The following is a 55,686-nucleotide window of genomic DNA, read 5'->3' on the forward strand; positions in this document are numbered from 1 at the left end:
GCATCGTCCAGGCGACCGTCTCCTCCACCTCCGCGTATCGCGGGTCGCCCGGCGGCGAGAACTGCTCGGCATAGACCTCGACCGGCTCCTCCGCCGTCAGGAAGCGCGCGGTGTTGACGCAGTAGAGGCCGATATCCGGGAGCGAGCCGCCGCCCGCCAGCGCTTTCTTGTGTCGCCACTGCTCAGCGCCGGTGGGGGCGACCGTCTGCGTGTTGGTCATGGTCGCGCCGACCAGGCGACCGAACGTCCCTTCCTGCACGAAGCGGCGGGCGCGCTGGTTATAGGGTTCGTACTGGATGCGATAGGCGATCATCAGCTTGACCTTGGCTTGCTCGCAGGCGGCGATCATCGATCGCGCCTCCGCCGCCGAATTGGCCATCGGCTTCTCGCAGAGGACGTGCTTGCCTGCCTTTGCGGCGCGCTCGACATATTCGCGGTGCATGCCGTTGGGCAGCACGATGTACACCGCTTTGATCGTCGGATCGTCGCGGATGCGATCAAAGCCCGCGTAATCGTAGCAATGATCGGCCGGCACGCCGTATTGCGCCGCGACGGTGCGCAGCTTGTCGGGACTGCCGGAGACGAGGGCAGCGAGCTTCGCCTTCTTGCACTCGGCGAAGGCAGGCAGGATCTCCTCCAGGCTGAGGCGGCCGAGCGCGACGACGGCGAAGCCGACACGCTCCGCCGGCGGCATCGGCGCGGGGGGCGGCGGGGATTTCGGGTCGGCCGCGCCGCGCCATCCCGGGAAGGTCACCTTGCCGCCCTCCACCTGGCCGCGGTCGACGGACGAGGGCGGAGGCAGCCGCTGCGCGTCGGCGGCGCGGCCCCCGAGAACCAGACCGGCAGCGGCGCCGGAGAGTTTCAGGACGAAGCGGCGATCGATGCGGTCGGTCATAAAGGCCTCAACGCCGGAATTGCTTTCCCGTGCCGTCTGTTGGAAGGGGAGTCGCACAAAGGAGAGGCCATGTCGTCCACCATCGCCGAACTCGCGCGTCGTCGCGAAGCCGCCCGCGTCGGCGGCGGGGAGAAGCGCATCGCCGCGCAGCACGCCAAGGGCAAGCTGACCGCGCGCGAGCGGCTCGACGTGCTGCTCGATGAGGGCAGCTTCGAGGAGCTCGACATGTTCGTTGAGCATAATTGCGTCGATTTCGGCATGGAGGCGCAGGTGATCCCCGGCGACGGCGTGGTCACCGGATCGGGCACGGTCAACGGCCGGCTGGTGTTCGTGTTCTCCCAGGACTTCACCGTGTTCGGCGGTTCCCTGTCGGAGCGGCACGCCGCCAAGATCTGCAAGATCATGGACATGGCGCTGAAGGTCGGCGCGCCCGTGATCGGCCTCAACGATTCGGGCGGCGCGCGCATTCAGGAAGGCGTTGCCTCGCTGGGCGGCTATGCCGAGGTGTTCCAGCGCAACGTGCTGGCGTCGGGCGTGGTGCCGCAGCTCAGCCTTATCATGGGCCCGTGCGCGGGCGGCGCGGTCTACTCGCCGGCGATGACCGACTTCATCTTCATGGTGAAGGATTCGAGCTACATGTTCGTCACCGGTCCCGACGTGGTCAAGACGGTGACCAATGAGGTGGTCACGCAGGAGGCATTGGGCGGAGCGGTGACGCACACCACCAAGACCAGCGTCGCCGACAACGCGTTCGAGAACGACGTCGAGGCGCTGCTGGCGGCCCGCGACTTCATCGATTTCCTGCCGCTGTCGAACCGCGAGGGCGTACCCGAGCGGCCGACCGCCGACGCGTGGGACCGGGTGGAGGACAGCCTCGACACGCTTCTCCCCGCCTCGGCCAACCAGCCCTACGACATGCACGAGCTGATCCGAAAGGTCGTCGACGAGGGCGACTTCTTCGAGACGCAGCCGGCGCACGCCGCCAACATCATCACCGGCTTCGGCCGCATCGAGGGTAAGACGATCGGCGTCGTCGCCAACCAGCCGATGGTGCTCGCGGGCGTGCTCGACATCGCGTCGTCGAAGAAGGCCGCACGGTTCGTGCGGTTCTGCGACGCCTTCGACATCCCCATCGTGACCTTCGTCGACGTCCCCGGCTTCCTGCCCGGCACCGCCCAAGAGCATAACGGCATCATCAAGCACGGTGCCAAGCTGCTCTTCGCCTATGCCGAGGCGACCGTGCCCAAGATCACCGTCATCACGCGCAAGGCGTACGGCGGCGCCTACGACGTGATGGCGTCCAAGCACCTCCGCGGTGACCTCAACTACGCCTGGCCGACCGCCGAGATCGCGGTGATGGGCGCCAAGGGGGCAGTCGAGATCATCTTCCGGGGCAAGACGCCCGAGGAGATCGCCGAGCGCACCGCCGAGTACGAGGCGCGCTTCGCCAACCCGTTCGTGGCGGCGTCGAAGGGCTTCATCGACGAGGTGATCCAGCCGCACTCGACCCGCCGCCGCATCGCGCTCGGCCTGCGCAAGCTCAAGAACAAGGCGCTGGAGAATCCGTGGAAGAAGCACGACAACATCCCGCTATGACCATCGGCCGCCTCAACCATGTCGGCGTCGCGACGCCGTCGATCGAGCGGTCGGTCGCGATCTACCGCGACCTGCTCGGCGCGACCGCGATCGGCGAGCCGTTCGACCTGCCGGCACAGGGCGTACGCGTGTGCTTCGTCGACGTGCCCAACACGCAGGTCGAGCTGATCGAGCCTTATGACGAGACCTCGCCGATCGCGGGATTCCTCAAGAAGAACCCGGCGGGCGGGCAGCATCATCTGTGCTTCGAGGTGGCCGACATCCACGCCGCCGTCGCCGACATGAAGGCCAAGGGCGCGACCGTGCTCGGCGAGCCGCGCATCGGCGCGCACGGCACGCCGATCGTCTTTCTCCACCCGCGCGATACCGGCGGCGTGCTGATCGAGTTGTTGGAAACTCCCGGGGATCACCATTGATGGCCGAGCACATCCTGGTCGAGCGGCGCGGCGACGTGCTCGTGCTGACGCTGAACCGGCCGGATCGGCTGAACGCCGCGCCGCCGGCGATGTTCGAGGAGATCGCCGCCGCCCTCGCTGATCTGGGTGGCGCCCGTGCGGTGCTGATCCAGGGGGCGGGGCGGGCGTTCTGTTCGGGCGCGGACGTCGGTGGCGGTGCGCTGAACGCGGACGATCCGGGAGCAGCCACCTTCGCGGCGCTGACCGGCAGTTACAATCCGGCGATGCTGGCGCTGGCGGACCTCGACGTGCCCGTGGTCAGCGCGGTGCGCGGGCCGGCGGCGGGGATCGGGTGCAGCCTGGCCCTGGCGGCGGATTTCTGTGTCGCCTCCGACACCGCCTATTTCCTTCAGGCATTCGTCAATATTGGGCTGGTGCCCGACGGTGGCGCGTCGTGGATGCTGCCGCGGCTGATCGGCCGCGCGCGGGCGACCGAGATGATGATGCTGGGCGAGCGGGTGCTGGCGGCCAAGGCGTACGATTGGGGCATGATCCACCGCCTCGTCGCCGACGCCTCGCTCGACCATGACGCATTCGCGCTGGCCGAGCGGCTCGTCGCCGGACCGACGCGGGCTTACGGGGCGATCCGGCGCCAGCTCCACGCCGCCTACGAGGGCGACTACGCCGCCGCAATGGCGCGCGAGGCGGACAACCAGCGCGCGATGCGCGGCACCGCCGATGGTGCGGAGGGCGGCCGCGCCTTTCTGGAAAAGCGGAAAGCGGAGTTCAAGGGCGCGTAGCATGGCCGAGATCGAGACCAACACCGGCGAGGACAGCGGCGCCGCGCCGACGACACCGCACCAGCCGGAGCCGTCCGCGCAGCCGACGCTCGCCAAGTGGGAAGCCGCCGCGGCGAGAGAGGTGAAGGGCAAGGACCTGACCTGGGCGACGCCCGAGGGGATCGACGTCAAGCCGCTCTACACCGCCGCCGACGTGACTGCCGATCCGGGCCTGCCCGGTTTCGCCCCCTTCACCCGCGGCGTGCGCGCGTCGATGTACGCGGGGCGGCCGTGGACGATCCGCCAGTACGCCGGCTTCTCGACCGCGGAGGAGTCGAACGCCTTCTACCGCCGCAATCTCGCCGCGGGGCAGAAGGGGCTGTCGGTGGCCTTCGACCTCGCCACGCACCGCGGCTACGACAGCGACCATCCCCGCGTCACCGGCGACGTCGGCAAGGCGGGCGTCGCGATCGACAGCGTCGAGGATATGAAGATCCTGTTCGACGGCATCCCGCTCGATCAGATGTCGGTGTCGATGACGATGAACGGGGCGGTGATCCCGATCCTCGCCTTCTTCATCGTCGCGGGCGAGGAGCAGGGCGTCGACCGCAAGCTGCTCGACGGGACCATCCAGAACGACATCCTCAAGGAGTTCATGGTCCGCAACACCTACATCTACCCGCCCGAGCCGAGCATGCGGATCATCTCGGACATTTTCGGCTACACGTCGCGCGAGATGCCCAAGTTCAACAGCATCTCGATCAGCGGCTATCACATGCAGGAGGCGGGGGCGACGCAGCTCCACGAGCTCGCCTTCACCATCGCCGACGGCATGGAATATGTGAAATACGGCGTCGCGTCGGGCCTCGATATCGATAAGTTCGCCGGACGCCTGTCGTTCTTCTTCGCGATCGGCATGAACTTCTTCATGGAGATCGCCAAGCTCCGCGCCGCGCGCGTCCTCTGGCACCGCGCGATGACGCAGCTGGGCGCCAAGGACGAACGCTCGAAGATGCTGCGCACGCACTGCCAGACGTCGGGCGTCTCGCTGACCGAGCAGGACCCCTACAACAACGTCATGCGCACCACGATCGAGGCGATGGCGGCGATGCTGGGCGGCACCCAGTCGCTCCACACCAACGCGCTCGACGAAGCGATCGCGCTGCCCACCGACTTCTCCGCCCGGATCGCGCGCAACACGCAGATCGTGATCCAGGAGGAGACGGGGATGACCAAGGTCGTCGACCCGCTCGGTGGCTCCTATTACGTGGAGAGCCTGACCCAGAGCCTCGTCGACGGCGCGTGGGAGATCATCGAACGCGTGCAGGCGGAGGGCGGCATGGCCAAGGCGGTCGCCGCCGGCTGGCCCAAGGCGATGATCGAGGAAGCCTCCGCCGCCCGCGCCGCACGCGTCGACCGGGGCGAGGACGTGATCGTCGGCGTCAACAAGTACCGCAAGGCGGACGAGGACCCGATCGAGATCCTCGACGTGGACAACGTCGCGGTGCGCGAGGCGCAGGTCCGCCGGATCGAGCGGGTCAAGGCGACCCGCGACGAGGCCAAGTGCCGCGCGGCGTTGGATGCGCTGCGCGAGGGCGCGCGCGGCGGCCTCGTACCTCCCCGGAACGGGGAGGTTGACCAGCCGCAGGCTGGTGGAAGGGCAGCCACGAACAACGACGCTGCTGGGCTGCTTCTCCACCATCCGGCTGCGCCGGACGGTCCCCCTCCCCGCGAACGGGGAGGACAGGAGAAGAACCTCCTCGCCCTCGCCGTTGAATGCGCCCGGCACCGCGCAACGCTGGGCGAGATCTCCTCGGCGATGGAGGACGTGTTCGGCCGCTACGGCACCCAGCCGACGCCGGTCAGCGGCATCTACGGCGGCGCCTATACCGACGATGCGCGCTGGACCCGACTGGAGGAGGGCGTCGAGGCGACCGAGCGGCGACTGGGCCGCAAGCCCCGCATGCTCGTCGCCAAGATGGGGCAGGACGGGCACGACCGCGGTGCCAACCTCGTCTCGTCGATGTTCGGCGACCTGGGGTTCGAGGTCGTCCCCGGCCCGCTGTTCCAGACTCCGGCCGAGGCGGCGACGCTGGCGATCGACAGCGACGTCGACGTGGTCGGCGCCTCCAGCCTCGCCGCCGGCCACAAGACGCTGATCCCCGAGTTGATCGGCCATCTGCGCGACGCCGGTCGCGCCGACATTCGCGTCGTCGCCGGCGGCGTGATCCCCGCGCAGGATTACCAGGCGCTCCGTGATGCGGGCGTGCAGGCGATCTTCGGCCCCGGCACCAACCTCATCCAAGCTGCCGAGGAGGTCCTTCGCCTGCTCGGCCACAACATGCCTCCCGAAAGCGAAGCCGCCGAATGACTGCCATCGACCAGACCCGCACCGACTGGAACCGCGACGAGATCGCGGCGCTCTTCGACCTGCCCTTCACCGAGCTCGTGTTTCGCGCGGCCGAGGTGCACCGCGCGTACCACGACGCTGGCGCCGTGCAGATGTCGACGCTGCTGTCGATCAAGACCGGTGGCTGCCCGGAGGATTGCGGTTATTGCTCGCAGTCGGTCTCGGCCGACAGCAGCGTCAAGGCGACCAAGCTGATGGATGTCCGCGCCGTGCTCCAGGCCGCGGCGCAGGCGAAGGATGCCGGCTCGACGCGCTTCTGCATGGGCGCGGCGTGGCGCAATCCCAAGGACCGCGACATGGACGCAGTGGTCGCGATGATCGAGGGTGTGCGCGGCATGGGACTGGAAACCTGCATGACACTCGGCATGCTGACGCCCGCCCAGGCCGACCGCCTCGCGACGGCGGGGCTCGATTACTACAACCACAATATCGATACGTCGCCCGAGCGCTACGGCGACGTCATCACCACGCGATCGTTCGCCGATCGGCTCGACACGCTGGAGACGGTGCGCGCGGCGGGGATCAACGTCTGCTGCGGCGGCATCGTCGGCATGGGCGAGACGCGCGAGGACCGCGTCGGCTTCGTCCACGCGCTCGCCACGCTTCCCGAACATCCCGGCAGCGTGCCGATTAACGCGCTGGTGCCGGTCAAGGGCACCGTGCTCGGCGACATGCTCGCCGACACGCCGATGGCCAAGATCGACGAGATCGAGTTCGTCCGCACCGTCGCCGTCGCGCGGATCGCGATGCCCGAGAGCATGGTCCGCCTGTCCGCCGGTCGCGAGAGTATGTCGGACGAGACACAGGCGCTCTGCTTTCTCGCCGGCGCCAACTCGATCTTCACCGGCGACAAGCTTCTCACCGCCGCCAACGCTGGCGACGACAAGGACGGCGCGCTGTTCGCGAAGCTGGGGCTGCGACCGATGCAGGCCGAGTGCCGGCTGGCGGAAGCGGCGGAGTGAATGCCGACGGTGCTGCGGATCGGCGCCTTCCGCTTCTACTTCTACAGTCACGAGCCGAACGAGCCGCCGCACGTCCACGTCGATCGCGGCGAGGCGACGATCAAGACATGGTTGGCCTCGTTGGACGTAGCGAAGAGCCGCGGGTTCCGCGCGCACGAGATCGGTGGCATCGTCGCGATGGTCGACGAACATCGCAGCCGCTTCCTGGAGGCGTGGCATGAACATTTCGGCTAGGATCACCGACGAGCGCGTGCTCGACGTCCGCTTCGACGAGGCGAGCCTGATCGTCGACCTGATGGACGGCCGAACGATTTCGGCACCCCTCGCTTGGTATCCGCGTCTGCTGAACGCGACGCCCGAGCAGCGCACCAATTGGCAGAGGGCAGGGGCAGGCTACGGCCTCCATTGGCCCGATATCGACGAAGACCTCAGCACTGACGGCCTGTTGCGGGGAGCACCCGCCGTAAGCCGGGCTGCGTAACCGAGGCGGGAGGAAAAGCCTGAATGTTCAAGAAAATCTTGGTCGCCAACCGCGGCGAGATCGCGTGTCGGGTGTTCCGCACCGCCAAGCGGATGGGGATCGCCACCGTCGCGGTCTACTCGGACGCGGACGCGCGCAGTCCGCACGTCCTCATGGCCGACGAGGCCGTGCGGCTCGGGCCGGCGCCGGCCGCGGAGAGCTACCTCAACCCCGACCTGATCCTGCTCGCCGCCAAGGAGACGGGGGCCGACTGCATCCATCCCGGCTACGGCTTCCTATCGGAGCGCGAGAGCTTCGCGCGCGCCTGCGCCGACGCGGGCATCGCCTTCGTCGGCCCGCCGCCGAACGCGATCGCGGCGATGGGCGACAAGATCGAATCGAAGAAGCTCGCCAAGCAGGCCGGCGTCAACGTCGTGCCGGGCTATCTCGGTGAGATCGCCGACACGGACGAGGCGGTGCGGATCGCGACCGACATCGGCTGTCCGGTGATGATGAAGGCGTCGGCGGGCGGCGGCGGCAAGGGGATGCGGCTCGCCTGGTCGGAGGCCGACGTGCGCGAGGGGTTCGAGGCGACCAAGCGCGAGGGGCTTGCGTCGTTCGGCGACGACCGCGTGTTCATCGAGAAGTTCATCGAGAGCCCGCGCCATATCGAGATCCAGCTGCTCGGCGACCAGCACGGCACCGTCCTCTACCTCGGCGAGCGCGAATGCTCGATCCAGCGCCGCCACCAGAAGGTGGTCGAGGAGGCGCCGTCGCCCTTCGTCAGCCCAGAGATGCGCCGCAAGATGGCCGAGCAGGCGGTCGCGCTCGCCAAGGCGGTCGGCTATTACTCCGCCGGCACCGTCGAGCTGATCGTGTCGGGCGCCGACACCAGCGGTGACAGCTTCTACTTCCTGGAGATGAACACCCGTCTCCAGGTCGAGCATCCGGTGACCGAGGCGATCACCGGGCTCGATCTCGTCGAGCAGATGATCCGCGTCGCGGCGGGCGAGAAGCTGGCATTCGGCCAGAAGGACGTGGCCCTCAACGGCTGGGCGATCGAGAATCGCGTCTACGCCGAGGACCCTTACCGCGGCTTCCTGCCGAGCATCGGCCGCTTGGTCCGGTACAATCCCCCCGAGAGTAGCGAGACGCCATACGATCCTCCCCATTCATGGGGAGGTGGCAGCAGCGAAGCTGCTGACGGAGAGGGCGGGCCGCAGGCGGGGCGCTCGTGGACGCCGCCGTCCGCCACCGACGTGCCGTCGGCGGTCCCCCTCCCCGTACACGGGGAGGACCGAGGGTCAGCCTACGTCCGCGTCGACGACGGCGTCGCCGAAGGCGGCGAGGTGTCGATGTTCTACGACCCGATGATCGCCAAGCTCGTCACCTGGGCGCCCACCCGCGAGGAGGCGATCGACACGCAGATCGCCGCGCTGGACGCGTTCGAGATCGAGGGGCCGGGCACCAATCTCGACTTCCTGTCGGCGCTGATGCAGCACCCGCGCTTTCGCGAAGGCGCGCTCACCACCGGCTTCATCGCCGAGGAATATCCCGACGGCTTCACCGGCGCGCCCGCCTCTGCCGCGTTGCTCCGCACGCTCGCCGCGGTCGCCGCTTTCGCCGCCACCGCGCACGCCGACCGCGCGCGGCGGATCGACGGCCAACTCGGTCGCCGCCTGCCGCCGCCGGGCGAGTGGGTGGTGCGGATCGCGGGTGTCGACCACCATGTCGCGGTCCTCGCCGACGAGATCGCGGTCGACGGCGAACCGCTCGACCTGGCGATGGCCTATACGCCCGGCGACCGGATGGTGGAGGTCGATCAGGGCGACGACGCGCTCTCGATCCGCATCGCGCCCGTGTCCGCGGGCTTCCGCCTGTCGACCCGCGGTGCCGCGCACGTCGCCCGCGTGTTGCCTGCGCGCGTCGCGCCTTACGCCGAACATCTGATCGAGAAGGTGCCGCCAGATTTGTCGCGCTTCCTGCTCGCGCCGATGCCGGGCCTGCTCGTCCGCTTGGACGTGGGCGAGGGCGACCGGGTGGAGGCGGGTCAGCCGCTGGCCGTGGTCGAAGCGATGAAGATGGAGAATATCCTGCGAGCCGGAAAATCGGGCACGGTCAAGACGGTCACGGCGGCGGCGGGCGAGAGCCTGGCGGTCGATCAGGTCATCCTGGAACTGGAATAGCGTCGGTCAGCCTTCGTACAGGCATGAAGCGATAAGGGTCGGCCCATGCTTCCCGATCTGGGTCCGCAAGGGCCGCTCTACCTGGCGATCGGCGCGGCGATCCTCGCGATCGCGATCGCGCGCCGCATCCCCGTGCTCCGTACGCTGGTGTCGATCGCCGGCTGGCTGGTGCTCGCCGGGTTGCTCGTCGTCGTGCTCGGCCAGCGCGAGGCGTTCGATCCCTATCTCGGCGGCATTGCCGCGGCGCTGAAGCTCGACGGGCAGGAGGTGGTCGGCGGCGAGACGCGCATCCGCCAGTCGCCGGACGGGCATTTCTGGGTGCGGGTCAGCGTCGGTGGGGTCACGCAGCGCATGCTGGTCGACAGCGGCGCCACCGTCACCGCTCTGTCGGCACGCACCGCGTCGCGGATGGGGCTGCGCCCGAGCGAGGGGCTGGTACCGGTGCTGCTGACCACCGCCAACGGCACGATCCGGGCGCAGACGGTAACCATTCCCGAACTCCGGTTGGGCAGCATCGTCGCGCACGACCTCTCCGCGGTGGCCTCGCCCGCGTTCGGCGAGGTCAACGTGATCGGCATGAACTTCCTGTCGCGGTTGAAATCGTGGCGGGTGGAAGGGCGAACGCTGATCCTGGTGCCGCACCATCCGCAAGCCGACGCCGTCTAGGCGGGATCGCCCAGCCGTCGCACCCGCCTGATCCGCGGCTCGCGCTCCAGCGCCGCCTCGCGCCGGATGACCTGGCGCAGCTCGTCGCGCTTCTCGTGGATGGAGGCGATCACCGGTCCCATCGCGACGCCCAGGTCGACCAGCACCGCCTCCGACAGTTGCAGCGAGCTTTCCAGCGTCTCGGGCACCGCGTCGGTGACGCCCGCCTTGTACAACTCGGCCGCGTGGGCGGCGTCGCGGGCACGGGCGACGATGGTCAGGGCCGGCGCCGCCTGGCGGATGCGCCTGGCGAGACGGACGGTCAGCACCGGATCGTCCATCGTCAGGATCAGCGCGCGCGATTCCGCCAGGTTGAGCCGGTCGACCAGCTCCCCGCGTGCCACGTCGCCGAACAGCACGGGGTAACCCTGCCGCCGCGCCTCGGCGACCGCGTCGATGTCCGCCTCGACCGCCAGATAGGGCTGGCCGTGCACGGTCAGCATGTCCGCGACCATGCGCCCCACCCGGCCGAAGCCGATCAGCACGGTGCGCGCCTCCTCGCCCTCGTCGACCGGCTCGGCCGGCATTCCCGCCTCGATGTCGCGCGACAGTCGGCGTCCCGCCTTGGCGAGGAGCGGCGTCAGCGTCAGGCCGATCGCCGTTACCGTCTGCCAGAAGGCGGCCGTCGAGGGCAGGATCAGCTGCGCCTGCGCGGCGGTGGCGAGCACGATCAGCGTCGTCTCGGACGGACTGCCCATCAGCAGCCCCGTTTCCGCCGCGACGCCGACCCGCGCACCCGCCACGCGCAGCAGCAGGAAGGTGACGATCGCCTTGGCCGCGACCACGCCGATCACCGCCGCCGCCAGCGACGGCCAGTTGGCGAGCACCGATTGCAGGTCGACGCTCATGCCCACGGTGATGAGGAACACGCCGAGCGCCAGCCCCTTGAACGGCGCGGTGATGACCTCGACCTCGCTGTGATACTCGGTCTCGGCGATCAGCAGGCCGGCGAGCAGCGCGCCGACGATCGGGGACAGCCCCGCCGCGGTGGTTGCGACCGAGGCGACGATCACCACGAGCAGCGATGCGGCCAGGAACAATTCCGGGCTCTTGGTCCGCGCCGCCTGCTCGAACAGCGGCGGCAATACGATGCGCCCGCCGACGAACAATGCCGCCACGGTCAGCCCTCCACGCAACCCCACCGAGGCGAGCCCTTGCCACCCGTCCGCCGCCGTGGGCGCCATCGCCCCCAGCGCGAAGATGATCGGGACCAGCGCCAGATCCTCGAACAGCAGCATCGAGAACGCGCCGCGCCCGACCGGGCTGGTCGTGCCGACCAGCGGCAGCACCAACGCCGTCGACGACAGCGCCAAGGCGAGGCCCAGCCCCGCCGCGCCCGCCCATTCCTGGCCGATCAGGTGCAGCGCGATCCCGATCAGCGCCGCCGAGCCGAACAATTCCGCCGCGCCGGTGCCGAACACCTGTCGCCTGAGCGCCCACAATCGCCGGAACGACAGCTCCAGCCCGATCGAGAACAGCAGCAGCACGATCCCGAACTCGGCGAACGGCGCGATCGATTCGGCATCGGTGATGGTGACGTAATAGAGCCACGGTACCCGCGGCGTCAGCGCGCCGAGCCCGTGCGGCCCGACCAGCATGCCGACGAGAATGAAGCCGATGACGGGGCTGACCCGGAACCGAGCGAACGCGGGAATCACCAACCCCGCCGCGCCGAGGATGACGAGCGCGTCGGAGAAACCGTGATTGTCGAGTTCGATGGCCATGGGGAGCGTTAGAGCGGATGCGGCGGGTCGTGTCAGCCCGTTCAGTGGAGCCAAGACGAAAGCGCCCATATATGACCGGCGCGACAGCGGCGATCCGAGCAGCTTAGGCGACGGTTGGCGGATCGCCTAACGACCGACCCAGGCAGAACTTGAACGCCGAAGGAGGATGGAATGACAGCGGTGTATGCAATAGATCGCTTCATAGACGCGTGGGCGACCTCGCCATTCGGCAGAGTCGACATGGCGCCATGGCTCGTCGTGCAACAGGCCGAGCAATTAATCCGGCAAACCTTGTCGACGCTCGGCTCGGACTACAAGGTGAGCGCTGATTTCGGCGTGCACCGTTCCGCTATCGTTGAGGAAGGCGCAATCCTTAAAGGACCGGGAGTCGTTGGGCCGGGCTGCTTCGTTGCCGCTGGCGCATACCTCCGTGGGGGCACGTATTTGGGTGAGGGATGCACGATTGGGCCGGGGTCCGAGCTGAAAACCAGCTTCATGTTTCCCGGCTCAAAACTTGCGCACCTGAACTTTGTTGGAGACTCGATCATCGGAAGTGGGGCGAACATCGAAGCAGGGGCAATGATCGCCAACTATCGCAACGAACTTGCCGACAAGAAAATTCGGATCGTCTTTGCTGGGGAAGTCATCGACACGGATGTGATTAAATTCGGTTCTCTGATCGGTGACAATGTACGGATCGGTGCCAACGCGGTCGTTGCGCCAGGAGCGCTAATCCCACGAAACAAGATGATTGGCCGTCTCCAGCTTATCGATCAATATCCTTACGAACAGGACACCGGATGACGACGGGCACGAACTTTCGTGCCCGAGAGAATATTGATGAACAGAAGGGAGGCCACCAACGCAGCCTCCCCAGTGTTCGTTACGCCCAGCTGCCCATCTTCGCTTCCAGGTTCACGCGAACCTGCTCGAAGAACTGCTCCGTCGTCATCCACGGCTGATCCGGGCCGATCAGGATCGCGAGATCCTTGGTCATGTGGCCGTTCTCGACCGTCTCGATGCACACGCGCTCCAGCGTCTCGGCGAACTTGGTCACCTCGGGCGTGTCGTCGAACTTGCCGCGGTACTTCAGGCCGCCGGTCCAGGCGAAGATCGACGCGATCGGATTGGTCGACGTCGCCTTGCCCTGCTGGTGCTGGCGATAGTGGCGGGTAACGGTGCCGTGCGCGGCCTCCGCCTCCACCGTCTTGCCGTCCGGCGTCAGCAGCACCGACGTCATCAGGCCGAGCGAGCCGAAGCCCTGTGCCACCTGATCCGACTGCACGTCGCCGTCGTAGTTCTTGCAGGCCCAGACGAACTCGCCGTTCCACTTGAGCGCGGAGGCGACCATGTCGTCGATCAGGCGATGTTCGTAGACGATGCCGGCTTCCTTGAAGCGATCGGCGAACTCGGCCTCGAACACCTCGGCGAACAGGTCCTTGAAGCGGCCGTCATACGCCTTCAGGATCGTGTTCTTGGTCGACAGGTACAGCGGCCAGCCGCGGCCGAGACTATAGTGCATCGAGGCGCGCGCGAAGTCGCGGATCGAATGGTCGAGATTGTACATGCCCATCGCGACGCCCGCCTCGGGGAAGTCGAACACCTCGTAATCCTGCGTCTCGCCGTTCGTGCCGGTCCACTTCATGGTCAGCTTGCCCGGGCCGGGCACCAGGAAGTCGGTGGCCTTGTACTGGTCGCCGAAGGCGTGGCGGCCGACCACGATCGGGTGCGTCCAGCCGGGGATCAGGCGGGGGACGTTCTTGATGACGATCGGCTCGCGGAAGATCACGCCGCCCAGGATGTTGCGGATCGTGCCGTTGGGCGACTTCCACATCTTCTTCAGGCCGAACTCCTCGACGCGTGCCTCGTCGGGCGTGATCGTCGCGCACTTCACCGCGACGCCGTATTTCTGCGTCGCCTTGGCCGAATCCACCGTCACCTGATCGTCGGTGGCGTCGCGATGCTCGATGCCGAGATCGTAGTAATCGAGCTCGATATCGAGATAGGGCTTGATGAGCCGCTCGCGGATCCATTCCCAGATGATCCGCGTCATCTCGTCGCCGTCGATCTCCACGACGGGCGTCTTCACCTTGATCTTGGCCATGTTCTCTCTTCCTGGGCGTTGAGGGTTGGCCGCCGCGATAGGGGAGGGGGCAGGGGGGATCAACCGCCCCGATGCCGCGGCGGCGGGGGGATGCGCGAGCGTCCCGGCGCGGCTATGGCCGCCCGCCACCCCGCGGATCACGGAGCTGTTCGATGCGTCTTTCCCTGCTGCTGCCGCTCGCCGCCGCGGCCTCGCCGGCGCTCGCCGACACGCTGCCCCTTGCACGCGGCGCCTATGTGGAGCGGGGCGATGCTTGTGCCGACGCGCCCAACGCGGTGATCCGGCGTTACGACGGGCAGGGCATCGGCTCCAGCAAGGTGGGCCGGTGCACCGGTCGCGTGCTGGTGCATATCCGACGGCGCTACACGCTGCGGCAGAATTGTGAGCAATATGGCGACCCGCGCGGAAGGCGGTTCCGCGCGACCGATAACGTCAAGGTGCGCGTCGATGGACGCACCAGCTTCACCGATCTGAAGACCGGCACGCACTATCGCCTATGTCCGGGGCTGCACCCGGCATCGCGGTCGTGACGGACGCTTGTTGTCAGTGATGGCCATGGTGGGTACACCCCGGCCATGTCATCGCTTGAAAAGCCGCCCCTCACGACCACCACCGTCAAGTGGCGCTTTCCCGCCGTCCACCCCGAAGGCCGCAAATATGTCGCCATCAGCGTCGGTATCACGCTGCTGCTGACGATCGTGTCCAACGTGTTGTTCTGGCCGATGGTCGGGCTGACGATCTGGGTCGCCACCTTCTTCCGCGATCCCGTGCGCACCACGCCGGTCGGCGACGACCTGATCGTCGCGCCGGCCGACGGCCTGGTCACCATGATCCAGCGCGTCGCCATCCCGCGCGAACTGGTGGCCGAGCTGGGCGAGGCGCCGCTGATGCGGGTGTCGATCTTCATGTCGGTGTTCGACGTTCACATCAATCGCACGCCGATCGCGGGCACCATCCGCCAGGTCGTCTACATCTCTGGCAAGTTCCTCAATGCCGACCTCGACAAGGCATCCGACGAGAACGAGCGCCAGCATTTCGTCGTGGAGGGACGTGACGGCCGCCGTATCGGCTTCACCCAGATCGCCGGCCTGGTCGCGCGTCGCATCGTCGGCTTCGCCAAGCCGGGCGACATGGTCGCGGTCGGCCAGCGGGTCGGCCTGATCCGCTTCGGCAGCCGCGTCGACGTCTATCTTCCCGACGACTGCGTGCCGCAGGTCACGCTCGGCCAGCGATCGATCGCGGGTGAGACGGTGATCGGCCGCGTCGGCGGCGTGCCCGTGCACGGGATCAGCCAGTGAGCGAGGATCAGGTCGGCAGTCCACGCCGCTACCCGCGGCTGCCGCGTCGTCCGCGCGGGCTGCCGCTGCGCGCGGTCGCGCCCAACGCGGTCACCGCGCTGGCGCTCTGCTCCGGCCTGTCGGGTGTACGCTTCGCGATCGGCGGCGAGTGGGAGCGTGCCGTTGCCATGATTATGGTCGCCGGCGTGCTCGACGGCATCGACGGCCGCATTGCCCGGCTGCTGCGCGGGGAGAGCCGTTTCGGCGCCGAGCTCGACTCGCTGTCGGACGCGATCTCCTTCGGCGTGTCGCCGGCGCTGATCCTGTATCTCTGGTCGCTGTCGGCGCTGCCGCGGCTCGGCTGGATGGCGAGCCTCGTTCTCGCCGTCTTCTGCGCATTGCGCCTAGCCCGCTTCAACGCCCAGATCGACGAGACCGAGCAGCCGCATAAGTCCGCCGGCTATCTCACCGGCGTGCCCGCGCCGGTCGGGGCGGGACTGGCGCTGACGCCGCTGTTCTTCTGGCTGTGGACGGACGAGCCGATCTTCGCGTCGCCCTATCTGGTCGCACCCTGGACCGCGTTCGTCGCGATCCTGATGGTGTCGAGCGTCGCGACCTTCTCGTGGAAGTCGCTACGCCTGCGCCGCAACATCCGCTTCGAGGCATTGGCGGGAATCGTGCTGTTGTTCGCTGCGCTGGTCGTTGCCCCCTGGCACACGCTGAGCGCGGTATCGACCATCTACCTCGCGCTGCTGCCGTTCAGCATGGCGAGCTATGCTCGGGTCAGGCGGCTTCGCGCATCCGGCGGATCGGCGCGGGAACCGGTGCCGACGCCCAGCGCCTGACGGCGATCCGACGCTCGGCCATCGCGAGTTGCCCGAGCGGGGAGAAGCCTTGCTCGACCTGGCCCGCCGCCAGCCGTACGATGCGCCGCCATTGCGGGCCGATGGCCACCGCGATGACGCCGGCCGACAGCGCGAATGCGCCGGTGAAAACCAAGATGCTGATCACTGCCATCATGTTCGCCTCCCTGATGCGAACGTCATCAACTGACCATCGCAAACCGTTGAAATGCGACAGGGTTCCGTCGGGCGTTAAGATAACCGTAACTTCTGCGCTCCGTAGCACCGAAGTTGCGGCGAATCGCGCTCCGTCCTCCTGTTGAACACGGTATGTTCCTATATCGTTCCAGGTGTCAAGCGGCCGGAGAACGGTTGCGCTTTGCGGCTCGATCGGCTACCGGGCGCGCCTCAACTCCGCATGGGAAGCATCACCAACCGGTGCGCATGGCTTCGAGCCGCCGCGTCATCCGCTTCCCAGAGGCTTAACCGGAAAGGAATATCCCTATGGCGGCACCTGTCGTCAGCATGCAGCAGCTCATCGAGACCGGCGCGCACTTCGGCCACCAGACCCACCGCTGGAACCCGAAGATGAAGCCCTACATCTTCGGCGACCGCAACGGCGTCCACATCCTCGACCTCTCACAGACCGTGCCGCTGTTCGCGCGCGCGCTGGAGTTCGTGTCGTCCACCGTCGCCGGCGGCGGCAAGGTGCTGTTCGTCGGCACCAAGCGCCAGGCGCAGGAGCCCGTGGCCGACGCCGCGCGCCGCGCCAACCAGCATTTCGTCAACCACCGCTGGCTGGGCGGCATGCTCACCAACTGGAAGACGATCTCGAACTCGATCAAGCGCATGAAGTCGCTCGAAGAGCAGCTCTCGGGCGACACCCACGGCCTCACCAAGAAAGAAGTCCTCCAGCTCACCCGCGAGCGTGACAAGCTTGAGCTGTCGCTCGGCGGCATCCGCGACATGGGCGGCGTGCCCGACGTCATGTTCGTGATCGACGCGAACAAGGAAGAGCTGGCGATCAAGGAAGCCAACACGCTCGGCATCCCGGTCGTCGCGATCCTCGATTCGAACGTGTCGCCGGACGGTATCGCCTTCCCGGTCCCCGCTAACGACGACGCCGCGCGCGCCATCCGCCTCTACTGCGAGGCGATCGCCATTGCCGCGACCCGTGGCGGCCACGAGCAGCAGCGCCGCTCGGGCGCCGACCTCGGCGCGATGGCCGAGCCGGTGCAGGAAGAGGCGATCGGCACCGATCCTGCGATCGACACCAACGTGAACGCCGAGGGCGACGTGATGGCCGCCGCGGCGGAGGGCGAGCGTCAGATCGACGCCTAAGCTTCACGATTGAACGCTACGCGGGCGGGGTGGGCGACGATGCTCCGCCCCGCCCGCACTCACATTCAAGAGGATAGAGACATGGCCGATATCACGGCAGCGATGGTCAAGGATCTGCGCGAGAAGAGCGGCGCGGGCATGATGGATTGCAAGAAGGCGCTGAACGAGACCGCCGGCGACATGGATGCCGCGATGGACTGGCTGCGCACCAAGGGCCTTGCTGCCGCCGCCAAGAAGTCGAGCCGCACCGCGGCCGAAGGCCTCGTCGGCGTCGCCACCGCGGGCACCAAGGGCGCCGCGGTCGAGGTCAACTCGGAAACCGACTTCGTCGCCAAGAACGACCAGTTCCAGCAGTTCGTCCGCGAAATCACGCAGGTCGCACTCGCGACCGGTGACGACGTTGAGGCGCTGAAGGCCGAGAAGATGCCGTCGGGCACCACCGTCGAGGAAGTGCTGACCAACAACATCGCCACGATCGGCGAGAACCAGTCGCTGCGCCGCGCCAGGCGCCTCGAAGTGTCGCAGGGCGCGGTCGTCTCCTACGTCCACAACCAGCAGTCGGCGGGCCTGGGCAAGATCGGCGTGCTCGTCGCCCTCGAATCCGACGCGTCGGACGAGGTGCTCCAGGGCCTCGGCAAGCAGCTCGCCATGCACATCGCCGCCGCCTTCCCCAAGGCGCTGAACGAGGAAGACCTGGACGAGGCCGAGATCGAGCGCGAGCGCGCGATCGCGACCGAGAAGGCGGCTGAGAGCGGCAAGCCTGCCGACATCATTGCCAAGATGGTCGAGGGCGGCATCGCCAAGTACCGCAAGGAGCACGCGCTGGTGAGCCAGCTGTTCGTGATGGACGGCAAGACCAAGATCAGCGACGTGGTGGCGAAGGCCGGCAAGGATGCCGGGACGACCATCGTGCTGAAGGACTATGTCCGCTTCCAGCTCGGCGAAGGCATCGAGAAGGAAGCTTCCGATTTCGCGGCCGAGGTCGCTGCCGCTTCGGGCGTGCCGCAGGGCAACTGAGGCCCCGACTCTCCTTTCTCGAGGAGAGAAAGTGCCGCAGAAGCGGAAGAGTGAAGGCGTTTCGAGAGGGCTCCGGTGTGAACCGGAGCCCTTTCCTGTGGGATTCGGCGCGAGCCTCGACGGCGAGTATGTCGCGTCGTGCCGCTCGTGATGGAACGTTGGTTCATTGTCATACCCGTTTCTCTTGCAACCACCGGCCGGCTTGGCGATTGAGTCTTCATTGGCGCCGTGAGCGTCGGATGCCGCCGGAAACATCCGGCCGCTTGAGGATAGGTGCCGTGAAGCTGTTGCCCATCGTCGCACTCACGCTCGCCACCACCGCGTCGCCGGTGATGGCGCAGGACCACGTGGTCACGCTCGACCATCGCAGCGGGTCCGTCGAGGCCCGCTATCGCGGTGCGGTGATGGTCACCCATCGCCAAATCGGCGCCGTCGCGCCGGGCGGTCGCGCATCGACGCTACGCTGCACCTGGCACGCCGATCTCGCCGTGACGCGTGAGGCGCGCGGGACTGTCGGTATCGCGGCGTCGCGTTCGTTCGGTCGCGATGGCCTGTTCGCGGGCAGTCGCCCCGGCTGGTGTGACACTGCGCGTCGCGCGATCGCCGATGAGGTCGCTTCGCGCGCGGGCGAGGTCGATACGCACCTCCGCGCGCTTGCGCAGGAGGACCACGCGCCGCTTCGCGCCGAGCTCGATCGACTGCACGCGGGTATCGGCGCCTGATGAGGATCGTGCCGGCTGTCGCGACCCTGCTCCTCGTCAGCGCACCCGCGACGGCGCAGACGTTGCGCGGCGGGGTGGAGGCGACGAACGACGAGGTCCGCCGCGGCCTTAGCTGGTCGCAGGGTCGCGCCTCGATCTCCGCCGACGCTGCCGCCACCATTGGTCCGGTCGATGCCAGCGTCCGCGTCGCCGCGTTGCGCGGGTCGGCGCGCCACGCCGACGCGGATGGCGTCGCCGACTTGACCCTCGGCACGGGTTGGGACCTGGGCACCGTCCGCCTCCGTGCGACGGGGATCGGCCACCTATTCTTCAACGCGGATAGCAAGATGGACTATGCCGAACTCGGCGGCTCGGCGAGCTACTCGCTGGGGCCGGCGCGGGTCACTGCCGGCGCGCTCTACGCACCGTCGCAGGACGCGATCGGCGGCAGCAACCTTTATCTTTACGCCGGTGCCGATGCGGGCATTCCCGGCACGCCGCTGACCGCTGTGGCGCAGCTCGGCCGGTCGTCCGGCGAGGTCGACGACCCCGTTCGCGCGCAGCGACTGCGGCCGGGTGGGCGCTACGTCGACTGGCGGCTCGGCGTCGAGCATCGCAGCGGCCCCGTCACGCTGGGGCTCGATTATCTCGGTACGGACGTGGCGCGGCGCGATGCCTTCGGCCCCTTCGCCAACGGCGCGCACGTCGGCGATCGCCTGGTCGGTCGCGCCCGCTTTGATTTCTGACGGGCAAGGGCCGGGGCGATGACGGTTGCGGCTGCCATCACCCCCGCCTAAGGTCGCCGCCGCTTTCCCGTACAGTCGAGTGTCCATGACCGCCCCATTCAAGCGTATCCTGTTGAAGCTGTCCGGCGAGGTCCTGATGGGGGAAGGGGGGCTGGCCATTGACCCTCTCGTCACCGCCCGCGTCGCCGAGGAGATCGCTGGCGTCCGTGCGCAAGGGTACGAGCTGTGCGTCGTGGTCGGCGGCGGCAACATCTTCCGCGGCCTCTCCGCCGCGGCCAAGGGGATCGAGCGCGCCACCGCAGATTATATGGGCATGTTGGCGACCGTGATGAACGCGCTCGCCGTGCAGAACGCCCTGGAGCAGATCGGCGTGGATACGCGCGTCCAGTCGGCGATCCCGATGGCCTCTGTCTGCGAACCGTTCATCCGTCGCCGCGCCGAGCGTCACCTGGAGAAGGGGCGCGTGGTGATCTTCGCTGCGGGGGTCGGCAGTCCGTTCTTCACCACCGACAGCGGCGCCGCGCTGCGCGCCGCCGAGATGAAGTGCGACGCGCTGTTCAAGGGCACCAGCGTCGACGGCGTGTACGATGCAGACCCCAAGAAGGTGCCTGGCGCCAAGCGCTATCAGACGGTCAGCTTCAACCGCGTCCTGTCCGACGACCTGAAGGTCATGGACGCGTCCGCGGTGGCGCTGTGCCGCGACAACGACATTCCGATCGTCGTCTTCAACATCCGCGAACACGGCAACTTCGCCGCGGTTCTGGCGGGTGAGGGCGTGTCGACGATCGTGCAGCAGGAGAAGACTGATGCCAGCCTATGATAAAACCGATATCCAGCGCCGCATGGCGGGCGCGGTCGAGGCGCTGAAGCACGACCTGGGCGGCCTGCGCACCGGTCGCGCATCGACGGTGCTGCTCGATCCGGTGACGGTCGAGGTGTACGGCAGCCACATGCCGCTGTCCCAGGTCGCGACCGTGTCGGCGCCCGAGCCGCGGATGCTGTCGGTGCAGGTGTGGGACAAGTCGAACGTCGGTCCCGTCGAGAAAGCGATCCGCTCCGCCGGACTCGGCCTCAACCCGATCAGCGACGGCCAGACGCTGCGCCTGCCGATCCCCGACCTGACCGAGGAGCGCCGCAAGGAACTCGCCAAGCTCGCCAGCCAGTACGCCGAGAAAGCGCGCATCGCCGCCCGTAATGTGCGCCGCGACGGCATGGACTCGCTCAAGGTCGACGAGAAGAAGAACGTGATGGCCGAGGACGAGCGCAAGCGCCACGAGACCGATCTCCAGAAGGTGACGGACAAGACCATCGCTGACATCGACGCCGCGTCGTCGGCGAAGGAGAAGGAAATCCTGGGCAAGTGACCGGCGAGCAGCGCCAGCTGCTTAGCTCATGCCAAGGGCATGAGCGGTCGGTTGCTCCGCCGGAGGCGCGACCATGAGCAGCGCTCCGATCCTCTCCGCCGTGCCCGACGTCGCCGTGGTGCCCCGCCACGTCGCGATCATCATGGATGGCAACGGTCGCTGGGCGAAGCACCGCCATCTTCCTCGCCTTGCCGGCCATAAGGCGGGCGTGGAGGCGGTGCGCCGCGTCACCCGCGCCGCGCGCGCGATGGGGATCGAGGCGCTGACCCTCTACACCTTCTCCAGCGAGAACTGGCGCCGACCAGCGGAGGAGGTCGGCGACCTGATGGGCCTGCTGCGCCTCTTCATCCGCTCCGACCTGGCCGAACTCGCGCGCGAGAACGTACGGCTGCGCATCATCGGCGACTGGCGCGCGCTCGCGCCCGATCTCGTCCAGCTGATCGAGGATGCGGTAATGCGTACCGCCGGCAACACCGGGCCGATCCTAGCGATCGCGCTCAATTACGGTGCGCAGGCCGAACTCGCCGCCGCGGCGCGCCGCCTGGCCGAACGCGGTGCCGCCATCGACGAGGCCGCGATCGAGGCGGAGCTCGACACTGCTGACCTGCCGCCGCTCGATCTGGTGGTGCGCACCAGCGGCGAGCAGCGATTGTCCAATTTCCTTCTCTGGCAATCGGCCTATGCCGAGCTGCTGTTCGTCGACACGCTCTGGCCCGACTTTGATGCCGACGCGCTCGCCGATGCGATCGCGGTCTTCGGCCGGCGTCAGCGTCGATACGGCGGCCTGTGACCCCCGAGGCGCCGTTGCGCACGCCCGACGCGAAGTTCCGTACGCCGTCCAACCTGCGGCTGCGGATGATCGCCAGCATTGCCATGATCTCCGTCGCGATCGCCGCGCTGTTGATGGGCGACATCGTCTTCTGGCTGCTGACGGTCGTCGCCGCGCTGTTCATGATGGCGGAGTGGGCGGAGCTGTCGGGTGCCACCCCGCGCGAGAAACGGATGGGCCAGTTCGCCCTCTCGGTCCCGCTCGCGACGATGGCGCCGACTTGGCTCATCATCGAGGCGCGCCCCTTCTTCACGCTCGGCCTGATCGCCGCGGCGACCTTCTTCCTCCTCATCACCACCAACAAGCGCCAGCTCGGGCTCGGCGTCGTCTATTGCGGGGTTCCCGTCCTGGCGCTCGTCACGTTGCGGGCGCTGCCCAACGGACTGCTCCTCGCGCTCTGGGCACTGGCGCTGGTCTGGGCGACCGACATCGGCGCCTTCTTCGCCGGTCGCACGATCGGCGGCCCCAAGCTCGCCCCTGCGATCAGCCCGGCCAAGACCTGGTCGGGGCTCTTCGGCGGCATCTTGCTGGCGACCCTGCTTGCCTTCGGCCTGTACGCCAGCGACGGCCTGCCGCTTCACCTGTTCCTCGCCACGCCGTTCCTCGCCGTGCTGGCACAGGGCGGCGACCTGTTCGAGAGCGCGCTGAAGCGCCGTGCCGGCGTGAAGGACTCGGGCGGCGTCCTGCCCGGCCACGGCGGCGTGCTCGACCGGCTCGACGGCGTCGTTCCCGTGGCGCCGGTCGCGGCGCTGCTCGTCTTCCTGCCCTTCTCGTGAGAAGCGTCACGATCCTCGGCGCGACCGGATCGGTCGGCACCTCGACGCTCGACCTGGTCGAGCGCGCGCCGGACCGGTTCCGGGTGCGGGCGCTGACCGCCTATAGCGACGTCGCCAAGCTCGCCGCCGCCGCCCATCGCACCGACGCCGAGCTGGCGGTGGTCGCCGACGAGGCGTGCTTGCCGGCGCTCCGCGACGCGCTCGCGGGCACCGCCACGCGCGTCGCGGGCGGCCGCGCAGCGGTGATCGAGGCTGCCGCTTCGGGCGCCGACTGGACGATGGGGGCGATCGTCGGCTGCGCGGGGCTGGAGCCGGTGATGGCGGCGGTAGCGGGCGGCGGCACGGTGGTGCTCGCCAACAAGGAGCCGCTGGTCTCCGCCGGCGAGCTGATCCTCGCCGCCGCCGCCGCCTCGGGCGCGACGCTGCTGCCGGCGGACAGCGAGCACAACGCGATCTTCCAGTGCTTCGCGCCGGCGCAGGCGAAGGCGGTGCGCCGCATCGTCCTGACCGCGTCGGGCGGCCCGTTCCGCGACTGGTCGACCGATGCGATGCGCGCCGTCACCCCGGCGCAGGCAGTGGCGCATCCAAACTGGTCCATGGGCGCCAAAATCTCGGTCGACTCCGCGACCATGATGAACAAGGGGCTGGAGCTGATCGAGGCCGCGCGCCTGTTTCCGGTCGATCTCGAGCGGATAGAGATCGTGATCCATCCCCAATCAGTGATCCACTCGGCCGTCGAGTATCACGACGGCTCGATGCTGGCGCAGCTCGGCCCGTCGGATATGCGTGTGCCGATCGCTCACTGCCTCGCCTGGCCCGACCGGATGGAGACGCCCATGGCGCCGCTCGACCTGGTCGCGCTCGGCCGGCTCGACTTCGCCGCGCCCGATGTCGAACGTTTCCCGGCGTTGCGCCTGGCGCGCGAGGCCTTGGCGGCGGGCGGTGCGCGGCCAGCGATCCTTAACGCCGCCAACGAGATGGCGGTCGCCGCCTTCCTCGCCGGAAAGATCGGCTTCCTCGAAATCGCCGCAATCGTCGCCGATACGCTGGCGACGTTCGATCCGCCTTTTCCGGGCACCGTAGACGCGGTCGTCGCGGTCGATGCCGAAGCGCGGGCGCGCGCGAGCGACCTCATTCGGGGTCGCGTAGAGGACCCTGTCGCCTGATGGACAATCCCGGCCTTTTCCTGACCATCCTGGCCTTCATCGCGGCGATCGGCCCGCTCGTCTTCGTGCACGAGATGGGCCATTATCTCGCCGGCCGCTGGTTCGGCATCAAGGCGGAAGCCTTCTCCATCGGCTTCGGTAACGAGGTCGCGGGGTGGACGGATAGGCGTGGCACTCGCTGGAAACTCGGCTGGCTGCCGCTCGGCGGCTATGTTCGCTTTGCCGGCGACATGAACCCCGCCAGCGTGCCGACGCCCGAGTGGCTGGCGCTGCCCGCCGCGGAGCGCGCCGCGACCTTCCAGGCCAAGCCGGTGTGGCAGCGCGCGATCGTCGTCGCGGCCGGGCCGGTCGTCAACTTCGTGCTCGCCGCGCTGATCCTCGCCGGCTTCGCCTGGACCTACGGCGTCCGCACGGCGCCGCCGGTGGTGGGGCAGGTCGTCACCGGCAGCGCCGCCGCGGCGAGCGGCCTGCGCAGCGGCGACCGCGTGCTCGCGATCGGCGGCCGGGCGATGGAGGATTTCGCCGACATCGCCCAGTATGCGATGCTGCGCCCCGGCGAGCGGACGGAGGTGGCGATCGAGCGTGCCGGCCGCCCCGCGACGATCGGCCTGACCATCGGCACCGCGGTGGAGCGCGATCGGTTCGGCAACGAGTATCGCCTCGGTCGGCTCGGCATCGGCAGCCCGCCGACGGAATATCGGCCGGTGTCGCTGCCCGCGGCGCTGGTCCAGGGAACGACGCAGGTCGGCGCCATCGTACGCGGCTCGATCGACGCGCTCGGTCAGATCGTCACCGGCCGCCGCTCGGTCGACGAGCTCGGCGGGCCCCTGCGGATCGCCAAGGTGTCGGGCGAGCAGATGTCGCTCGGCTGGCCCGCGTTCATCGGCCTGATCGCGCTGGTGTCGATCAATCTGGGGTTCATCAACCTGCTGCCAGTACCGATGCTCGATGGCGGTCACCTGTTCTTCTACGCGATCGAGGCGGTGCGCCGCCGGCCGGTCACGCCGGCGGTGCAGGAATGGGCGTTCCGCGGCGGCCTCGCCGCGCTGCTCGCGCTGATGCTGTTCGTGACGTTCAACGACCTGGGTCAGTTCGGCCTGTGGCGCGGATTGGCCGGCTTGATCGGTTGACCAGTCTGGGGCAGGGCGGATTGCGCAGGGGTGCCCGTTTTCGTTGGGGTGGGTGAGTGAAGAATAACGGTTTCAACGTCGCCGGTATCGGCGCGACGCTGCTCGCGAGCACCATGCTCGCCGGCGTCCCGGCCGCGGCGCAGACCACTGCTCCCGCGCCAAACACTGCCGCGCCCGCTGCTGCGGCGCCGGCGGAGGCTCAGGCTACGCCCGCGGCTTCCGCGCCGGTGTCGTCGGGAATTATACGCACGCTGCGGGTCGAGGGTTCCCAGCGTATCGAGCCGGAGACGGTTCTTTCCTACACAAAGCTGCGCGTCGGCATCCCCTATACCGCCGCCACGCTCGACCAGGCGCTGGTCGACCTTCAGGCGTCCGAACTGTTCGCCGACTACTCGATCTCGGGTGTCGAGAGCGGCGACATCGTGCTGCGTATCCGCGAGAACCCAATCATCAACCGGGTGATCCTGGAAGGCAACAAGGCGATCAAGAGCGACAAGATCCAGAAGGAGATCAAGCTCGCTCCCCGTCAGATCTTCACGCGAACCGCGGTCCGCGCCGATGTCGCGCGGATCATCGAGCTCTATCGTCGCCAAGGCCGGTTCGCCGCGGTGGTCGATCCCAAACAGGTCAACCTCGACCAGAACCGCGTCGACGTGGTGTTCGAGATCACCGAGGGCGCCAAGTCCAAGGTCCGCCAGATCAACATCATCGGCAACGAAAAGTTCTCGGACGACCAGCTGCGCGGTGAGATGGCGACCAAACAGTCGCGCTGGTTCCGCCTGCTGTCGTCCAACACCTCCTACGACCAGGATCGGCTCAACTACGACCAGCAGAAGCTGCGCCAGTTCTACCTGACGCAAGGCTATGCCGATTTCCGCGTCACCTCCGCGGTCGCGGAGCTGACGCCGGACAAGCGCGACTTCATCATCACCTACGTCGTTGAGGAAGGACAGCGGTACAAGTTCGGCGACGTCACGGTCGACAGCGAGATCCGCGACTTCAACAACGAGGCGCTCGCCAAGTCGCTGCCGATGAAGAAGGGCGATTGGTACAACGCCAAGCTGATCGAGGATTCGATCGACAGCCTCAACCAGGCGGCCGGCCTGTTCGGCTACGCGTTCACCGACACGAATGCCGACTTCAAGCCCGATCGATCCAACCTGACGATGGGAGTCGAGTTTCGCATCGGCCAGGCGCAGCGCACCTATGTCGAGCGGATCGACATCAATGGTAACACGCAGACGCAGGACAAGGTCATCCGCCGCGAGATGCGCCTGGCCGAGGGCGACGCGTTCAACGACTTCCAGATCAAGCGCTCGCAGGACCGCATCAACAGCCTGGGCTTCTTCCAGGACAAGATGGAGCTGAAGCGTACGCAAGGCTCGGCACCCGATCGCATCATCATCGAGGCGCCGCTGGAGGAGAAGTCGACCGGTCAGCTCCAGCTGTCGGCGGGCTTCTCCAGCCTCGAGCGGTTCATCATCCAGGCGAACATCACGCAGGAGAATTTCCGCGGCAAGGGGCAGACGCTGTCGGCGGGCGTGAACTATTCGAGCTATCAGAAGTCGGTGCAGCTCGGCTTTACCGAGCCGTACCTGTTCGACAAGAACGTCGCCGTCGGCGTCGACGTGTTCCGCCGCGATCTCAACCAGTTCACGTTCGGCGCCAACAACAATCGCGAGAGCTTCTACCAGCAGATCTCCACCGGTTTCCAGGCTCGCGCCGGCGTGCCGCTGACGGAATATTGGTCGCTGTCCGGCCGCTACGGCTTGTCCTACGATGAGTTGACGGTCGGAGCACGCGGGCGCGGCGTGACCGGGCAGTGCGACCCGCTGCTCGCCGGTCAGTATCTCTGCGACCAGCTCGGCAATCGCTGGACGTCGTCGATCGGTTACTCGCTGATCTACAACAGCCTCAACAGCGGCCTGCGCCCGACCGCCGGCACCCGCTTCACCTTCAGCCAGGATTTCGCCGGGCTGGGCGGCGACGTGAAGTACCTCCGCACCTCGGTCAACGGCGCCAAGTATTTCGGGCTGGGTAAAGGCTTCATCTTCTCGGTGCTGGGCGAGGGCGGCTACATCTTCTCGTGGGAAGATCGTATCCGCGCCGGTGCGGACAGGGTCCGGATCACCGACCGCTTCTATCTCGGCGAACCCAATTTCCGCGGCTTCGATATCCGCGGTGTCGGACCTCGCGTGCGTCGCCGCTTCTATAACGACAGCGTGACGCAGCAGGCGCTGCTTCCCGTCGATCGGAACAACAACAACAGCGACGACTCGCTGGGTGGGCGCGCCTATTATCTCGGCCGGGCAGAACTGGAAATCCCGCTGGGGGCAGGCGCGCGGGAACTGGGTCTGCGGCCATCGATCTACGCGCAGGTCGGCAGCCTCTTCAGCGTCACGCGCCCGTTGTTGAACCAGAACTTCGCGCAAACCCGCGATGCGAACGGCAATCTGGTCTTCAATCCCGATGGCTCACCGAACCTGATCCGGAACTACACGACACCCACCGGCGCGACGACCACCTGTCCCACGGGTGAGCGCCTCGTTCCGACCGGCGCGTGCGTCGGCAACACCGTGAATGTCGCTCAGCCACTCTTCTTCGAGGAGTTTCTCGGCAACTCTCCTCGGCCACGCGTATCGGTCGGCGTCGGCGTCAATTGGAACTCGCCGTTCGGCCCGCTCCGCATCGATCTCGCCCGCGCCCTTATCAAACAACGTGGCGACGACGACAAACTCATCACTTTCAACGTAGGGACGCAGTTCTGATGACTCTCAAGACGATCCTCCTCGCTGCGGCTCTCGTTGCCGCGCCGACCGTTGCCCCAGGTCTCGCCTTCGCGCAGGCAGGCGGCGTCGCCATCGCCAACCCGGAAGGCGCCGTCGCCGGCTCGCGCGCCTGGGCCACTGCCCGCACGCAGATCGAGACGACGTACAAGACGCAGCTCGATCAGGCGCAGGCGCGCCGCGACGCGATCAGCCGCGAACTCCAGCCGCTGGTGACCGCCTTCAACACCGCCCGCGCGGCGCCCAATGCCAATCAGGCATCGCTCCAGACCCAGGCGCAGGCGATCCAGACCCGCGAGCAGGCCGGCCAGGCCGAGCTCCAGCGCCTGACCGCGCCCGCCTCGCGCGCGCAGGCTTACGCGATCGAGCAGATCTCGGCCAAGCTGCCGGACGCCGTCCAGGCGGTGGTGCGTGCGCGCAACATCAACCTGCTGCTCCGTCCCGACGCGGCGCTGTTCAGCCAGCCCGCCGCCGACGTGACCGCGGCGATCACCACCGAGCTCGATCGCCTGGTGCCGACCGTCAACACCACGCCGCCCGCCAACTGGCAGCCCGGCCAGCAGCAGCAGGGCGGTGCCGCCGGTGCCGCGCCGACCGCGGGTGCCCGCCCCGCCGCCACGACGCCCGCGCGTCCGTCGACCGGCGGCCGCTGACCGATGGGCGAGGGGAGCATGGGTCCGCTCGACATCGGGCGGGTCATGGCGGCGCTGCCGCATCGCTATCCCATGCTCCTCGTCGACCGTGTCGAGGAGCTGGAGAAGGACCGGTCGATCGCCGCCATCAAGGCGGTGACGATCAACGAGCAGTTCTTCCAGGGCCACTTTCCCGGTCGACCGATCATGCCCGGCGTCCTCATCGTCGAGGCGCTGGCGCAGGCCGCCGGCATCCTGGCGGTGGAGAGCCTGGGCCTCGCCGGCTCGGGCAAGCTCGTCTATTTCATGGCGATCGACGGCGCCAAGTTCAGGAAGCCGGTCGAACCGGGCGTCCTGCTTCGCCTGGAGGCCGAGTTCGTGCAGAAGCGCGCCTCCGTCTGCAAGTTCGCCGGACGCGCGACGATCGACGGGCAGCTCGTCGCCGAAGCCAACTTCACGGCGATGATCGCCGATCCGCCCAAGGCGGCGTAGGCACCCGCCTTTGACTTTCCGGGCGTCCGCCGCTAGGCGCGCGTCCTCTCATTTCCAGGCTGGTCGGAACCAGCCGTCCTCGGAGCAGATTGCCATGAAGGCCGATACCCATCCCGACTATCACACCATCAAGGTCCAGATGACCGATGGCACCGTGTACGAGACCCGCTCCACCTGGGGCAAGGAAGGCGACACGATGACGCTGGAGATCGATCCGCTGGCGCATCCGGCCTGGACCGGCGGCAAGGGTCAGCTCCTCGATCAGGGTGGTCAGGTCGCCCGCTTCAACAAGCGCTTCGGCGGCGGGCTCACGCTCCGCAAGTAATTGCGTTCACTCGGCGGAAACCATTTTCGCGTCATACCGGGCGCATGTTCGCCGCCGAGTTCGAACCCGCAGACATCGCGAGCCGACGCCGCTCCGAGCGCGCGTCGGTGTCGCTCGACGCCGAGCTCGACCGCGGCGGCATGGGCCGCACGCTCTGCAAGGTCGTGGACATCTCCCTCCACGGCGCCCGCCTTTCCAGCTACTCGGCCCTCCGCCGCGGCCAGTCGATCGAACTGACATTGCCGCAGATTGGGCAGGTCGTGGCCGACGTGATGTGGGCGGACGACTTCACCGCCGGCTGCCAGTTCCGTCAGCCGCTGTCGCAGGACCAGCTCGACCAATTGATCGTCGACTGAGCCGGTGGCGGAGAGAGTGGGATTCGAACCCACGGTGGGCGTGAACCCACGGCGGTTTTCAAGACCGCTGCCTTAAACCACTCGGCCATCTCTCCGACACGCTCCGCATAGCGCGCGCGCTCGCCCGTGCAAGCCCGACGACGGCCCGAGCTTGCCCCCGCCGCCCGCAATCGCGACAGAGGTCGGCATGAGGGGGATCATCTTCGCGCGAATGCTCGCGCTCGCCGCCGTCGGGCTGTCCATCACTGCCACGCCTGCCGCCGCGCAGGATGTGGCTCCGTCGCCGCAGGAGCTCGCCTTCCAGGCTTATCTGCAGGACGTCGGTCGTCGTGCCGTCGCCCAAGGGGTGTCGGCGGGAACGGTGGCGCGCGAGTTCGCCGGGCTGACGCTCAACAGCCGCGTGATCGATCTCGATCGCGCCCAGCCGGGCAATCCGCAGAGCAGCAGCTTCTCGCCCTTCGCGCCGTATCGCCGCGAGCATGTCGACGCGGCCCGCATCGATCGCGGGCGTGCCGTGTATCAGGCGCAGCGCGGGCGCCTCGCCGCGATCGAGCGCGAGACGGGGGTACCCCAATCGGTGATGGTGGCCATCTGGGGGCACGAGACGAACTACGGGTCGTACACCGGCAATTTCGACCTGATCCGCTCGCTCGCCAGCCTCGCCTACGAAGGGCGCCGTCGCGCGCTGTTTGAGGGCGAGCTGATCGCGGCGCTGAAGATGGTCGATCGCGGCATCACCCGGTCGCAGCTGAAGGGAAGTTGGGCCGGTGCCACCGGCAATCCGCAGTTTCTGCCGTCCATCTACTTGCGCCTGGCCCGCGACGGCGACGGGGATGGCCGCGCCGACATCTGGTCGAGCCAGGCCGACACGCTCGCCTCCATCGCCAACTATTTCACCGATGCCGGCTGGCGTCCGGGCGAGCCCTGGGGCGTGGCGGTGTCGGTGCCGGCGAGCGTCGACCGATCGTCCGTGCAGAACCGTCTCGTCAGCCCGCGCTGCCCGCGGGTGTTCCAGCGCCACAGCGGCTGGCGCACAATCGGCGAGTGGCGCGCGCTCGGCCTGGTGCCGCAGGGACGCGCCTGGCCGGCCGACGACGTGCAGGCGACGCTGATCGAACCGGACGGGGAGACGGCGACCGCCTATCTGCTCACCGGCAATTACCGCGTCATCCTGGATTACAATTGCTCCAACTTCTACGCGCTGTCGGTCGGGCTGCTCGCCGACGCGATCGAAGGATAGACGCCGAGCGCGCGTGACGCCGCCGCCGCGTGCGGCTATGCCGATGCGCAGTTCACCGCCACCGCCTGACCACGGACCTCCTCATGAAGCTTATCGCGCCCATCGCCGCTCCGCTCTCCCTCGTGGCCGCGGCGGTTCCCACGCTCGCGGCGGCGCCTCAGTTCCAGACGCCGGCACCCGTCGCCTTTCTGCAGGACCTGTCGACCGGCGCGGTGCTGTTCTCGCGCGACGCCGACCGGCGCATGCCGCCCGCGTCGATGGCCAAGATGATGACGGTCTACGTCGCCTTCGACCTCATCAAGCGCGGTGAGCTGAAGCTCAACGACATGGTGACCGTGCAGCCGGAAACCTGGCGCAAGTGGCACGGGCCGCAGGCGGGCTCGACCATGTTCCTGTCGGCGGGCGAGCAGGTCAGCGTCGCCAACCTCCTCTACGGCATCGTCACCTTGTCGGGGAACGACGCCTGCGTGGTGTTGGCCGAGCACATCTCCGGCACCGAGCAGAGCTTCGCGGAGCGGATGAACCGCGTGGCCCAGCAGATCGGCCTCAAGAACAGCCATTTCGGCAATTCGAACGGCTGGCCGGACGAGGGCGTGACCTTTGTCACCGCGCGCGACCTGGCGACGCTGGCGGAGCAGACGATCACCAACTTTCCGCAGCTCTACAAACAGTTCTACAGCCGCCGCGACTTCACCTGGGGCAAGACGATGGGGGGCAACGCCATCACCCAGGCGAACCGCGATCCGCTGCTCGGCCGCGTCGCCGGTGCCGACGGGCTGAAGACCGGCCATACCGAGGAAGCGGGTTACGGCTTCACCGGCTCGGCCGAGCAGAACGGCCGCCGGCTGGTGATGGTGATGGCGGGGCTCAACAGCTTCAACCAGCGCGCCGACGAGTCCGTCAACTTCATGAACTGGGGCTTCCGCGCGTGGCAGGCGAAGCCGGTCGCCGCCAAGGGCAAGCAGGTCGCCACCGCCGAGGTGCAGATGGGCGACGCGTCGAAAGTCGCCTTGGTCGCCGGGCAGGACCTGAAGGTCACCATTCCCGCCGGCCTCGCCCCCGAACTGGCCGCCAAGGTCGTGTACCAGGGGCCGATCAAGGCGCCGATCAAGGCGGGGCAGCACATCGCCGACCTCGTCGTCACCTCGCCCGACATGCCCGCGCAGCGCCTGCCGCTGGTGGCGGCCGCCGACGTGGGGGAGGCCGGGTTCTTCGGTCGGGCTTGGGCGGGGCTGACGTCGTTGTTCGGCTGAGCTCCATGCTTCCGTCATTCCGGACTTGATCCGGCATCCAGAGCCACGATTGCACCGCTGCTTGGCCCTGGACACAGGGACAAGCCCGGTGTGACGGATCGCTTCACGCATGACCCTTCTCGGCAACATCACTGCCCATGACGCCTTTCTCGCCGCGCTGGCGGGCGGCGCGCTCCACCATGCCTGGCTGCTGACCGGGCCGGAGGGCGTCGGCAAGGCGAGCTTCGCCCAGGCCGCCGCGCTGCGCATGCTGGCGCAAGGGGCAGGCGAGGTGCTGCCGAGCGGGCTCGGCGTGCCGGACGACAGTCGCACGCGTGCGCTGGTCGAGGCGGGGTCGCATCCCGACTACCGCCTGCTCGCCCGCTTGCCCAAGGACGCCGACAAGCCCGACGAGGATCTCGCCCGCTCGATCACCATCGCGCAGGTCCGCGCGCTCCAGCCGCTGTTCGCGACCGTGCCGTCGATGAGCAGCCGCCGAGTGGTGCTCATCGACGCGATCGACGACCTGGAGAGGAGCGGCGCCAACGCCCTGCTCAAGAATCTGGAGGAGCCGCCCGCCGGCACGATCTTCCTGCTCGTCAGCCATGCGCCGGGCAAGCTGCTGCCGACGATCCGGTCGCGCTGCCGGATCGTGCGGTTCGGCCGGCTGACCGACGAGGAGACCGCCACCGCGCTGCGCCGCGCGTCTCCCGAGGCCGACGAGCGGGAGATCGCGGCGCTGGTCGCCGCCGCCGACGGTGCCCCCGGCCGCGGCCTGCGCTTCGCCGGGCTCGACCTGGCCGAGGTCGACGCCGCCATCGCGGCCATCGCCGCCGATGGCGATCCCGACAACGCCCGCCGTGCCGCGCTCGCCAGGAAGCTGGCGGGCAAGGCCGCGCAGGCCCGCTACGAGGCGTTTCTCGACCGGGTTCCGGCCTTCGTCGCGCAGGAGGCGCGGTCGCGCGCGGGCGCGGCGCTGCGCACCGCGCTCGATGCCCATGCCGCCGCCCGCGACCTGGCGGGCGCCGCGCGCGGTCTGTCGCTCGACGCGGGCGGCACGGTGTGGGAGATGGCCGGCCTTGTCGCGAGGCTCCACGCGGCGTAGGCGCGCGGGCATGGGCGACCCCTTCTATATCTCCACCGCGATCAGTTACCCCAACGGCCGTCCGCATATCGGCCACGCGTACGAGGCGATCGCCGCCGACGCGATCGCGCGCTTCCAGCGGCAGGCCGGGCGCGACGTCTATTTTCAGACGGGCACCGACGAGCACGGGCTGAAGATGGTACAGACCGCGCGCGCGCAAGGGCGCCCGGTGGCCGAGTACGCCGCGGAGATGTCGTCGCATTTCCGGACCATGTGCGACGCCCTGTCGATCAGCTACGACCGCTTCATCCAGACCACGGCGCCCGACCACCACGCCGCCAGCGGGGCCCTGTGGGAGCGGATGGCCGCGGCGGGCGACCTGTACCTCGACCGCTACGAAGGCTGGTACTCGGTGCGCGACGAAGCCTTCTACGACGAGAAGGAACTGGTGGGGCAGGGCGACGACCGCCGTTCGCCGCAGGGCACGCCGGTGGAATGGACCGCCGAGGAGACGTGGTTCTTTCGGCTGTCGAAATATCAGCAGCCGCTGCTCGATCTCTACGCCGCCAATCCCGACTTCATCCGGCCCGAAAGCCGCCGCAACGAGGTGATGCGCTTCGTCGAGGGTGGCCTGTCAGACCTGTCGGTGTCGCGCACCAGCTTCGACTGGGGCGTGCCCGTACCCGGCAGCCCCGGCCACGTCATGTACGTGTGGGTCGACGCACTGACCAATTACCTGACCGGCACCGGCTTTCCCGATCCGCAGGCCGCGAACGCGCGCTTCTGGCCTGCCGACCTGCACCTGATCGGCAAGGACATCGTCCGTTTCCACGCGGTCTACTGGCCCGCCTTTCTGCTGTCGGCCGGCGTACCGCTGCCCAAGACGGTGTTCGGCCACGGCTTCCTGCTCAGCCGCGGCGAGAAGATGTCGAAGTCGCTCGGCAACGTGGTCGATCCCGGTGACCTCGCCCAAGCGTTCGGCGTTGACGCGCTCCGCTACTTCCTCCTTCGCGAAGTCAGTTTCGGCCAGGACGGCAGCTACTCGGCGGAGGCGATCGTGACGCGCGTCAACGCCGAACTCGCCAACGCCTTCGGCAATCTCGCGCAGCGGACCCTGTCGTTCATCGCCAAGAACCTCGGCGGCGCCTTGCCCGATCGCGGCCGGGCGGACGAGGCCGACGGCATGCTGATCGAGGAGGTCGTCGTCGCCTGCGCCGGCATGAAGCAAGGCTTCGGCGACCTGATGCTCAGCCACGGCATCGAGGCGTGGCTGCGCGGCGTCTACGCCTGCAACCAGTATATCGACGTGCAGGCGCCGTGGTCGCTGCGCAAGACCGATCCCGACCGGATGAACGCCGTGCTCGGCACGCTGGTGCGCGCCATCCGCATGCTCGCCATCGCCATCTTGCCGGTGGTGCCGCACGGGGCGGGGGCGATCCTCGACCAACTCGGCGCCGACACGCGTGACCATGCCGCCGTGGATGACGATGGCTGGTATGACCGGCAGGTTGCGGCTGGCTTCACACTCGCTACGCCGACCCCCGCTTTTCCGCGGCTGGAACTTCCGGCGGAGGCGGCGTGATGCTGGCGGACAGCCACTGCCACCTCAACTACAAGGGATTGGTCGAGGACCAGCAGGCGGTGCTCGCCCGCGCCCGCGCGCGCGGTGTCACCGCCATGCTCAACATCGCCACGCGCGAGCGCGAGTGGGACGAGGTGCTCGCCACGGCCGAAGCCGAGCCTGACGTCTGGGCGACCGTCGGCATCCACCCGCACGAGGCGGACCAGCACCCGCACGTCGATACGGCCAAGCTGGTCGAGCGCGCCGCGCACCCGCGGGTCGTCGGCATCGGCGAGTCCGGGCTCGACTACCACTACGATCACTCGGACCGCGCACGCCAGCAGGACAGTTTCCGCGCGCACATCGCCGCCTGTCGCGAGACGCAGCTGCCGCTCATCGTCCACACCCGCGACGCTGAGGAGGACACCCTCGCGATCCTGGGCGAGGAGATGGGGAAGGGGGCCTATCCCGGTGTCATCCACTGCTTCACCGCCAGCCGCGCCTTCGCCGACCGCGCGCTGGAACTGGGTTTCTTCATCTCGATCTCGGGCATCGTGACGTTCAAGAACGCGCGCGACATTCAGGATACCGCGCGCGACGTGCCAGCGGACCGGCTGCTGGTGGAGACCGACGCACCGTTCCTAGCGCCGGTGCCCCACCGCGGCAAGCCGGGCGAACCGGCTTTCGTCGCCGATACGCTCGCCTTTCTAGCGACGCTGCGCGGCGACGATCCGACGGCGCTGGCGGCACGGACGGCGGAGAACTTCCATTGCCTGTTCGCCAAGACGATGGCGGGCAAGAAGGGGTGAGGGCGCACATCCTCGGTTCGGGCACGTCGTCGGGCGTGCCCCGGATCGGCGACGACTGGGGCGCCTGCGACCCCGCCGAGCCGCGCAATCGTCGCACGCGCGCGTCGCTGCTGGTGGAGCATGAAGGCACGCGCATCCTGGTCGACACCAGCCCCGACATGCGTGAACAGCTGCTCGCCGCTCAGGTCGACCGGGTCGACGCGGTCATCTGGACGCACGATCATGCCGATCACTGCCACGGCATCGATGACCTTCGCCAGATCTTCCACGTCACCGGCACGCCGGTGCCCGGTTACGCGCGGCCCACTACGCTCGCTGCGCTGGAGACGCGGTTCGCCTACGTCTTTCAGGGGCGCGGCGGCTACCCGTCGACGGTCAGCGGCCGGCCGTTGCCCGATCGGCTTCGGATCGGCGGCATCGACGTGTTCGTGGTCGATCAGCCGCACGGGTCGATCTCGACCGTCGGCCTGCGCTTCGAGGCGGCGGGCACGAGCATCGGCTACGCCACCGACTTCAACGTGATGACCTCCGACATGCGGGCGCTCTACCGCGGGCTCGACGTGTGGATCGTCGACGCGCTCCGCCGCCAGCCGCATCCCTCGCATCCCACCGTGGACGAGGTTCTCGACTGGGCAGCCGATCTCGCGCCCGGGCGAACGGCGCTGATCCATATGGATCAGAGCATGGATTATCGATCGCTCCGTGCCTCGCTGCCGACCGGGGTCGAGCCGGGTTATGACGGGCAGGTGCTGGCGGGGTGAGCGACGACGCCGCCTCGATCCTGCTCTACGGGATCATGATCTTGCTGCCGCTGTCGGCGCTGGTCGCGCGGCGGGTGCCGCTCGGCCCGACGCTCAAGATGGCCGCGGCATGGGTCGGCATCTTTCTCGTCGGCCTGGTCCTTGTCGGCCAGCGGGACCGTTTCTCCGGCCTGCTCAGCGGCCAGCAGGTGAGCGGACGCGACGTGCGGATCGCGCAGGCGAGCGACGGGCATTTCTATGCCACCGTGACGCTCGATGGTGTCGAACGACGCCTGCTGGTCGACAGCGGCGCGACGACGACGGCCTTGTCGCTCGCCACCGCGCGCGCGATCGGCCTCGATCTCGACGAGAGTCCGTTCCCGGCGATCATCGGAACGGCCAACGGCAGCGTCCAAGCCCGTACCGCGACGGTGAAGCATGTGAAGATCGGCGGTATCGCGATGGACGATGTCGGCGTCGTCGTGTCGCCGGCGTTCGGCGACACCGACGTGCTCGGCATGAACTTTCTGTCGCGGCTGTCGTCATGGCGAGTGGAAGGACGAACGCTGGTCCTCTCACCCGAGCCATCATAGCATTTTACATAATGTATATTATCGGGTTTACAGTTACATGACTGATGTTTCCCCTCTCGACCGTCTCCGATCGGTCATGGTGCGGCTGCGCGACCCGCATGGCGGTTGCGAGTGGGATCGTGCGCAGACCTGGGCGACGATCGCCCCGTACACGATCGAGGAAGCATACGAGGTCGCCGACGCGATCGCGCGCCACGACAGCGACGACGTTCGCGACGAACTCGGCGACCTGCTGCTCCAGGTCGTGTTCCATAGCCGTATCGCCGAGGAAGCCGGCCTGTTCGACTTCGACGCCGTCGCCGCCGCAATCGCCGACAAGATGGAGCGTCGTCACCCGCACATTTTCGGCGACGCACCCGCCAAGGTCGGCTGGGAGGAACTGAAGGCGCAGGAACGCGGGCACCGGCACGCCTTGGCGGGCGTCGCCCTGGCGTTGCCGGCGTTGCAGCGCGCCGACAAGATCCAGCGCCGCGCCGCGCGCGTCGGCTTCGATTGGCCCGACGCCGCCGGACCCCGCGCCAAGATCGACGAGGAACTCGCCGAGGTGGCAGCGGCCGGCGACGACAGCCGCGCCGACGAGATCGGCGACCTGTTGTTCAGCGTCGTCAACTGGTCCCGCCACCTCGGCATCGATCCCGAACAGGCGTTGCGCGCCTCGACGGCGAAGTTCGAGCGCCGCTTCGCCGCGATGGAACAGGCTGCGGGTCCGGATTTCGCCGGCCTCGACCTCGACGCGAAGGAGACGTTGTGGAGCGAGGCTAAGCGAAGCGTCGGGTAAAGCGGGCGTGATCCCCCTCGCCCATCCGCACGGCGAAGATGGTGGTCTCGCCCTCGCTATGCTGGTCGAGCACTTCGCCATGCGCGTGCAGCCACGCCGCGGCGGCGCCGTCGGTGGCCGGCACGGCGATCTCGTAGCGGCGGTGCCCCGCGGTCAGTCGTGCGGCAACCGTGTCCACCAGCGCGTCGACACCCTCCCCGGTCAGCGCGGAGATCGCCATCACGTCGTCGCGCCGCGCTGCCTCGGGCGACAGCGACTGGCGCCGCTCGTCGTCCAGCAGGTCGAGCTTGTTCCACGCCTCGAAACGCGGCGTCGCCGGATCGACGCCGATCTCGTCGAGCACTGCCTCCACATCGGCGCGCTGCGCCTCCGTATCGGGATGCGCGACGTCGCGGACGTGGATCAGCAGGTCGGCCGATACCACTTCCTCCAGCGTCGCCTTGAACGCGGCGACGAGCTGCGTCGGCAGGTCGGAAACGAAGCCAACGGTGTCGGACAGGATCGCCTTGTCCAGCCCCGGCAGCGAGATCTGGCGCAGCGTCGGGTCGAGCGTCGCGAACAGCAGATCCTCCGCCATCACCGCGGAGCCGGTCAGTCGGTTGAACAGCGTCGACTTGCCGGCATTGGTGTAGCCGACCAGCGCGATCACCGGCCAGGGTGCGCGCTGCCGCCGTTCGCGGTGCAGGCCGCGGGTGCGGCTGACCTGGTCCAGCTCGCGCCGCAGCCGCGCCATGCGATCGCGGATCAGCCGGCGGTCGGCCTCGATCTGCGTCTCGCCGGGACCGCCCAGGAAGCCGAAGCCGCCGCGCTGCCGCTCCAGATGGGTCCAGCTGCGCACCAGCCGCCCGGCCTGATAGTCGAGGTGCGCGAGTTCGACCTGTAATCGCCCCTCCGCCGTGGCGGCGCGCTCGCCGAAGATCTCCAGGATCAGGCCGGTGCGATCGATCACCTTGGCGCCCAGCCCCGTCTCCAGGTTGCGCTGCTGCACCGGCGTCAGCGCGGCGTCGACGACGACCAGCCTCGCCTCCTCCATCACGATCCGCTGCGCCAGCTCCTCGACCTGGCCGCTGCCGATCAGCGTCGCCGGCCGCGGCTGGCGGACGCGGAGCGCAACACGCTCAACGACGTCCAGCCCGATCGCCATCGCCAGCCCCGCGCTCTCGTCGAGCCGCGCCTCCGCGTCGCGCGACGAGTCGCCACGGTCGGGCAACAGCACGATCGTGCGGGCCCCGCGCGCGAACTCGTCACGATCGCGGTCGAACCCCGCCCCGCTGCTGCCGGAAACCGCGCTCAATCCGCGTCCGCCTGCTCGTCGGAGAGGTTGAGCGGACCAGCCGGCTGGATGGTGGACACCGCGTGTTTGTAGACGAGCTGCACCATGCCTTCGCGGTGAAGCAGCATGCAGAACAGGTCGAACCCGGCGATTTGGCCCTGCAGCATGACGCCGTTGATGAGGAACATCGTCACGCTGTCCTCCGACTTGCGGACGGCGTTCAAGAACAGTTCCTGGAGCAGCGGCGACTTGCGCTGGTTCTCGCCCACCGCCTCGACCAGCGGCGCGACGTCGAACTGGCCACCGGGCATGATGGTGGAGATGGCGTGCTTGTAGATCAGCTGGGACTGGCCATCGCGGCGGAGCAGCACGGAAAAATTATCAAACCAGGTGACGATGCCCTGGAGCTTGACGCCCTTGACCAGGAACATGGTCACCGGCGTCTTGGAGCGGCGGAGCGCGTTGAGGAACAGGTCCTGGAGCGATGCCTGCTTGTCGGCCATTTCAGCCCTTTCTTTCTTGGCGGATCGCGATCCGCGACTGCGCCGTTGCCCGGCGTCGGAAAAACCGTCCGAGGACGGCGGCGGGATCGTAGCGCTCCCGCCCCACCCCCGTCCAGCGGGTCAATCCTCGCGCGTGTCGCTGATGCCGAGGAGTTTCAATTTACGATGCAACGCCGAGCGTTCCATGCCGATGAAACTCGCGGTGCGCGAAATGTTGCCGGAGAAGCGGCGGATCTGGACGCGTAGATACTCGCGCTCGAACGTCTCGCGTGCCTCGCGCAAGGGCGCGCCCATGATCGTCGTCGATCCCCGCTCACCGCCCGCGTCGGTGCCCATCACCTCGGCGGGCAGCAGGTCGAGTTCGATCCGGCCGATCCGGTCGCCGGGCGCCAAGATCACCGTCCGTTCGACGACGTTGCGCAGCTGGCGGACGTTGCCCGGCCATTCATAGGATTGCAGCGCCACCATCGCGTCGGCGGCGATCTCCGGCGTCGGCACCCGCCGCTCGCGGGCGTAATGCGCCAGGAAATGGAGGACGAGCGGCGGGATGTCCTCGCGCCGGTCGGCGAGCGGCGGGATCGGCACGGGGACGACGTTGAGGCGGTAGTATAGGTCCTCGCGGAAGCGCCCGGCGGCGATCTCGTCGGTCAGGTCGCGCGAGGTGGCGGAGACGACGCGCACGTCCACCTTGACCACGCGTGTGCCCCCTACCCGCGTGAAGCTCTGGTCGGTCAGCACCCGCAGAATGCGCGCCTGGGTGGTGATCGGCATGTCGGCGATCTCGTCCAGGAACAGCGTGCCGCCATGTGCCTGTTCGAGCAGGCCGGGCCGGACGAGGTCGCCGCCCTCCTCGATCCCGAACAGCTCCTCCTCGACGCGCTCGGGCGTCATGTTGGCGGCGCTGACGATGACGAAGGGCGCGGCGGCGCGGTTGCTCCAGCCGTGCAGCAGCCGCGCCGCCACCTCCTTGCCCACGCCGGCGGGGCCGACCAGCATCACGCGACTGCCGGTCGCCGCCACCCGCTTCAGCGTCGCGCGCACGCCGTTGATCGCGGCCGAGCTGCCGGTCAGGTCGTTGTCGCGGCCGGACGACTGGCGGAGACTCTCCACCTCGCGCCGCAGTTGCTCGGTCTCGGTCGCGCGGGCCACCATGTGGAGCAGCCGCGACGCCTCGAACGGCTTCTCGATGAAGTCCACCGCCCCTTTGCGGATCGCCGCCACCGCCGTGTCGAGGCTGCCATGGCCGGAAATGACGAGCACCGGGATCGACGGGTCGCGCCGCTTGATCTCGTCCAGCAGTTCCAGGCCGTCGAGCCGCGACCCTTGCAACCACACGTCGAGCAGCGCAAGCGACGGCCGCCGGGCGGCGATCGCCTCCAGCGCGGCGTCGCTGTCGCCGGCCGCACGGGTGTCGTAGCCCTCGTCCTCCAGCACGCCGGCGACCAGTTCGCGGATGTCGAGTTCGTCGTCGACGATAAGGATATCGAGCGGCATCGCGTCAGGTCCGATTGAGAGAGAGGGCGGCGAGATGATCCTCACCGCCGGGTTCGGGAGCGGCCGCCCCCTGGTCGAGCTTGGCCAGCATGGCGGCGTCGAAGGTCATCAGCACGATCGTGCCGCCACCGGGCCGGTCGGCGAAGTCGATCCGGCCGCAATGTTCCTCGACGATCTTCTTGACGATCGCCAGTCCCAGGCCGGTGCCCTTGGCCCGCGTCGTCATGTACGGCTCGACAATGCGGTCGCGTGCGGCGGGCAGGCCGACGCCGTCGTCGGATACCGTCACCTCGACGATGCCGTCTCGCTCGGTCAGGGTCAGCGTGATCTCGCCACCGCCGCCGCCCCGGCCCTCGATCGCCTCCACCGCATTCTTGACGATGTTGGTGAGCGCCTGGCCGATCTGGCGGCGATCGCACACCAGGGTCGGCGGCGGATCGTCGTGAACCAGCGCGAAGCGGATCGCGGGATGGGCGACCTCGTGCAGGAACATGACCTGATGTGCCGCGTCGATCAGCGATTCCTCGCGGAACACGGGCTTCGGCATCCGCGCGAAGGAGGAGAACTCGTCCACCATTCGCCGCAGATCGCCGACCTGGCGGATGATCGTCTCGGTCAGCCGCGCGAAGGTGGGATCGTCGGCATCGACCTTGCCGCCGTAGCGACGCTGAAGCCGCTCGGCCGCCAGCTGGATGGGGGTGAGCGGGTTCTTGATCTCGTGGGCGATGCGACGCGCCACGTCGGACCAGGCGGCGCGGCGCTGGTCGACCAGCTGCTGCGTGACGTCGTCGAAGGTCAGGATCGGCCCGCGGTCGATATCGGCTAGGCGGACGGCCAGCGTTCGGGCGCCGGCCCCCTCGCCCACCTGCACCACGGCCTCCCGCGCGCCCGTGTTCACCAGCGAGTCGAGCTCCGGCGCCACGTCGGCGAGCGAGCGGCCGACGACACCGTCGGCATCGGTATCGAGCAGCCGCACGGCGGAGGCGTTGGCGATGCTGATCGTCCGGTCGGGACGGGTCGCGACCACACCCGCGGAGATGCCCGCGAGCACCGCCTCGATCAGCGTGCGGCGGCTTTCCAGCTGGTCGTTGGCCGCGCGCAGCTCGCCGTTCTGCGCCTCGATCCGCCCCGTCATCTGGTTGAAGGCGGCGGCGAGCGTGCCGACCTCGTCCCGTTCCCGTCGCTCCGGCACCCGCGCCGACAGGTCGCCGGTGGCGACGCGGCGGGCGGCGTCCACGAGTTCGCCGACCGGGTGAACCAGTCGGTCGGCGACCTTGAGCGCGATCCACACCGCGATGCCGACGATTAACAGCGAGATGACGAGCAGCGCGGCGTTGAATTGAAGCTGGAGCGAGCGTGCTTCCTCCAGCAACGCCCGGTAGTTGGCGAGCGCCGTCTCCGCCCGCGCCGTCCGCTGCTGCAACTCGTTGGGTTCGGTGATCCGGCCTGTGTACAAGAGGAAACCGGGCATTCCGGGGATGGCCGTCACCGTCTGGATGCGATTGGTCTTGAGGTTGACGACGCTGCGCTGCCCCTGCCGCAACGAGGCGACCATCTCCGCGTTCAGCTGGGCCGGCATGTCGATGTTGTAGGGATTGACCTCCACCACGGTGCGAATGCGGTTATCGGGCGAGACCGCGAAGACGGCTCCCTCGCTGAGGCTGCGCAGGAACAGCTGCGTGCCGACATACTGGTAGAGCGCCTGCCTGCTGGGCGAACCCTGAAGCTCGCTGCCGATATCGGCGGCCATCGTCACCGTGGCCTCCTCCCACCAGCTCAGCGTCTGTTTGAACGACTGCCGCGTCAGCTCGGTCGCGTTCTCGAACACGCCGCGCGCCCGATCCGAGTACCAGAACTGCACGCCGTACTGGAACAGCAGCGACGCGAAGATGGTGACGAGCAGCATCGGCACCGCCGCCACGACCGAGAACAGCGCGACGAGGCGGACGTGGAGACGCCCCTCGCCCCCGATCGGCGATCGGGCGGCACGGCGCCGCGCCACGCGCCGGCCGAACAGCACCAGCAGCGCGATGCCGGGGACCAGGTTGGCGATCAGGATCGACGCGACCAGCGCCGGCTCGATCAGCCGCTGCGATTCGCCCGAACTGGACAGGATGAAGTAGCTGCCGATCGCGACGGCGACCGCGATGGCGAGGACGAGCAGCTCGACCGCGGGCGTCACCGACCACCGCCGGCGCGACGTCTCTCCGATTTCCAACGAGGTCGCGACTGCGATCATCGCGATCGCTCTACATGCTCCACCGTTGCATGAAAACCACAATTTAGGTTCATTCGGTGCCCAAAACGATGCCGAGCTGATCCAGCCGCTTGCGCAGCGTGTTGCGGTTGAGGCCGAGGGCACGGGCCGTACGGAGCTGGTTGTGGCCGTGGCGCGCGAGCATGATCTCGATCAACGGACGCTCCACCTCTGCGATGACGTGGTCGTAGAGCGATCCGTCTTCCAACGCGGCCGGCCGTTCGCGGGCGAGCCGCTCGACGATCTGCCGCACCGCGTCCCCCACCGTCGCGCCCGCCTGCGTATCGGTGGCGAGCGAGCGGCGACCACCGAGCGAGGCGTGGACGGCGGCCGCGTCGATCACCTCGTCGCGGGCGAGCACGGCCAGGCGGCGGACCAGATTCTCCAACTCGCGGACGTTGCCGGGCCAATCGTGCGCGAGGAGCGCGGCCAGCGCGTCATCCGACAGCGTCCGCCGGGGCAGCCCCTCGATCGCCGCGGCGTCGAGGAAATGGCGGGCGAGCAGGCCGATATCGTCGCCGCGCTCGCGCAGCGGTGGCAGTGCGACGGGCACAACGGCGAGGCGATAAAACAGGTCCTCGCGGAACTGCCCGATCGCGACCAGAGCAGCCAGATCGCGGTGCGAGGCGGCGACGATGCGAACGTCGGTGCGGATGGTGCGGGCGCCGCCCACCGTGGTGAACTCGCCGGTCTGGAGCACGCGCAGCAGCCGCGTCTGCGCTTCCAGCGGCATGTCGCCGATCTCGTCCAGGAACAGCGTGCCGCCGTTCGCCTGCTCGAACCGCCCGGCGTGGCGCTGCGCGGCGCCGGTGAAGGCGCCCCGCTCGTGCCCGAACAGCTCCGCCTCGATCAGCTCGCGCGGGATCGCGGCCATGTTGATGGCGACGAACGGCCCGCCCACGCGGCGACCCAGATCGTGGATGGCGCGCGCGACCAGTTCCTTGCCCGTGCCGGATTCACCCGCGACCAGCACCGTCAGGTCGGTGGCGACGACGCGCGCGATGGTGCGGTACACCTCCTGCATCGCCGGCGAGCGGCCGATCAGCGGTAGCGCCGCGTCCTCCGGCTCGGTCGCGTCGGCGGCGGCCGGCCCGCGCATCAGCGCCCCCGCGACCGCGCGGGCCAAGGCGTCCAGGTCGAAGGGTTTGGGCAGATATTCGTACGCGCCCAGTTCGGCCGCGCGCACGGCGGTGGTCAGCGTGTTGCGCGCCGAGACCACGATCACCGGCAGCTCGGGATGGCGCGCGCGCAGGTCGCGCATCGCGTCGATGCCGTCGCCGTCGGGCAGCACCACGTCGGTCACGATCAGGTCGGGCAGGCCGGCCGCAGTCAGGCGGCGGAACTGCGCCAGGTCGGGCGCCACCGTCACCTCGTCGCCGCCGCGGCGCAGCGCCTGTGCCACCACGGTGCGGACGGCGGCGTCATCGTCGACGAACAGGATGCGGCTCATCTCAGCCCCTCGGCAGCAGCAGGCGGAACACGGTGGCGCGCGGCTCGCCCTCGCGCGCGTATTGGACGATACCGCCCATGTCGCGCACCAGCTTGCCGACCAGCGCCAAGCCCAGACCCCTGCCCTCCGGCCGGCCGGACACGAACGGGTCGAACAGGTGCTGGGCGATGTCGTCGGGCGCGCCGGGTCCGTTGTCGATCACCGCGATCTCGATCGGCAGTGCGACGCGCGGCTGCCCCGGCGCCGCCGCGCGGGTGATGCCGTGACGATAGGCGGTGGCGATGGTGAGGCGCGGTTCCGCCACGGTGGCGACCGCCTCCCGCGCGTTCTTGAGCAGGTTGATGAGGATCTGCAGCAGCGCGTCGCGATTGACGGTGGCGGGCGGCAGCGAGGGATCGAACCGCTCCTCAATGCGCAGCCCTTGCGCGAAGCCCGCCTCCGCCAGCGTCCGCGCGTGACCGATCAGCGGATAGATGTTCTCAGCGACGCATTGCAGCGGCCGGTGATCGGCGAACGCCTCCATCCGGTCGATCAGCGCCGCGACCCGGTCGACCTCCGTCACGATCAGCGTGGTGAGTTCGTGGGGCCCGAGCAGCTGCGCGGCGCCGCGGATGCCGGACAGCGGGTTCTTGATCTCGTGCGCCAGCATCGCCGCCGCACCCGCCGCCGCGCGCTCGCCGGCGCTGTGGTCGCTGCGCCCGATCGTTCGCGCCCCCGGTACGCCGTGCAGCGTGACGATCCGCCAGCCGGGATGATCGGGCAGCGCGCGTTCGGACAGGTCAACCTGAATGCTGCGGCCCTTGGAGGTCGTGATCTCCGCGTCGTACACCGCCCGATTGCCGGGATCGCCCGCGGCATCGCTGTCGGGCGGCGACAATACGCTGGCTAGCGGTCGGCCGATCATCGCCCTTTCCGACAGGTTCAGCATCTCCTCCGCTGCGGCGTTGGCGTGGGCGATGACGCTGTCCGGCGACACCACGATCGCGGCCACGGGCAGCGCCGCGAACAGGTCGGCGAAGCCGGGCCGGTCGCGCGGCGTCGCGTCAGGCGGCGGCAAGCTGCCGCCAGGGGGCGTAGAAGTCGGCGAGCATCGCCTTGACGCGGGCCGCGTCGAGCTCTTGGTTCACCGCGTTGCGGAACTCGGCCGATCCGGGCAGCCCCTTGGTGTACCAGCCGATATGCTTGCGCGCCATGTTGACGCCGGTGAAGGTGCCGTAATGTTCCAGCATCGCGTCGTAGTGGTCGACGATGACGCGGTACTGTTCGTCCAGGTCGGGATCGGGCCGCGCCGCGCCGCCGCTCAGCGCCGCCATAACCTGGCCGAGCAGCCAGGGACGGCCATAGGCGCCGCGGCCGATCATCACGCCGTCCGCACCCGACTGGTCCAGCGCCGCCTCGGCATCGGCGACCGAGTTGATGTCGCCGTTGACGATCACCGGGATCGACACCGCCTGCTTCACCCCGGCGACGAAGCGCCAATCGGCCTGGCCCTTGTACATCTGGTTGCGGGTGCGGCCGTGGACGGTGACCATCTTGACGCCGAGATCCTCGGCGATGCGCGCGAGTTCGGGGGCGTTGAGGCTGTCGTGGCACCAGCCCATCCGCATCTTGAGCGTGACCGGCACGGACACCGCCTTGACGATCGCGTCGACCAGCGAGGCGGCGAGCTTCAGGTCGCGCATCAGGGCGGAGCCGGCGTCGCCGTTGGTCACCTTGCGGACGGGACAGCCCATGTTGATGTCGATGATCGCGGCGCCGCGCTCCTCCGCGAGCTTGGCCGCCTCCGCCATCTCGTACGGCGTACAGCCGACCAGCTGCATCGACACCGGCTCCTCCGACAGGTGCCAGGCCGCCTTCTGGAGCGACTGGCGCGTCTCACGGATCGCGGCCTGGCTGGCGATCATCTCGGTGACGTTGAGGCCCGAGCCGTAGCGGCGCACGAGCGTGCGGAACGGCATGTCGGTGACGCCGGTCATCGGCGCGAGGACGACCGGGCAGTCGATGCGGACGGGGCCGATCTGAATCGGCTTCAAGGGAGAACGCGTCATTGACGAAGTGCCTGAAATTTAGGCAGCCTCTACCACCCCCGACGCTCCACTGGCAAGGCGGGCAGCGCTCCGCTACGCCGCTGTGATGAGCGAAGGACGAACGGTGGCGCTGCTGGTGGCGGCAGGCAGCGGAACGCGCGTCGGCGGTCGCGTGCCCAAGCAGTTCGCGCTGCTGGCCGGTCGCCCGATGATCGCCCACGCTTATGATGCACTGGTCGCGCATCCGGCGATCGACGAAGTGCTGGTGGTGATCGGCGCGGGCCAGGAGGACATGGCGCGCGACGCGCTGGGAACAGTACGGACCGTGACCGGTGGCGCGACGCGGCGCGAGTCGGTGGCGCGCGGGCTGGCCGCGGCGGGCGAGGCCGAGCGGGTGTTGGTGCACGACGCGGCACGGCCTTTCCTGCCGGCCGAGGTGATCGACCGAGTGTTGGCGGCGCTCGACGAAGCCGATGCGGCGATCCCGGTGCGGGCAGTTGCCGACACGCTGGTCGACGATGGCGGCGGCGTGGTGCCGCGCGCAGGGCTGCACCGGGTGCAAACGCCGCAGGGCTTTCGCCGCCGCGCGCTGGTGGAGGCGCACGCGGCCTGGCCGGCGGATGAAGAGGCGACCGACGACGCGCAGATGGTGCGGCGGCTTGGCGGAACGGTCGTTCTGGTGCAGGGCGACACGATGCTCGACAAGGTCACCTACCCCGAGGACATCGCCGCCGCCGAGGCGCGGGTCGCCTGGGAGACGCGCAGCGCGTCCGGCTTCGACGTCCACCGGCTGGAGGATGGCGAGGAATTGTGGCTGGGCGGCGTGCTGATCCCGCACCATCAGGGATTGTCGGGGCACAGCGACGCCGACGTGGCGCTGCACGCGCTGACCGATGCGCTGCTCGGTACGATCGCGGCGGGCGATATCGGCACGCATTTCCCGCCGACCGACCCGCAGTGGCGGGGAGCGGCGTCCGATCAGTTCCTGGCGCATGCCGCCTCGCTGATCCGGGCACGCGGCGGGCGGATCGACTTCATCGACCTGACGATCATCTGCGAGGCGCCCAAGATCGGGCCGCATCGCGCGGCGATGGTGGAACGGATCGCGGCCATCCTCGAGATCGTGCCGGATCGCGTCAGCTTGAAAGCGACGACGACCGAGCGGCTGGGCTTTACCGGCCGGGGCGAAGGGATCGCCGCGCAGGCGATGGCGACCGTTAGCCTGCCGGGGCAGCCGCGATGAAGCGGGTCACCGCCTTGCTGGCCGCCGCGGCCCTGCTCGCGTCGCCCGCCGTCGCGCAGCCGCGGCCCTGCCTGACCGCCCTGGAGGCCGAGTCGCTCGCGCTGGTCGCGCTGCCCGAGATAATCACCCAGACGGGGCAGGTCTGCGCCGCGCGCCTGCCGGCGGCGAGTCTGATCCGACGGCGGCAAGGGCCGCTGGTCGCCAAATATCAGGCGGCGGCCGACGCCGCCTGGCCGGCGGCGCAGGGGGCGATCGCGAAGCTGAGCAATCCCGCCGCGACGCTGCTGCTGCAATCGGACTATGCGCGGCCGGTGCTCACCAGCCTCATCACGCCGCTGATCGTCGGGCGGATCGCGCTGGCAGACTGCGGGACGATCGACCGGCTGGTGACGCTGCTCGAACCGCTGCCGCCGCGCAATACCGCCGGGGTGATCGTCACCGTGCTCCAGTATCTGAAGGCCGATCGCGCGCGCGGCGGCCGTTCCGACGCGCCCGACCTGCCGCTGTGCCCGGCGCCTTGAGCATGGACACGCTGCTTCCCCCCGATCTGGTCGCCGCCGCCACGCGCGTGGTGGAGGCCAATCGCGCCGCCGGGCGCACCGTGGCGCTGGCCGAGAGCTGCACCGGCGGTCTCGTCGCGGCCGCGCTGACCGAGGTGCCGGGATCGTCGGAGGTGCTGCTCGCCTCCATCGTCACCTACTCGGACGAGGCGAAACAGGCGCTGTTGAAGGTCGCCGGCGACGTGCTGGAGACGTTCGGCGCGGTGTCGATCGCCACCGCCTGGGCGATGGCGTGCGGCGCGCTGGAGCGGTCGGGCGCGGACGTGGCGGTGGCGATCACTGGAATCGCGGGGCCGGGCGGCGGATCGGAGAAGAAGCCGGTCGGGACGGTCGTCTTCGCGCGGGCCGAGAAGGGGCACGAGCAGGCCGACGTGCACGCCGATCGCAAGCAGTTCGACAATAACGGCCGGGCCGGGGTCCGGCTTCAGGCGGCGCTGTGCGCGCTCGAACTGCTGATGCCGCCGGCCGCCCCGTAAAGAGCGGCGGCGCGGGTCTCGAACGCGCCGATCATGCGGCGGAGCGCCTGGCCGAACACCTGACCGGCGAGCATCTCGAACACGCGGTTCTTGAAGGCGAAATCGACGGTGAAGTCGACGGCGCAGCCCTCTCCTTCCGGGCGGAACACCCATTCGTTGCGCAGGTGCTTGAGCGGCCCATCGACGTAATCGACGCTGATCCGCTCCGGCCGCTGCTTTTCCACGCGGCTGGTGAAGGTTTCGCGCAGGCCCTTGAAGCCGACGATCATGTCGGCCAGCGTTTCCGTCTCGCCGTCCCGGCGCACGCGCATGGCGGAGACCCAGGGCAGGAACTCGGGATAGCGTTTCACATCGGCGACGAGATCGAACATCTGCTCCGGCGTGTAGGGCAGATGGCGCGTTTCCTGGTGCTTGGGCATCAGGCGCGCGCCAGCTTCGCCTCGCGTGCGGCACGCAGGCGCGCGAAATCCTCGCCGGCGTGGTAGCTGGACCGGGTCAGCGGCGACGAGGCGACGAGGCCGAAGCCCTTGGCGCGGGCGATGCCGGCATAGGCGTCGAACGCCTTGGGGGTGACGAACTCGGCCACCTTGGCGTGGCGCGGCGTGGGCTGGAGATACTGGCCCATGGTCAGGAAATCGATGTCGGCCGAGCGCATGTCGTCCATCACCTGATGAACCTCCAGCCGCTCCTCGCCCAGGCCGAGCATCACGCCGGACTTGGTGAAGATCGACGGATCGTGGCGCTTGACGCTCTCCAGCAGGCGCAACGACGCGTAGTAGCGCGCGCCGGGGCGGATCGTCGGATAGAGCCGCGGCACGGTTTCGAGATTGTGGTTGTAGACGTCCGGGCGCGCCTCGACGATCGACTCGACCGCGGCTTGCGCCTTGTTGCGGAAATCCGGCGTCAGGATCTCGATCGTGGTGGTCGGGTTGGCGGCGCGGATCGCGTGGATGACCTTCACGAACTGCGAGGCGCCGCCGTCGGGCAGGTCGTCGCGGTCGACCGAGGTGACGACGATGTGCTGGAGGCCCATCTGCGCCGCGGCATCGGCGACGTTCTGCGGCTCGCGCGCGTCGACGGCGCGTGGCATGCCGGTCTTCACGTTGCAGAAGGCGCAGGCGCGGGTGCAGGTGTCGCCGAGGATCATGACGGTGGCGTGCTTCTTCGACCAGCATTCGCCGATATTGGGGCAGGCCGCCTCCTCGCACACCGTGGTGAGGCTCTTGGCGCGCATCAGCTCACGCGTGGCGGCGAAGCCGGCGCTGGTCGGCGCCTTGACGCGAATCCAGTCGGGCTTGCGCTCGCGGGCGGGCCGGATCGGGGTCATCTCGTTCATGCCTGCCAGATAGGCGCTGACCGGACGAAAGTCACGCCGTCGGCAGCGTCGCGGTCCAAGTGCCGCGCCGGCGCAGGACGAAATGGTAATAGGCCGCCGAGAGGGCGATCTGCGCCGCCGTCATCAGCAGGCCGGGGCGCCCCTCCTCCAGGTCGAACCAGCTGGTCCAGGCGACGTAGCCGAGCGCGACCAGCGTCACCACGGGCGCGAGCGGATAAAGCGGCATGCGATAGCCGGCGTGCGCGCTCGCGCCCGTGCGGCGCCCGACGATCGCGGCGACGGCGATGCCGGCGTAGATGGCGACGAGGCCGGTGCCGCTCAGCACCAGCAGCAGGGTGAGCGGCAGGAAGCAGCACGCCACCCCGATCCCGCCGACGATCAGCGTGCCGATCCACGGCGAGCCGAGCCGCGGGTGGATCTGCATCATCCAGCGGTCGAGCGGACGCCCCCAAACGTTGTCGCGCGCGGTGCCGTAGAAGAAGCGTGCGCAGGCGAGGATGCAGGCGATCACCGCGTTGACGATCGCGATCACCACGCCGACCGACACCCAGTCGGCGAGCGCGTCGTTCGCCCGGAAGCGGACGAGCAGGCCGAAGGGGTCGCTCGACGTGACCACCGCGTGGAGATCGGGTGCCGCGACCAGCGCGGCGACGGTCGGCACGATCTCGAACAGCAGCGTCAGGACGAGCGAGGCCATGATCGCGCGGGCGATGCGACGGGGCGCATCGAGCATCTCCTCGCCGAAATAGACGGCGGCGCCGTAGCCGTTGAGCGCGAAGATCGCGATCGAGGTGGCGAGGCCGATCGCCGCAGGAGATGCCGGGACGAGGCTCGCCGCGGAGGGCATGACGGGATGGGTCAGGAACTCGCCGACCGGGCGCACGGCATCGGCGACACCGAGACCAACGATCGCGAGCAGGGTGAGAAGCTCGACGGCCAGGAAGAGGCCGGTGATCCAGGCGTTGACGCGGATGCGGAGCAGCGCGACCAGCGTCGCCCCAGCGACCACCGCGACGGCGATCGGAATTTGCGGCAGGCCGGGGTAGATCGATCCGAGCACCGCGCTGATGCCGAGGCCGGCGACGGGCGGGAAGAACAGGTTGTTGAACACGTTGACGCCGAGCATGACGAAGCCCGCCATCGGCCCGAGCGTATGCGCGACCGCGACATACTCGCCCCCCGCCACCGGCCAGGCGGACGACAGTTCGGCATAGACGAAGGCGGTGGCGACGCACACGATGCCGGCGAGCAGCATCGCCCAGACCGCACCGGTGCCCGCGACTTGGAGCATGCCGGGGACGATCACGAACACCGACGAGGCCGGCGTCGCCACCGACAGCGTCAGCAGCAGGACGCCGGTCACGCCCAGGCTACGGAAGAGCGTGGTCGGCGACGCCGGTTGCAGTTGGTCGTCGAGCATGCCGCCCTTCCCTAACGCGGCAGGCGTGTTGGCAGGGTTAATGAGGGGAGTATAATGGCGATTCCCTCCCCTCCGTCATGCCGGGCTCGTCCCGGCATCCAGCGCCACGGGCGACGTACTGCTTGGCCCTGGACCCCGGCTCAAGGCCGGGGTGACCGAATGGGATGGCTCAGCCCGCCGACGGCGCCACGATCCCGTCGACGTCCTTCACCTCGGCCGTGGAGCGGAGGTTGAGTTCCTTCAGCTGCTTGGGGCTGGCGAAGTTGGGCGCGCCCATCATCAGGTCCTCGGCCCGCTGGTTCATCGGGAACAGCACGACCTCGCGGATATTGGGCTCGCCCGCCAGCAGCATGACCATGCGGTCGATGCCCGGCGCCGATCCGCCGTGCGGCGGCGCGCCGAACTTGAAGGCGTTAATCATGCCGGCGAAGTTGGTGTCGACGTCGGCCTGGCTGTAGCCGGCGATCTCGAACGCCTTGTACATGATCTCCGGCCGGTGATTCCGGATCGCGCCCGACGACAGTTCCACGCCGTTGCAGACGATGTCGTACTGATAGGCGAGGATGTCGAGCGGGTTCATCGTCTCCAGCGCCTCCATCTCGCCCTGCGGCATCGAGAAGGGATTGTGGCTGAAGTCGATTTTCTTGTTGTCCTCGTCATACTCGAACATCGGAAAGTCGACGATCCAGCAGAACTCGAAGCGGTTCTGGTCGATCAGTCCTAGGCTCTCGCCGACGCGGGTACGCGCGAGGCCGGCGAGCCTGGCGGCCTGCGCCTCCTTGCCGGCCGCGAAGAACACGCCGTCGTCGGGCCCGAGGCCGAGCGCCTCGGCGAGCCTGGCCATCCCCTCGTCGCCGTGGTTCTTGGCGATCGGGCCACCCCATTCGCCGCCCTTGCGCGTCGCGTAGCCGAGGCCGGCGAAGCCTTCGCCCTGCGCCCAGGCGTTCATGTCGTCGAAGAATTTCCGAGACTTGTCGGCCGTGGACGGCGCGGGGATCGCGCGGACCACGTCGCCCGCCTCCACGATCGAGGCGAAGCGGCCGAAGCCGGAGCCGGTGAAATGCTCGCTGACGTCGGAGATCAGGATCGGGTTGCGCAGGTCTGGCTTGTCGTTGCCGTAGCGGAGCATCGATTCGCGGTAGGGGATGCGCTTGAACGGGAGGGCGGAGACCTGACGGCCCTTGCCCTGCCAGTCGGCGAACTCCTCGAACAGGCCGTGGAGCACCGGCTCGATCGCCTGGAACACGTCTTCCTGGGTGACGAAGCTCATCTCGAAATCGAGCTGGTAGAATTCGCCGGGCGAACGGTCGGCGCGCGCGTCCTCGTCACGGAAGCAGGGCGCGATCTGGAAATAACGGTCGAAGCCGGCCACCATCAGCAACTGCTTGAACATCTGCGGCGCCTGCGGCAGCGCGTAGAACTTGCCCGGATGGACGCGGCTGGGGACGAGATAGTCGCGCGCGCCTTCCGGCGACGAGGCGGTCAGGATCGGCGTCTGGAACTCGGTGAAGCCCTGGCCGATCATGCGCTGGCGGATGCTGGCGATCACCTGGCTACGCAGCATGATGTTGGCGTGCAGCCGCTCGCGCCGCAGATCGAGGAAGCGGTAGCGAAGGCGGATGTCCTCCGGATATTCCGCGTCGCCCGCCACCGGCATCGGCAGTTCCTGCGCAGGGCTCTGGACGACGACCTCGCCCGCGATCAGCTCGATCTCGCCGGTCGGCAGATTGGCGTTGGTCTGCCCCGCCTCGCGCGCCACCACCTCGCCGGTGACGGTCACCACCGTCTCCGCGCGAAGGCCGTCGAGCAGGTCGAGCATCGCGCTGCCCGATTTCGCGACGACCTGGGTGATGCCGTAATGGTCGCGCAGGTCGAGGAACAGCACGCCGCCGTGATCGCGCTTGCGGTGGACCCAGCCCGACAGGCGGGCGGTCTCGCCGACGTTGGCGGCAGTCAGCGCGGCGCAGTTGTGGGTGCGGTAGGCGTGCATGTTTGTCATGCTGCGCGCCCTCCCCTTCCCACCCCCTCTTTGTCAACCCGCGCGGGCTCGTTATGGATGGGCCGATGCATATCCATCCGCTCATCACCGACAGCGCCACGCTCGCCAATCTCTGCAGCCGCCTCGCCGATGCCGACTTCGTCACCGTCGATACCGAGTTCATGCGCGAGAGCACCTATTATCCGGAACTCTGCCTGATCCAGATCGCCGACGTGAACGAGGCGGCGGCGATCGATCCGATGGCACCGGGGATCGACCTCAAGCCGCTGCTCGAACTGTTGGTGGAGAATGAGGATGTGCTGAAGGTCGTCCACGCGGGCGGGCAGGACATCGAGATCGTCTACAACCTAACCGGCAAGACGCCCTACCCGCTGTTCGACACGCAGGTGGCGGCGATGGCGCTGGGGCAGGGTGAGCAGATCGGCTATTCCAACCTGGTCGACAGCTGGCTGGGGATCTCGGTCGACAAGGGCGCACGCTTCACCGACTGGTCCAGGCGCCCGCTCGACGAGCGGCAGATCGAGTATGCGATCGGCGACGTCACCCACCTGGCGGCGATCTTCCCCAAGATGCTGGAGCGACTGCGCAAGACCGGGCGCGGCGCGTGGCTGGACCAGGAAATGGAGCGGCTGGCCGATCCTGCCAACTACGCCAACGATCCCGACCTCGCCTGGAAGCGGGTGCGCGTGTCGGGGCGCAAGCCCGACATGCTCGGCCGATTGAAGGCGATCGCGCGGTGGCGCGAGCTGGAGGCCCAGGGCAAGGACCTGCCGCGTGGCCGCATCGTCAAGGACGAGACGCTGGGCGACCTTGCTGGCAATCCACCGAGGAAGCAGGCCGATCTCGCCAAGGTACGCGGCCTGTCGGCGACCTGGGGCACGAACGATATCGGTGCCCGGCTGATGGCCGCGATCGAGGGCGCGACGCCGCTTTCCGCCGAGGAGCTGCCGCCCCGCGACGATCGCAAGCCGGGGTTGGGCAAGGAGGGCTCGCTGGTCGCCGACCTGCTCAAGCTGCTGCTCAAGATCCGGTCGCGCGACATCGACGTGGCGTCGAAGCTGCTGGCGCGGTCCGACGAGCTGGAGGCCCTGGCGGCGGGAACGCGCAAGGGGCTGCCGATGCTGGAGGGTTGGCGCTATGACCAGTTCGGGCGCGACGCGCTCGATCTGGTCGAGGGGCGGCTCGCCTTCGCGGTGCAAGGCGGCCGATTGACGATGACGCGGACGGAGGAAGTGGCATGAAGCATGTCGTGATCGTGGCGTTGGCGCTGGGCGCCTGCGCGCAGACGCCCGCGCTGGAACCCTTGCCGACGGGCCCGTGCCGCGTCGACCTGGCGCTCAGGATGCGATGGGTCGGTCAGGAGTTCAAGCTGTCGATGCGCGACGACATCCAGCGGGAGGCGAACGCCCGCACCGCGCGCGTGTTGCGGCCGGACGACGCGGCGACGATGGACCTGCGCGAGGATCGACTGAACATCCGCCTGAGCGAGGACGGCAAAATAAACTCGCTCGACTGCGGCTGATCAGTCGCGGACCCATCCCAGGGGCAGCAGACGGTCGGCGAGCGCGCTGGCGGTCCGGTCGTCGCCGTTCCTGAGCGGCGCGAGGACGGCGGT

General features: G+C 68.6%; 57 protein-coding genes and 1 tRNA gene (2 of these 58 cut by a window edge). 41 read left to right on the top strand and 17 right to left on the bottom strand.

Annotated elements, in window-relative coordinates; translation table 11 throughout:
* Positions 1-895 carry the 5' portion of a Gfo/Idh/MocA family protein gene (locus tag BM145_RS01365; RefSeq protein WP_093330305.1) on the bottom strand. The gene continues 383 nt to the left of window position 1, outside the view, so the window shows 895 of its 1,278 coding nt (coding positions 1-895); it begins with the start codon at positions 893-895; its stop codon lies off the left edge, out of view.
* Positions 896-964: 69 nt separating this feature from the next.
* Between BM145_RS01365 and BM145_RS01370 the strand changes: the two genes are divergently transcribed.
* The 9 genes from BM145_RS01370 to BM145_RS01410 are packed head-to-tail and all read left to right on the top strand — an operon-like array spanning position 965 to position 10,349.
* Positions 965-2,491, top strand: a complete 1,527-nt coding sequence (locus tag BM145_RS01370) for an acyl-CoA carboxylase subunit beta (RefSeq protein WP_093330308.1) — start codon at positions 965-967, stop codon at positions 2,489-2,491.
* Entirely contained in the window at positions 2,488-2,907 is a 420-nt protein-coding gene (mce, locus tag BM145_RS01375) for a methylmalonyl-CoA epimerase (RefSeq protein WP_093330310.1), read from the top strand. The genes BM145_RS01370 and mce overlap by 4 nt, the downstream gene beginning before the upstream one ends.
* Complete coding sequence (locus BM145_RS01380; RefSeq protein ID WP_177200045.1) at positions 2,907-3,686, top strand: enoyl-CoA hydratase-related protein; 780 nt, start codon at positions 2,907-2,909, stop codon at positions 3,684-3,686. Before mce ends, BM145_RS01380 begins: the two co-directional genes overlap by 1 nt.
* A 1-nt stretch (position 3,687) precedes the next feature.
* On the top strand, positions 3,688-6,036 hold the full coding sequence (gene scpA, locus BM145_RS01385) for a methylmalonyl-CoA mutase (protein ID WP_093330315.1): 2,349 nt from the start codon (positions 3,688-3,690) through the stop codon (positions 6,034-6,036).
* Complete coding sequence (gene bioB, locus BM145_RS01390) at positions 6,033-7,037, top strand: biotin synthase BioB (protein WP_093330318.1); 1,005 nt, start codon at positions 6,033-6,035, stop codon at positions 7,035-7,037. The genes scpA and bioB overlap by 4 nt, the downstream gene beginning before the upstream one ends.
* The gene (locus BM145_RS01395) at positions 7,038-7,271 is read left to right on the top strand and encodes a DUF4160 domain-containing protein (protein WP_093330321.1); all 234 of its coding nucleotides are present in this window, start codon (positions 7,038-7,040) and stop codon (positions 7,269-7,271) included.
* Positions 7,255-7,518, top strand: coding sequence for a DUF2442 domain-containing protein (locus BM145_RS01400; protein ID WP_093330323.1), 264 nt, complete (start codon positions 7,255-7,257; stop codon positions 7,516-7,518). The genes BM145_RS01395 and BM145_RS01400 overlap by 17 nt, the downstream gene beginning before the upstream one ends.
* A gap of 23 nt (positions 7,519-7,541) precedes the next feature.
* Positions 7,542-9,683 carry an acetyl-CoA carboxylase biotin carboxylase subunit gene (locus BM145_RS01405; RefSeq protein WP_093330326.1) on the top strand — a complete coding sequence of 714 codons (2,142 nt, stop codon included), beginning with the start codon at positions 7,542-7,544 and terminating at the stop codon, positions 9,681-9,683.
* 45 nt (positions 9,684-9,728) lie between these two features.
* The gene (locus tag BM145_RS01410) at positions 9,729-10,349 is read left to right on the top strand and encodes a retropepsin-like aspartic protease family protein (RefSeq protein ID WP_093330328.1); all 621 of its coding nucleotides are present in this window, start codon (positions 9,729-9,731) and stop codon (positions 10,347-10,349) included.
* On the opposite strand, the gene BM145_RS01415 is transcribed toward BM145_RS01410, so the two are convergent.
* Complete coding sequence (locus tag BM145_RS01415) at positions 10,346-12,112, bottom strand: cation:proton antiporter domain-containing protein (protein WP_093330331.1); 1,767 nt, start codon at positions 12,110-12,112, stop codon at positions 10,346-10,348. The genes BM145_RS01410 and BM145_RS01415 overlap by 4 nt on opposite strands.
* A gap of 171 nt (positions 12,113-12,283) precedes the next feature.
* Here BM145_RS01415 and BM145_RS01420 point away from each other — a divergent pair, with 171 nt between their 5' ends.
* On the top strand, positions 12,284-12,916 hold the full coding sequence (locus BM145_RS01420) for a DapH/DapD/GlmU-related protein (RefSeq protein WP_218149595.1): 633 nt from the start codon (positions 12,284-12,286) through the stop codon (positions 12,914-12,916).
* Positions 12,917-12,995: 79 nt separating this feature from the next.
* Here the strand turns inward: BM145_RS01420 and BM145_RS01425 are convergent, their stop codons facing one another.
* The gene (locus tag BM145_RS01425; protein WP_093330333.1) at positions 12,996-14,216 is read right to left on the bottom strand and encodes an NADP-dependent isocitrate dehydrogenase; all 1,221 of its coding nucleotides are present in this window, start codon (positions 14,214-14,216) and stop codon (positions 12,996-12,998) included.
* 152 nt (positions 14,217-14,368) lie between these two features.
* Here BM145_RS01425 and BM145_RS01430 point away from each other — a divergent pair, with 152 nt between their 5' ends.
* Genes BM145_RS01430 through BM145_RS01440 form a run of 3 tightly spaced genes read left to right on the top strand, consistent with a single transcriptional unit; the run spans position 14,369 to position 16,338 of the window.
* Complete coding sequence (locus BM145_RS01430; protein ID WP_093330336.1) at positions 14,369-14,746, top strand: hypothetical protein; 378 nt, start codon at positions 14,369-14,371, stop codon at positions 14,744-14,746.
* Positions 14,747-14,791: 45 nt separating this feature from the next.
* Positions 14,792-15,514, top strand: a complete 723-nt coding sequence (locus BM145_RS01435) for a phosphatidylserine decarboxylase (protein ID WP_093330339.1) — start codon at positions 14,792-14,794, stop codon at positions 15,512-15,514.
* Complete coding sequence (locus tag BM145_RS01440) at positions 15,511-16,338, top strand: CDP-alcohol phosphatidyltransferase family protein (RefSeq protein ID WP_093330341.1); 828 nt, start codon at positions 15,511-15,513, stop codon at positions 16,336-16,338. Before BM145_RS01435 ends, BM145_RS01440 begins: the two co-directional genes overlap by 4 nt.
* On the opposite strand, the gene BM145_RS01445 is transcribed toward BM145_RS01440, so the two are convergent.
* Positions 16,277-16,513, bottom strand: coding sequence for a hypothetical protein (locus BM145_RS01445; protein WP_093330344.1), 237 nt, complete (start codon positions 16,511-16,513; stop codon positions 16,277-16,279). The genes BM145_RS01440 and BM145_RS01445 overlap by 62 nt on opposite strands.
* 326 nt (positions 16,514-16,839) lie before the next feature.
* Between BM145_RS01445 and rpsB the strand changes: the two genes are divergently transcribed.
* From rpsB to BM145_RS01520, 15 genes are all read left to right on the top strand, one after another.
* The gene (gene rpsB, locus BM145_RS01450) at positions 16,840-17,676 is read left to right on the top strand and encodes a 30S ribosomal protein S2 (RefSeq protein WP_093330347.1); all 837 of its coding nucleotides are present in this window, start codon (positions 16,840-16,842) and stop codon (positions 17,674-17,676) included.
* A gap of 81 nt (positions 17,677-17,757) precedes the next feature.
* Positions 17,758-18,693: a translation elongation factor Ts gene (gene tsf, locus BM145_RS01455; RefSeq protein ID WP_093330349.1), complete on the top strand. Its 936-nt coding sequence runs from the start codon at positions 17,758-17,760 to the stop codon at positions 18,691-18,693.
* A 278-nt stretch (positions 18,694-18,971) separates the two neighbouring features.
* Positions 18,972-19,415: a hypothetical protein gene (locus tag BM145_RS01460; RefSeq protein WP_093330352.1), complete on the top strand. Its 444-nt coding sequence runs from the start codon at positions 18,972-18,974 to the stop codon at positions 19,413-19,415.
* Positions 19,415-20,140 carry a TorF family putative porin gene (locus tag BM145_RS01465; protein ID WP_093330354.1) on the top strand — a complete coding sequence of 242 codons (726 nt, stop codon included), beginning with the start codon at positions 19,415-19,417 and terminating at the stop codon, positions 20,138-20,140. Before BM145_RS01460 ends, BM145_RS01465 begins: the two co-directional genes overlap by 1 nt.
* A gap of 85 nt (positions 20,141-20,225) precedes the next feature.
* Positions 20,226-20,960: a UMP kinase gene (gene pyrH, locus BM145_RS01470; protein WP_093330357.1), complete on the top strand. Its 735-nt coding sequence runs from the start codon at positions 20,226-20,228 to the stop codon at positions 20,958-20,960.
* Complete coding sequence (gene frr, locus BM145_RS01475; RefSeq protein ID WP_093330358.1) at positions 20,947-21,504, top strand: ribosome recycling factor; 558 nt, start codon at positions 20,947-20,949, stop codon at positions 21,502-21,504. Before pyrH ends, frr begins: the two co-directional genes overlap by 14 nt.
* Positions 21,505-21,577: 73 nt before the next feature.
* Positions 21,578-22,294 carry a polyprenyl diphosphate synthase gene (gene uppS / locus BM145_RS01480; RefSeq protein ID WP_177200046.1) on the top strand — a complete coding sequence of 239 codons (717 nt, stop codon included), beginning with the start codon at positions 21,578-21,580 and terminating at the stop codon, positions 22,292-22,294.
* A gap of 65 nt (positions 22,295-22,359) precedes the next feature.
* The gene (locus tag BM145_RS01485) at positions 22,360-23,109 is read left to right on the top strand and encodes a phosphatidate cytidylyltransferase (RefSeq protein ID WP_093330828.1); all 750 of its coding nucleotides are present in this window, start codon (positions 22,360-22,362) and stop codon (positions 23,107-23,109) included.
* The gene (gene dxr / locus BM145_RS01490; RefSeq protein ID WP_093330361.1) at positions 23,106-24,275 is read left to right on the top strand and encodes a 1-deoxy-D-xylulose-5-phosphate reductoisomerase; all 1,170 of its coding nucleotides are present in this window, start codon (positions 23,106-23,108) and stop codon (positions 24,273-24,275) included. The genes BM145_RS01485 and dxr overlap by 4 nt, the downstream gene beginning before the upstream one ends.
* The gene (locus BM145_RS01495) at positions 24,272-25,405 is read left to right on the top strand and encodes a M50 family metallopeptidase (protein ID WP_093330364.1); all 1,134 of its coding nucleotides are present in this window, start codon (positions 24,272-24,274) and stop codon (positions 25,403-25,405) included. Before dxr ends, BM145_RS01495 begins: the two co-directional genes overlap by 4 nt.
* A 113-nt stretch (positions 25,406-25,518) precedes the next feature.
* On the top strand, positions 25,519-28,173 hold the full coding sequence (bamA, locus tag BM145_RS01500) for an outer membrane protein assembly factor BamA (protein WP_093330830.1): 2,655 nt from the start codon (positions 25,519-25,521) through the stop codon (positions 28,171-28,173).
* Entirely contained in the window at positions 28,173-28,844 is a 672-nt protein-coding gene (locus tag BM145_RS01505) for an OmpH family outer membrane protein (protein WP_093330367.1), read from the top strand. Before bamA ends, BM145_RS01505 begins: the two co-directional genes overlap by 1 nt.
* An 18-nt stretch (positions 28,845-28,862) precedes the next feature.
* Positions 28,863-29,315, top strand: coding sequence for a 3-hydroxyacyl-ACP dehydratase FabZ (gene fabZ, locus BM145_RS01510; RefSeq protein ID WP_093330370.1), 453 nt, complete (start codon positions 28,863-28,865; stop codon positions 29,313-29,315).
* Between the two features lie 94 nt (positions 29,316-29,409).
* Positions 29,410-29,640 carry a 50S ribosomal protein L31 gene (gene rpmE, locus BM145_RS01515; protein ID WP_093330373.1) on the top strand — a complete coding sequence of 77 codons (231 nt, stop codon included), beginning with the start codon at positions 29,410-29,412 and terminating at the stop codon, positions 29,638-29,640.
* Positions 29,641-29,684: 44 nt separating this feature from the next.
* Positions 29,685-29,996, top strand: a complete 312-nt coding sequence (locus BM145_RS01520; RefSeq protein ID WP_093330375.1) for a PilZ domain-containing protein — start codon at positions 29,685-29,687, stop codon at positions 29,994-29,996.
* 5 nt (positions 29,997-30,001) lie between these two features.
* Here BM145_RS01520 and BM145_RS01525 read toward each other — a convergent pair.
* Positions 30,002-30,091 (bottom strand) — tRNA-Ser (locus tag BM145_RS01525).
* 92 nt (positions 30,092-30,183) lie between these two features.
* Between BM145_RS01525 and BM145_RS01530 the strand changes: the two genes are divergently transcribed.
* The 8 genes from BM145_RS01530 to mazG all read left to right on the top strand — a co-directional run bounded on the left by BM145_RS01530 (position 30,184) and on the right by mazG (position 38,033).
* Positions 30,184-31,236 (top strand): lytic murein transglycosylase, encoded by a 1,053-nt coding sequence (locus tag BM145_RS01530; RefSeq protein ID WP_093330378.1) that lies wholly within the window; start codon positions 30,184-30,186, stop codon positions 31,234-31,236.
* A gap of 83 nt (positions 31,237-31,319) precedes the next feature.
* Positions 31,320-32,489, top strand: coding sequence for a D-alanyl-D-alanine carboxypeptidase family protein (locus tag BM145_RS01535; RefSeq protein WP_093330380.1), 1,170 nt, complete (start codon positions 31,320-31,322; stop codon positions 32,487-32,489).
* 109 nt (positions 32,490-32,598) lie between these two features.
* Complete coding sequence (locus BM145_RS01540; RefSeq protein WP_093330382.1) at positions 32,599-33,573, top strand: AAA family ATPase; 975 nt, start codon at positions 32,599-32,601, stop codon at positions 33,571-33,573.
* A 10-nt stretch (positions 33,574-33,583) separates the two neighbouring features.
* Complete coding sequence (metG, locus tag BM145_RS01545) at positions 33,584-35,134, top strand: methionine--tRNA ligase (RefSeq protein WP_093330385.1); 1,551 nt, start codon at positions 33,584-33,586, stop codon at positions 35,132-35,134.
* Complete coding sequence (locus BM145_RS01550) at positions 35,134-35,922, top strand: TatD family hydrolase (protein WP_093330387.1); 789 nt, start codon at positions 35,134-35,136, stop codon at positions 35,920-35,922. Before metG ends, BM145_RS01550 begins: the two co-directional genes overlap by 1 nt.
* Positions 35,919-36,683 (top strand): MBL fold metallo-hydrolase, encoded by a 765-nt coding sequence (locus tag BM145_RS01555; protein ID WP_093330390.1) that lies wholly within the window; start codon positions 35,919-35,921, stop codon positions 36,681-36,683. Before BM145_RS01550 ends, BM145_RS01555 begins: the two co-directional genes overlap by 4 nt.
* A complete protein-coding gene (locus BM145_RS01560; protein WP_245738994.1) occupies positions 36,680-37,255 on the top strand; it encodes a retropepsin-like aspartic protease family protein in 576 nt (191 codons plus the stop codon). Before BM145_RS01555 ends, BM145_RS01560 begins: the two co-directional genes overlap by 4 nt.
* A gap of 37 nt (positions 37,256-37,292) precedes the next feature.
* Positions 37,293-38,033: a nucleoside triphosphate pyrophosphohydrolase gene (mazG, locus tag BM145_RS01565; protein ID WP_093330393.1), complete on the top strand. Its 741-nt coding sequence runs from the start codon at positions 37,293-37,295 to the stop codon at positions 38,031-38,033.
* On the opposite strand, the gene hflX is transcribed toward mazG, so the two are convergent.
* The 7 genes from hflX to dusB are packed head-to-tail and all read right to left on the bottom strand — an operon-like array spanning position 38,014 to position 47,058.
* Positions 38,014-39,327 (bottom strand): GTPase HflX, encoded by a 1,314-nt coding sequence (gene hflX, locus BM145_RS01570; RefSeq protein ID WP_093330396.1) that lies wholly within the window; start codon positions 39,325-39,327, stop codon positions 38,014-38,016. The two genes, mazG and hflX, sit on opposite strands and share 20 nt — an antisense overlap.
* Positions 39,324-39,896, bottom strand: coding sequence for an RNA chaperone Hfq (gene hfq, locus BM145_RS01575; RefSeq protein WP_281244338.1), 573 nt, complete (start codon positions 39,894-39,896; stop codon positions 39,324-39,326). The genes hflX and hfq overlap by 4 nt, the downstream gene beginning before the upstream one ends.
* A gap of 33 nt (positions 39,897-39,929) precedes the next feature.
* On the bottom strand, positions 39,930-41,303 hold the full coding sequence (gene ntrX / locus BM145_RS01580) for a nitrogen assimilation response regulator NtrX (RefSeq protein ID WP_093330401.1): 1,374 nt from the start codon (positions 41,301-41,303) through the stop codon (positions 39,930-39,932).
* A 4-nt stretch (positions 41,304-41,307) separates the two neighbouring features.
* Positions 41,308-43,542, bottom strand: a complete 2,235-nt coding sequence (locus BM145_RS01585; RefSeq protein WP_093330403.1) for a sensor histidine kinase — start codon at positions 43,540-43,542, stop codon at positions 41,308-41,310.
* A gap of 49 nt (positions 43,543-43,591) precedes the next feature.
* Positions 43,592-45,010: a nitrogen regulation protein NR(I) gene (gene ntrC / locus BM145_RS01590; protein ID WP_093330405.1), complete on the bottom strand. Its 1,419-nt coding sequence runs from the start codon at positions 45,008-45,010 to the stop codon at positions 43,592-43,594.
* Between the two features lies 1 nt (position 45,011).
* Complete coding sequence (locus BM145_RS01595; protein WP_093330408.1) at positions 45,012-46,067, bottom strand: two-component system sensor histidine kinase NtrB; 1,056 nt, start codon at positions 46,065-46,067, stop codon at positions 45,012-45,014.
* Positions 46,054-47,058 carry a tRNA dihydrouridine synthase DusB gene (gene dusB, locus BM145_RS01600; protein ID WP_093330410.1) on the bottom strand — a complete coding sequence of 335 codons (1,005 nt, stop codon included), beginning with the start codon at positions 47,056-47,058 and terminating at the stop codon, positions 46,054-46,056. Before dusB ends, BM145_RS01595 begins: the two co-directional genes overlap by 14 nt.
* Positions 47,059-47,143: 85 nt before the next feature.
* Between dusB and BM145_RS01605 the strand changes: the two genes are divergently transcribed.
* Genes BM145_RS01605 through BM145_RS01615 form a run of 3 tightly spaced genes read left to right on the top strand, consistent with a single transcriptional unit; the run spans position 47,144 to position 49,316 of the window.
* Complete coding sequence (locus BM145_RS01605; protein ID WP_177200047.1) at positions 47,144-48,280, top strand: bifunctional 2-C-methyl-D-erythritol 4-phosphate cytidylyltransferase/2-C-methyl-D-erythritol 2,4-cyclodiphosphate synthase; 1,137 nt, start codon at positions 47,144-47,146, stop codon at positions 48,278-48,280.
* Positions 48,277-48,801 (top strand): hypothetical protein, encoded by a 525-nt coding sequence (locus BM145_RS01610; protein ID WP_093330415.1) that lies wholly within the window; start codon positions 48,277-48,279, stop codon positions 48,799-48,801. The genes BM145_RS01605 and BM145_RS01610 overlap by 4 nt, the downstream gene beginning before the upstream one ends.
* A 2-nt stretch (positions 48,802-48,803) precedes the next feature.
* Complete coding sequence (locus BM145_RS01615; protein WP_093330418.1) at positions 48,804-49,316, top strand: CinA family protein; 513 nt, start codon at positions 48,804-48,806, stop codon at positions 49,314-49,316.
* Here the strand turns inward: BM145_RS01615 and BM145_RS01620 are convergent.
* From BM145_RS01620 to aspS, 4 genes are all read right to left on the bottom strand, one after another.
* Complete coding sequence (locus BM145_RS01620) at positions 49,265-49,735, bottom strand: type II toxin-antitoxin system RatA family toxin (RefSeq protein WP_093330421.1); 471 nt, start codon at positions 49,733-49,735, stop codon at positions 49,265-49,267. The genes BM145_RS01615 and BM145_RS01620 overlap by 52 nt on opposite strands.
* The gene (gene lipA, locus BM145_RS01625) at positions 49,735-50,652 is read right to left on the bottom strand and encodes a lipoyl synthase (protein ID WP_093330424.1); all 918 of its coding nucleotides are present in this window, start codon (positions 50,650-50,652) and stop codon (positions 49,735-49,737) included. The genes BM145_RS01620 and lipA overlap by 1 nt, the downstream gene beginning before the upstream one ends.
* Positions 50,653-50,683: 31 nt before the next feature.
* Positions 50,684-52,072, bottom strand: a complete 1,389-nt coding sequence (locus BM145_RS01630; RefSeq protein ID WP_093330427.1) for an APC family permease — start codon at positions 52,070-52,072, stop codon at positions 50,684-50,686.
* A 169-nt stretch (positions 52,073-52,241) separates the two neighbouring features.
* On the bottom strand, positions 52,242-54,062 hold the full coding sequence (gene aspS, locus BM145_RS01635; protein WP_093330430.1) for an aspartate--tRNA ligase: 1,821 nt from the start codon (positions 54,060-54,062) through the stop codon (positions 52,242-52,244).
* 74 nt (positions 54,063-54,136) lie between these two features.
* Here aspS and rnd point away from each other — a divergent pair, with 74 nt between their 5' ends.
* Together rnd and BM145_RS01645 are read left to right on the top strand one after the other, a co-directional pair.
* Positions 54,137-55,312 carry a ribonuclease D gene (rnd, locus tag BM145_RS01640; protein WP_093330835.1) on the top strand — a complete coding sequence of 392 codons (1,176 nt, stop codon included), beginning with the start codon at positions 54,137-54,139 and terminating at the stop codon, positions 55,310-55,312.
* Positions 55,309-55,593 carry an I78 family peptidase inhibitor gene (locus BM145_RS01645; RefSeq protein WP_093330432.1) on the top strand — a complete coding sequence of 95 codons (285 nt, stop codon included), beginning with the start codon at positions 55,309-55,311 and terminating at the stop codon, positions 55,591-55,593. Before rnd ends, BM145_RS01645 begins: the two co-directional genes overlap by 4 nt.
* Here the strand turns inward: BM145_RS01645 and BM145_RS01650 are convergent, their stop codons facing one another.
* Positions 55,594-55,686, bottom strand: partial view of an acyl-CoA dehydrogenase family protein gene (locus BM145_RS01650; protein WP_093330435.1) — the 3' portion only. The gene runs 585 nt beyond the window's last position; only the last 93 of its 678 coding nucleotides appear in the window; the start codon falls outside the window, past its right edge; it ends in the stop codon at positions 55,594-55,596.

Source organism: Sphingomonas rubra (assembly GCF_900115745.1).
GTDB lineage: Bacteria > Pseudomonadota > Alphaproteobacteria > Sphingomonadales > Sphingomonadaceae > Sphingomonas > Sphingomonas rubra.

Bases quoted from the DNA above. Each gene is read 5' to 3' on its own strand.
- aspS (WP_093330430.1), bottom strand. From the start codon at position 54,062: ATGCACGCCTACCGCACCCACAACTGCGCCGCGCTGACTGCCGCCAAC.
- BM145_RS01610 (WP_093330415.1), top strand. From the start codon at position 48,277: ATGAAGCGGGTCACCGCCTTGCTGGCCGCCGCGGCCCTGCTCGCGTCG.
- BM145_RS01400 (WP_093330323.1), top strand. From the start codon at position 7,255: ATGAACATTTCGGCTAGGATCACCGACGAGCGCGTGCTCGACGTCCGC.
- ntrC (WP_093330405.1), bottom strand. From the start codon at position 45,010: ATGAGCCGCATCCTGTTCGTCGACGATGACGCCGCCGTCCGCACCGTG.
- BM145_RS01410 (WP_093330328.1), top strand. From the start codon at position 9,729: ATGCTTCCCGATCTGGGTCCGCAAGGGCCGCTCTACCTGGCGATCGGC.
- BM145_RS01530 (WP_093330378.1), top strand. From the start codon at position 30,184: ATGAGGGGGATCATCTTCGCGCGAATGCTCGCGCTCGCCGCCGTCGGG.
- BM145_RS01645 (WP_093330432.1), top strand. From the start codon at position 55,309: ATGAAGCATGTCGTGATCGTGGCGTTGGCGCTGGGCGCCTGCGCGCAG.
- BM145_RS01405 (WP_093330326.1), top strand. From the start codon at position 7,542: ATGTTCAAGAAAATCTTGGTCGCCAACCGCGGCGAGATCGCGTGTCGG.
- BM145_RS01535 (WP_093330380.1), top strand. From the start codon at position 31,320: ATGAAGCTTATCGCGCCCATCGCCGCTCCGCTCTCCCTCGTGGCCGCG.
- BM145_RS01465 (WP_093330354.1), top strand. From the start codon at position 19,415: ATGAGGATCGTGCCGGCTGTCGCGACCCTGCTCCTCGTCAGCGCACCC.
- BM145_RS01430 (WP_093330336.1), top strand. From the start codon at position 14,369: ATGCGTCTTTCCCTGCTGCTGCCGCTCGCCGCCGCGGCCTCGCCGGCG.
- BM145_RS01630 (WP_093330427.1), bottom strand. From the start codon at position 52,072: ATGCTCGACGACCAACTGCAACCGGCGTCGCCGACCACGCTCTTCCGT.
- tsf (WP_093330349.1), top strand. From the start codon at position 17,758: ATGGCCGATATCACGGCAGCGATGGTCAAGGATCTGCGCGAGAAGAGC.
- mce (WP_093330310.1), top strand. From the start codon at position 2,488: ATGACCATCGGCCGCCTCAACCATGTCGGCGTCGCGACGCCGTCGATC.
- BM145_RS01395 (WP_093330321.1), top strand. From the start codon at position 7,038: ATGCCGACGGTGCTGCGGATCGGCGCCTTCCGCTTCTACTTCTACAGT.
- BM145_RS01620 (WP_093330421.1), bottom strand. From the start codon at position 49,735: ATGCCCAAGCACCAGGAAACGCGCCATCTGCCCTACACGCCGGAGCAG.
- BM145_RS01585 (WP_093330403.1), bottom strand. From the start codon at position 43,542: ATGATCGCAGTCGCGACCTCGTTGGAAATCGGAGAGACGTCGCGCCGG.
- BM145_RS01550 (WP_093330387.1), top strand. From the start codon at position 35,134: ATGCTGGCGGACAGCCACTGCCACCTCAACTACAAGGGATTGGTCGAG.
- bioB (WP_093330318.1), top strand. From the start codon at position 6,033: ATGACTGCCATCGACCAGACCCGCACCGACTGGAACCGCGACGAGATC.
- fabZ (WP_093330370.1), top strand. From the start codon at position 28,863: ATGGGTCCGCTCGACATCGGGCGGGTCATGGCGGCGCTGCCGCATCGC.
- rnd (WP_093330835.1), top strand. From the start codon at position 54,137: ATGCATATCCATCCGCTCATCACCGACAGCGCCACGCTCGCCAATCTC.
- BM145_RS01615 (WP_093330418.1), top strand. From the start codon at position 48,804: ATGGACACGCTGCTTCCCCCCGATCTGGTCGCCGCCGCCACGCGCGTG.
- rpmE (WP_093330373.1), top strand. From the start codon at position 29,410: ATGAAGGCCGATACCCATCCCGACTATCACACCATCAAGGTCCAGATG.
- BM145_RS01485 (WP_093330828.1), top strand. From the start codon at position 22,360: ATGATCGCCAGCATTGCCATGATCTCCGTCGCGATCGCCGCGCTGTTG.
- metG (WP_093330385.1), top strand. From the start codon at position 33,584: ATGGGCGACCCCTTCTATATCTCCACCGCGATCAGTTACCCCAACGGC.
- bamA (WP_093330830.1), top strand. From the start codon at position 25,519: ATGCTCGCCGGCGTCCCGGCCGCGGCGCAGACCACTGCTCCCGCGCCA.
- BM145_RS01605 (WP_177200047.1), top strand. From the start codon at position 47,144: ATGAGCGAAGGACGAACGGTGGCGCTGCTGGTGGCGGCAGGCAGCGGA.
- scpA (WP_093330315.1), top strand. From the start codon at position 3,688: ATGGCCGAGATCGAGACCAACACCGGCGAGGACAGCGGCGCCGCGCCG.
- lipA (WP_093330424.1), bottom strand. From the start codon at position 50,652: ATGAACGAGATGACCCCGATCCGGCCCGCCCGCGAGCGCAAGCCCGAC.
- pyrH (WP_093330357.1), top strand. From the start codon at position 20,226: ATGACCGCCCCATTCAAGCGTATCCTGTTGAAGCTGTCCGGCGAGGTC.
- uppS (WP_177200046.1), top strand. From the start codon at position 21,578: ATGAGCAGCGCTCCGATCCTCTCCGCCGTGCCCGACGTCGCCGTGGTG.
- BM145_RS01420 (WP_218149595.1), top strand. From the start codon at position 12,284: ATGACAGCGGTGTATGCAATAGATCGCTTCATAGACGCGTGGGCGACC.
- rpsB (WP_093330347.1), top strand. From the start codon at position 16,840: ATGGCGGCACCTGTCGTCAGCATGCAGCAGCTCATCGAGACCGGCGCG.
- BM145_RS01445 (WP_093330344.1), bottom strand. From the start codon at position 16,513: ATGATGGCAGTGATCAGCATCTTGGTTTTCACCGGCGCATTCGCGCTG.
- BM145_RS01520 (WP_093330375.1), top strand. From the start codon at position 29,685: ATGTTCGCCGCCGAGTTCGAACCCGCAGACATCGCGAGCCGACGCCGC.
- mazG (WP_093330393.1), top strand. From the start codon at position 37,293: ATGACTGATGTTTCCCCTCTCGACCGTCTCCGATCGGTCATGGTGCGG.
- BM145_RS01425 (WP_093330333.1), bottom strand. From the start codon at position 14,216: ATGGCCAAGATCAAGGTGAAGACGCCCGTCGTGGAGATCGACGGCGAC.
- frr (WP_093330358.1), top strand. From the start codon at position 20,947: ATGCCAGCCTATGATAAAACCGATATCCAGCGCCGCATGGCGGGCGCG.
- BM145_RS01435 (WP_093330339.1), top strand. From the start codon at position 14,792: ATGTCATCGCTTGAAAAGCCGCCCCTCACGACCACCACCGTCAAGTGG.
- BM145_RS01415 (WP_093330331.1), bottom strand. From the start codon at position 12,112: ATGGCCATCGAACTCGACAATCACGGTTTCTCCGACGCGCTCGTCATC.
- dusB (WP_093330410.1), bottom strand. From the start codon at position 47,058: ATGACGCGTTCTCCCTTGAAGCCGATTCAGATCGGCCCCGTCCGCATC.
- ntrX (WP_093330401.1), bottom strand. From the start codon at position 41,303: ATGCCGCTCGATATCCTTATCGTCGACGACGAACTCGACATCCGCGAA.
- BM145_RS01505 (WP_093330367.1), top strand. From the start codon at position 28,173: ATGACTCTCAAGACGATCCTCCTCGCTGCGGCTCTCGTTGCCGCGCCG.
- BM145_RS01540 (WP_093330382.1), top strand. From the start codon at position 32,599: ATGACCCTTCTCGGCAACATCACTGCCCATGACGCCTTTCTCGCCGCG.
- BM145_RS01370 (WP_093330308.1), top strand. From the start codon at position 965: ATGTCGTCCACCATCGCCGAACTCGCGCGTCGTCGCGAAGCCGCCCGC.
- BM145_RS01380 (WP_177200045.1), top strand. From the start codon at position 2,907: ATGGCCGAGCACATCCTGGTCGAGCGGCGCGGCGACGTGCTCGTGCTG.